The organism is Planomonospora sp. ID82291, assembly GCF_015711645.1.
GTDB lineage: Bacteria > Actinomycetota > Actinomycetes > Streptosporangiales > Streptosporangiaceae > Planomonospora.
Window position 1 is genome coordinate 1,252,079 of the sequence record NZ_JABTEX010000002.1, and the last position, 57,671, is coordinate 1,309,749.

Consider the following 57,671-nt stretch of genomic DNA (forward strand, 5'->3'; position numbering starts at 1 on the left):
CCGGCCACTGTCATACCGTTTTGTCCCCGTAGGCACTCCCTGCCCGGCTTTCACCTCCGGGAGAACCCCTGTCCGGCCGGCCCTGCGGATCGTTGCGGCTCAGAGCATCGAGATGTGCACGTGGTCGTAGTGGTTCGCGGTGTTGCCGCCGCGGTCGGACATGAAGCGCCAGCCGGAGCCGTGGTTGATGCGCTGGCGCCAGATCACGTACTTGACGCCGAGCTTGCCCCTGTTCTTCAGGATCCAGGCGGAGATCTCGTCGCCGAGCTTGAGATTGGCGGCCGAGGGCATCGCCCCGCCGGTGCTCATCATGAAGTCGCAGGCGCGGCCCAGGGGATGCTCGCCCCCGTCGTTCAGGCTCCGGTAGCAGCCGATCGTGTGGGTCAGCTCGAAGCGCCGCCTGACGACGTCGCGCATGTTCCGCGTGCGGTCGGTGATGTTGTCGGGGCCGTTGGGCAACTGGGGGACCCAACTGCCGTCGGCGCGGCGGCCGGAGCCGAGGGGGACCAGCTGGTCCAGCTTCCGCTTGATGTCGCGGATCACCTTCTCGGCCTCCTTCCGCCGGTCCTCGACCTCCTCGGCCTCCTGGCGGAGGTCCTCGGTGAGCCGGGCGGCCCGCTCCGCGGCCTGCTTCCTGCGCTCCCTGCTGGTGGCGAAGCCCTCCAGGTGGGCGGCCTGCTGGGCGATGAGCTGTTCCATCACGGCGGCGGCGCCCAGGTCGCCGCCGCCGGAGAACAGCAGGACGGGCAGGTCGCCGGAGTTGCTCTGGTAGTGGAGCTGGGCGATCGAGTCGACCTCCCGCCTGGCCTCCTGGTAGGTCTTCTCCGCCTTGCGGAGGTTCTCCTTGGCGACGCCCTCCGCCTTCTCCGCCTTGCGCACGGACTCCCGCTTGGCGGCGTAGGCCTCGATGAGCCCGTCGATCTTCTTGTTCAACCCCTTCAGCTCCTTGCGGAGCTCCGCCTCGGTGGGCTTGGGCTCGGCGAGGCCCGCGGCGGGGACGGCGAAGGCGAGGCCGAGCGCCGAGACCAGGCAGACGGCCGCGGCCACGCGGCGGCGGAACATCGGGGACACGGGGGGCACCGGGGGGACAGGGGGCAGGGGGGACACAGGTGGTGCGGGCGACGCAGGCGACGCGGGCGACGCAGTCGCCACGAACGCTCCTCTCCTTCAGCCGGCCGGGTTAGCTGACGGGTTCGGGCTGGAGGAAGCCCTTCCACGGACGTGGTTCACCCCAGGTGCACGGTGGTTCCCCGGCTCCCGGGCGGGGCGCCCGGGATTAGGCATATCTGCTGTTGAAGCCGACGATTGAAGGATAGTAGTGGTAATGGGATGGTCATGCGACTTCAAGCCGAGGCCAAGCGGTGATCAATCCGTGACCGCGTTCCGCAGGAGACGAGCCGCCTCCTCGGGCAGGACGTCGTTCACGAAGGCCCCCATCGCGGACTCCGATCCGGCGAGGTACTTCAGCTTGTCCGCGGCGCGCCGGATGCTGAACAGCTCCAGGTGCGCGTACGACAGATCCCGCCCGGTGGTGACCGGCGCCTGGTGCCAGGCCGCGACGTACGGCATGGGCACGCCGAACAGCCCGTCCAGCCGGCGCAGCACGTCGGTGTAGAGCGGTCCGAACGCCGCACGCTCGGCCTGCTCCAGCCCGCCCAGGTCGGGGACCTGCCGGTGGGGGTAGACGTGCACCTCGAAGGGCCAGCGGGCGGCGGCCGGGACGAACGCCGTCCAGTGCTCGTTGGCGGCGACCACCCGCACCCCGGCCTCCCGCTCGGCGGCCAGGATGTCGGCGAACAGGTTCCCGCCGGTCCGCTCCCGGTGGCGGTCGGCGGCCCGCAGGGTCAGCTTCGTGCGCGGGGTCACGTAGGGGTAGGCGTAGATCTGGCCGTGCGGGTGGGCCAGGGTGATGCCGATCTCCGCTCCCCGGTTCTCGAAGCAGAACACCTGCTCCACGCCGGGGATCGCCGCCAGCTCCGCCGTGCGGTCGATCCAGGCCTCCATGACCAGCTCCACCTGCTCCGGGGAGAGCGCGGAGAAGGACGAGTCGTGGTCGGAGGTGAAGCAGACCACCTCGCAGCGGCCCCGCCCCGGCCGGGTCGCGCCGATCGCGCCCTCCGCGGCGTGGCCGCCGGGGCCGCCGGGGCCGCCGAGGTCACCGGCGGGAGTGGAGAACGAGGGGAACCGGTTCTCGAAGACGACGACGTCGTAGGAGGAGGCGGGGATCTCGGAGAGACGCCCGGGAGCCGACGGGCAGAGCGGGCACTGGTCGGCGGGGGGCAGGAAGGTCCGGGTCTGCCGGTGCCCCGCGATCGCGATCCACTCCTCGGTCAGCGGGTCGTAGCGCAGTTCCGAGGGGGCCGGGCGGGGCGACAGCTCGCGCTCGTCGGCGGCGCCGCGGTCCGCGTCGTCGTGCCGGTCGAAGTAGAACAGCTCCCGGCCGTCGGCCAGATGCGTGAGGGTGCGCTTCATCGGTCCGCCACCTGCCTGTCCTGCTCCGGTTCGGCGATGATGAGCTCGCCCGCCTGGGTGGAGAGCTCCTCGCGGGCCTCCTCCGGCAGTCCGGGGTCGCTGATGACGACGTGCGCCTCGGACAGGCGGGCGATGGTGCTGATCCCGACCGTCTCCCACTTGGTGTGGTCGGCGGGCACGACCAGACGGTGTGCGGAGGCGACCAGCTCGCGGTCGGTCTCGGCCTCCAGGAGGTTGGGTGTGGTGAACCCTGCGCGGGCGCTCATCCCGTGCACCCCGAGGAAGAGGGTGTCCACGTGCAGTCTGCGGATGGCGGCCGCCGCGACCGGGCCGACCAGCGCGTCGGAGGGCGTGCGCACGCCGCCGGTCAGCACGACCGTGCGGTCGGCGCGGGGCGAGCGGTGGAAGACGTCGGCGATCCGGATCGAGTTGGTGATGACCGTCAGCTCGGGGACGTCGGTGACGAAGTGGGCCAGCGTCCAGGTCGTGGTGCCCGCCGAGAGCGCGATGGCCGTGCCGGGCCGGACGAACCGGGCCGCCTGCCGGGCGATCGCCTCCTTCTCCGCCTGCTGGCGCGCCGACTTGGCGGCGAACCCGGGCTCCTCGGTCGAGCCGGGGCCGGCGGCGGTGGCGCCGCCGTGGACCTTCTCCAGCAGGCCGCGTTCGGCGAGGACCTCCAGGTCCCGGCGGATCGTCATGTCGGACACGCCGAGCTCCCGGACGAGATCGGCGACGCGGACGCCGCCGTTGCCGCGGACCCGTTCCAGAATCGCCTGCTGCCGTTGTTGGGCGAGCATTGACCCACTCCTTAATCAAACAACTTCCATCAAATTACCACATCACGACGGGTGGAAGATGTTCGTTTGTGCTGATTAATCCCTCATAAATGGTCAAGTTCTCCCCGCATGTTCTCCCGGGCGGGCTCCTCCCACCCTGAGGCGCCGGCGCTGTGGAAGAGCACTGGAAGGTCCAGCAGCGAACGCAGCACGGCCGCCCGCCCGGTCCGGAACGCCTCGTCCGGGACGAAGGCGTACTCCTCGCGCACGGCCGCCGCGTAGGCGGCGTAGATCTCCGGGGGCGCCGCCAGAATCGCCAGGTCGGCGTCGCACAGCACGGCCCCGTCCGCGTCGCCGGTCTCGGGGGCGTGGGTGACGGTCAGCCTGACCAGGCGGGCCACCGCGGCCACCGCCGAGGACGGCAGGCCCAGTTCGGGCAGGGCGCGCTCGGCCATCCGGGCGCTGCGCTCCTCGTTGTCGCCGCGCCGCGGGTCGTAGACGGCGTCGTGGAACCAGGCCGCGAGCCGTACCAGGTCGGCATCGTCGGCGTACCCGGCCAGCGTGTCGACGTGGTCGAGCACCGCCTCCAGATGGGCGGCCGTGTGGTACCTGCGGTGCGGCTCGCCGTACCGGGCGATCAGGTCCGCGCCGAGACGGTCGGCTCCGGGGCCGGTCAGGACGCGCCAGCGGTCCATCAGTTGAGAGCTCATGCCCGGACTCTAGGGGCGCCCGCCGGGCGGTCCGCCGGCCGGGGCCGCGCCGGGTACGGTGCTCTCAGCCGGTGCGGCCCCAGGCGGCGAGCAGCCTGGCCTGCAGGCCGGTGCCCGCGGGCACCGGGTGCGGATCGCCCATGACGCCCGCCTGCCGGTAGTCGTCCCCGGCGTCGGCGAACCAGGCCGCGCAGGTCTCGACCAGTTCGGGGTCGAGCCGCTCGTCCGCGCCGATCGCCCGGGCCAGGTCCCAGGTGTGGATGAGAGCGTCGGCGAACAACTCGGTGATGTACTCCGCGCCGGGAACGTCGCCGAACGAGAGCCGGACCACGGCCGTCAGGGCGCCGTCGTCACCCGCCGCCTGGACGGCGTCGGCGGCCGAGGTGTCGAACGCCTTCAGCGGGTCGTCGCCGAGCACGTCACCGTCGAAGGCGCCGCCGATCTCCGCGGCGCTCCGCCCGGCGAACAGCGCGGGGACGCACAGGCTCTCACTCACCACATGGTTGACCAGAGTACGGACGTCCCAGCCCGCGCACGGGGTCGGGTCCTCCCACTGCCCGGGTGCGATCCGGTGGACGAGGGCGCCGAAGTCGTCCAGCGCCCGCCGGTAGGCCTCCCGGATGTCGATGGTCATGTTCTGCCCTCCCGAATCATCGGTTCGACCGTAACCCGTGGCGCGCCGGTAGTCAGCGCACCTGTCGGGCATGACCGGGCGGGACGCTCCCGCCTGGGGCAGAGGTTCGTACGGAGGCCGTCATGCGACCGGTGCCCGGCGACGGACGTCCCGGAGCGGTTCTACAGGAGCTTCTGCTCCACCCAGACGATCTTCCCTTGGGGCGTCGGGCGGGTGCCCCAGCGGTGGGCCACCCAGTTGATGAGCTGCAGACCCCGGCCGCTGTCGTCGGTGCCCGTCGCCTCCCGCATGACCGGCATCGCGAGTGAGCGGTCGGCCACCTCGCACACCAGGCTCGGGCCGCGCAGCAGACGGAGCCCGACGGGCCCCTCACCGTGCCGGACCGCGTTGGTGACCAGCTCGCTCACCATGAGCTCGGCGCCGTCGGCGACGGACTCCAGTCCCCACTCGGCGAGCGTGGCGCGGACGAAGGTCCGGGCCTTGGCGGCCGAACGGGTGTCCGGGGGGAGCGCGAGCACGGCGACCTCGTTCTCGGACAGCTCGTGCACCCGGGCCAGCAGGAGCGCGATGTCGTCGCGTTCGTGCCCCAGCCGCTGGGCGCCGACCGTGAGGTCGCAGACCTCCTCCAGGTCCTTGCCCAGTTCCTCGATCCGGTCGGAGAGCAGGTGCCGCAGCGCGCCGATGCCCTCGTCGATGTCGCGGTCGCGGCTCTCCACCAGGCCGTCGGTGTAGAGGGCGAGCACGGAACCGTGCGGCAGGGTGAGCGAGGCGGTCTCGACCGGATCGTTGCCGATGCCGAGCGGGAGGCCGGCGGGCACCTCGACGATCTCCGTCGCGCCGTCCGGGTGCACCAGGACCGGGGGCACGTGCCCGGCGCGGGCGATGGTGCAGAGCCGGGTGACCGGGTCGTAGGTGGCGTAGACGCACGTCGCGATCTGGCTGCCGTCCAGGTCCTGGCTCATCCGGTTGAGCCGGAACAGCACCTCGCCGGGGCTCAGGTCGAGGCTGGCCAGCGTGCGGGCCGCCACCCGGAGCTGGCCCATCGTGGCGGCGGCCCGGGTGCCGTGCCCCATCACGTCGCCGACCACCAGCGCGACCCGGCACCCCGGCAGCGGGATCACGTCGTACCAGTCGCCGCCGACGCTCGCCAGGTCGCTCGCCGGCAGGTACCGGGAGGCGATCGACAGGCCGAGGGGCTGGTAGAGGTCGGACGGGAGCAGGCTGCTCTGCAGGGTCAGCGCGGTCCGGCGCTCGTGGCCGTAGAGCCGGGCGTTGTCCAGGCAGATCGCGGTCCGGGCCGCGAGCTCCTCGCCGAGCGCCAGGTCCTGCTCGTCGAAGGGGGCGCTGTCCGGTCGGCGGGTGAAGACGACGAAGCCCAGCACCCGGCCGCGCGCCTTCAACGGCACCACCAGGAAGGAACTGTCCTCCAGCACCCGGGTCACCGCGTCGCGCTTCCACGCGCGGCCGATCTCGCGCGCGGTGCGGGCGCCCAGCCGGGGGTACAGGATCGGGTTCCCGGTGGCCATCACCTTGGCGTACGGCGTCCAGGCGTCGTAGACGACGACCTCGTCCACCGGGAAGGCCTGGGCGTACTCTCCGGGGGCGGCGGAGGCCACGCCGACCGCGATGCGCCGCACCGGTGCCGAGCCGTCGGTGCTGCGGTGCGGGAACTCGCCGTCGGTGACGAGCCGGTCCTGCACCAGGATGCCGGCCGCGTCGGCGAAGCGCGGCACGGCCACCTCCATCAGCTCCCGGCCCGTCTCGAACACGTCCAGGGTGGTGCCGATCCGCTTGCTGGCGGCGTTGAGCAGGGAGAAGCGCTCGTGCACGGAGGCCGGGCTGCCCATCCGCGCCTCGCCCGTCGCGGTGCTCTTGGTCACGAAGCGGTGGTCGGCGTGCTGCTCCGGGGCGTCGGTGCTCATCCGTCCCACCGCGGTTCGGGGACAGGGGTCCGCCGCGGGGCGCGGCGGCGCGGGCTCCGCGACCGGCGGGTCGCGTCTTGGCGGGCCGTTGCGCCCCGGCCCGGGACGCCCGCTCCCGCGGGCTCCGGAGCGGTGAGCCGAGGAAGCGTCCGCCGGTGGGTCCGCCCTCGCGCATCGGACGTGGCCGTCACTTCGCACCTCCATTCGCTGGTGACTGAGAGGCTGGTCGACCCGGGCGTGAGTCGGCCCTCAAGCCCGGCCTTCCCGCGGGATCCTCGACGTCTCCCTCCCGTGCGCTTGACTCCGGCTGGGATCAAGCGTAAAGAATGATCTACGATGGAGTCTCATGTCTACCGGAGAAACCGCTGGATGTCTCGTCCGGGCGCGGAGACGCGCCGGAACGCGCGCCCGGTCCCGGCTCTCAGGTGACGGGTAGCTCCTCCAGCGCGGTGTCGATGCGCTCCTGGGGCAGCGCGAAATCCTCCATCTCGCCCGACAGATGGCGGTCGTAGGCGGCCAGGTCGAAGTGGCCGTGCCCGCACAGCGCGGTGAGGATGACCTTCGGCTCGCCGGTCTCCCGGCAGCGCAGCGCCTCGGCGACGGTCTCGGCCAGCGCGTGCGTCGGCTCCGGCGCGGGGACGATCCCCTCGGTCCTGGCGAAGCGCAGCCCGGCCTCGAAGCACTCGGTCTGTCCCTTGGCGACCGCCTCGAACAGGCCCAGCTCGTGCAGGTGGGAGACGAGCGGGGACATGCCGTGGTAGCGCAGGCCGCCCGCGTGGATCGGGTCGGGAACGAAGCCGTGGCCGAGCGTGTGCATCTTCAGCAGCGGGGTGAGCCCCGCGGCGTCGCCGAAGTCGTAGGTGTAGACGCCCCGGGTCAGCGACGGGCAGGCTTCGGGCTCCACCGCCCGGATCACCGGGTCCATCCGCCCGGCCAGTTTCTCCCTCAGGAACGGGAAGGCGAGCCCGGCGAAGTTGGACCCGCCGCCCGTGCAGCCGACGATCAGGTCCGGCGCCTCGCCGAACGCCGCCAGCTGCTCGATCGCCTCCTCACCGATGACCGTCTGGTGCAGCAGCACGTGGTTGAGCACGCTGCCCAGCGCGTACCGGGTGTCGGGGGCGGCCGCGGCCACCTCCACGGCCTCGCTGATCGCGATGCCCAGGCTGCCGGGACAGTCCGGGTCCTCGGCCAGGATCTTGCTGCCCGAGACGGTCTCCGGAGACGGGCTCGGGTGCACGGTCGCGCCGTACACGCGCATGAGGGACCGGCGGTGCGGCTTCTGGTCGTAGGAGGCGCGGACCATCCAGACCTCGCAGTCGAGGCCGTACTGCGCGCAGGCGAACGCCAGGGACGAGCCCCACTGACCGGCGCCGGTCTCGGTGGTGAGCCGGCGGACCCCCTCGCGGGCGTTGTAGTACGCCTGGGGGACGGCGGTGTTGGGCTTGTGGGAGCCGGACGGGGAGCCGCCCTCGTACTTGTAGTAGATCCGGGCGGGGGTGCCGAGCGAGCGCTCGAGCCGCCGGGCGCGGATCAGCGGCGTCGGCCGCCAGAGCCGGTAGACGTCGCGGACGCCGTCCGGGATGGGGACGAAGCGGTCGGTGCAGACCTCCTGGCCGATCAGCTCCGCCGGGAAGAGCGGCGCCAGGTCGTCGGGGCCGACCGGCTGCAGCGTGCCGGGGTGCAGGGGCGGCGGGGGAGGAGCCGGGAGGTCGGCCAGGACGTTGTACCAGTGGCGCGGGATGCGGGACTCGTCGAGCAGCACTCGGGTGGCCTCGGACACGGTTCGCCTCCAGGGGTCGCTGCTCTCAGTGTCCTTCACCTCACCCCTCGTGGTCTACGCGTTTCCCCTTTGTCCCGTGCGGACACCCTCTCTTCCTCCGTCCCGTCCCGGTACGGCGCCCGCCTGCGGACGTACGCTGACCCCATGGAGAAGAAGGAGAGGGACTGGCGGCGGCTCCCGGAAAGGGTCCTGCCGGAGGAGACGACCGAGGGCCACCCGGCGGAGGAGGTCCCCGACACCGCGTTCGTGGAGGACCTCCGCTTCAAGCAGTGGCTGAGCGGCCCCGCGAGCGGCTGAGCGGGCGGATCCGGTGAAGAGGTCGGCGGATCCGCCGGAAAAGCCGGAGGGCCGGGCCCCGGATCTCCGGTGACCTGGCCCTCCTTCGACGGAGCGGACGACGGGAATCGAACCCGCGTAGCCAGTTTGGAAGACTGGGGCTCTACCATTGAGCTACGTCCGCGCGATCCGGTGTTGGTCTGGTCTAGACTTCATCCGGTCGTCAGGGCGTAATCGTACCGGAGATCCGGACCGTGCGCGTACCCGACGCCGGGGTGTGGCGCAGCTTGGTAGCGCACCTGCTTTGGGAGCAGGGGGCCGCAGGTTCAAATCCTGTCACCCCGACATCGACCGGGCACCGGGCTCCGTCCGGTGCCCGGTTCTTCGTTCTTCTCCGCCGGGCCGGTCCCGCGCGCCGGGCGCCGCGGAGCCCAGGCGGTGCGGCAGCTCAGGCGGTGCGGCTGAAGAGCGCCCAGACGGCCTTGCCGCCGCGGTCGAGGTGGTCCCAGCCCCAGTAGCGGCTGTAGGTCTCCACGATGTAGAGCCCCCGGCCGTTCTCGGAGACGAAGTCCGGCTCCTTCGGAGTGGGCGGGGTGTCGCTGGGATCGGCCACGGCGAGGAGCACGTGGGGAGAGAGCCGCAGCAGCATCAGGGTGATCGGCGCATCCGACCGACCGGACGGGCACAGAGCGTAGCGAACGGCGTTGGTGACGAGTTCCGAAACCACTAACGCCGCGTCGTCGCCGAGCTCGGACAACCCCCAGTCGTCCAGTGTGGAGCGCGTCACGTCCCGGGCGGTCTTCACCGAGTCGGCCCTGCGGGGGAGCGGGCAGGCGGCCGCGTCCGAGCGGTCGGCCGCGAGCAGCTCGTCGAAGCCGATCGCACGAGTCGCCTGCAGGTAGGCGGCGGCCGATCGCGGATCCCCCACCATCCCGCCGGTACCTCCCGCTGTCATTGTGAGCTCTCCGTGCCGGTTGAGAGTTTTCAAAGCTTGTGCACTATAAGCCCAATATGCACCAAGCCATCATGGGTCACGCGGACGGCTCCTGCAAGACCCAAATGCACGTGCAGTTGCAGCGTGCAGCAGCATGTGCGTTTAAGGTGCGAGGTCGGTCGATAAGGCGGGTGTGCAAGGCCTTGTCATAACGGCCGGAAGTGGTGACACTGTGTGCGCTGGCCTAAGTGAATAGGGAGGCGAAGTGACGCAGATCCAGCAGGGATCGGGTCCCACAGCTCTGCGCATCCTCCTGGGTTCCCAGCTGCGCCGTCTGCGCGAGGCCAGAGGTCTCACGCGGGAGGAGGCCGGCAGCCTGATCCGAGGCTCCGAATCCAAGATCAGCCGCATGGAGCTCGGGCGGGTCGGGCTGCGGGAGCGCGACGTCGCGGACCTGCTCACCTTCTACGGGGTGGAGGACGAAAAGGCGCGCTCGGCCGTGATGGACCTCCTGTCCAGGGCGAACGAGCCCGGGTGGTGGCACCGCTTCAACGACCTGCTGCCCAACTGGTTCCAGACGTACGTCGGCCTGGAGGAGGCGGCGGCCCGCATCCGCACCTACGAGGTGCAGTTCGTGCCCGGCCTGCTCCAGACCAAGGAGTACGCCAGAGCGGTCATCACCGCCGGAGGCGCCGGGATCGCGCCGGAGGAGATCGCACGCCGGGTGGATCTCCGCCTCGAGCGCCAGCGGGTGCTGGAGCGGTCCGACGGTCCCTTCTTCTGGGCGGTCATCGACGAGGCGGCGCTGCGGCGCCCCATCGGCGGCGCCGAGGTGATGCGGGCTCAACTGGAGCACCTGATGGACCTGATGCGCCAGCCGAACATCACGATTCAGGTGATGCCGTTCAGCTTCGGCGGGCACAGCGCGGAGGGCGGCGCCTTCAGTGTGCTGCGCTTCCACGACAGCGAGCTTCCCGACGTCGTCTACGTCGAGCAGCTCGCCAGCGCGCTCTACCTCGACAAACCCGAGGAGGTGGACCGCTACAGCGAGGTCATGGAGCGCCTGTGCGCGGTGAGCACCACCCCGGGTGAGACCGTCGAGCTCCTCCGGCGCATCATCAAGGAGATCTGACCCGCGCCGTTCGCTGCGGGGCACGGGTCTGCCCTAGACTGGCCTGTGGCGCTGGACACCCGCCGCAGTGGAGCATGCCCCGATCCGCATCTCTGGAGGCAGTGCCCTGCGCCGCTCATGTGGGCGCGGCGCGCGAGCTTGCCGCGATAGCCGTACGAATTGGCGCGCGCCCGCGATCACTCGAAGCTTGATCAAGGAGACCACCCCGTGAAGACCGCTGTCGAGGAGCTCAGCCCGACCCGGGTCAAGCTCACTGTCGAGGTGCCGTTCGAGGAGCTCGGCGAGAGCATGCAGGCGGCTTACAAGAAGGTCGCGCAGCAGGTGCGCGTTCCCGGCTTCCGCCCCGGCAAGGTTCCGGCCCGCATCATCGAGCAGCGCTTCGGCCGCGCGGTGGTGCTGGAGGAGACCCTCAACGACGCGGTGCCCAAGCTGTACGGCCAGGCCGTCGACGAGAGCGACATCTTCCCGGTCAGCCAGCCGGAGATCGAGGTCACCAAGATCGAGGACGGCGAGCAGGTCGAGTTCACCGCCGAGGTGGACATCCGCCCGAACTTCGAGGTGCCCGACTACCAGGGCATCGAGGTCACGGTCCCGGTCGCCGAGGTGTCCGACGAGGACGTCGACACCCAGCTGGACGGCCTGCGGCAGCGCTTCGCCACGCTGACCGGCGTCGAGCGCCCCGCCGCGAACGGCGACTTCGTCGTCATGGACCTCGCCGCCGCGATCGACGGGGTGAACATCGAGGAGCAGCAGGCCAACGACGTCTCCTACGAGGTCGGCGCCGGCTCGGTGCTGCAGGGCCTGGACGACGCCCTGGTCGGCATGTCCGCCGGTGACGTCAAGGAGTTCACCACGAACCTGGTCGGCGGCGAGAACGCCGGCGAGGAGGCCGTGGTGACCATCACCGTCAAGAGCGTCAAGGAGAAGGTCCTCCCCGAGCTCGACGACGAGTTCGCCCAGCTGGCGAGCGAGTTCGACACCCTCGACGAGCTCAAGGACAGCCTCCGCGAGCAGATCCGCCGCAACAAGCTCATCGACCAGGTCGTGCAGGCGCGGGAGAACGCCCTCGACGCCCTCCTCGACAAGGTCGACATCCCGCTTCCGGAGAGCGCGCTCAAGGCCGAGCTCGACAACCGCAAGCACAACCTCGAGCACCAGATCGCCGAGAGCGGCCTGAGCAAGGACGCCTACTTCCGCCTCTACCAGACCACCGAGGAGGAGCGCCACGCCGAGTTCGAGGCGAGCTCCGCCAAGGCGCTCAAGACCGGCTTCGTCCTGGACAAGATCGTAAAGGCCGAGGACCTCGGCGTCAGCGAGCAGGAGCTGACCAACTTCGTGGTGCGGCGCGCCATGCAGATGAACGTCGCCCCGAACGTGCTGGCCCAGCACCTGGCCGACAACGACCAGCTCACCCTGGCCATGGTCGAGATCGTCCGCGACAAGGCCAAGAGCGTCGTCGGCGACGCCGCCAAGGTCGTCGACGAGGCCGGCAACGAGGTGGACCTCAAGGCCATCTACACCGAGATCAACGGCGAGGAGCCCGTCGAGGAGCCCGCCGAGGAGAAGACCGAGGAGTGACTCCTCGCTCCGCCGGAACACCCGCGGCGCCCCCACCGTGTTCGCACGGTGGGGGCGCCGCGGGCGTTCTGCGGAGGCACCAGGTCCCCGGAAGCGCGGCAGGCGCCGCCCTGGGAGGCCTTCCGCCGCCGCCTGCGGCCTCCTCCGACGCGGCGGAGCCGCCGGGGAGGCACCGGGCGGGTCCGCCCTCATCATGCGCTGTCGGCGAACAGCACGTGGAGGGGGCATGTCCGGTAGGCGCCGCGCGTTAAGGTCACAAGCAAAGCCAATCGATTACGACGCATCGGAAGGTGACGCTGTGACCAGCCCGCCGACCTTCTACCAGCCGACCGGCTCCGGGCCCGAGTCGATGAGCCAGCCGACCGGCTCGTTCAGGCTCGAAGACCAGCTCTACCAGCGGCTGCTGCGTGAGCGCATCATCGTGCTGGGCACCCAGGTCAACGACGAGATCGCCAACCGAATCTGTGCCGAGCTGCTTCTCCTGGCAGCGGATGACTCCGAGCGGGACATCTGGCTCTACATCAACTCGCCTGGCGGGTCGGTGACGGCCGGTATGGCGATTTACGACATGATGGAATACGTGCCGAACGACGTGTGCACCGTCGCGATGGGTCTGGCCGCCTCCATGGGCCAGTTCCTCCTCTGCGCCGGCGCGCGGGGCAAGCGCTACGCCCTGCCGCACGCACGCATCATGATGCACCAGCCTTCGGGCGGCATCGGCGGCACCGCCGCCGACATCGCCATCCAGGCGGAGCAGATGCTCTACGTCAAGAAGACCCTCGCGGAGCGCATCGCGTTCCACACGGGCCAGGACCTGGCGCAGATCGAGGCCGACTCCGACCGCGACCGCTGGTTCACGGCCGAGGAGGCCAAGGACTACGGCTTCATCGACAACGTCGTTCGGAGCGCCCGCCAGGTGCCCTCCGAGGGCGCCGTCTCCTGAAGGGACACAACGTGAGTGAGTTGATCCGGCCGGGAGACATCAACGGCCGCTACGTTCTCCCCTCCTTCGTCGAGCGCACGTCGTACGGGGTGAAGGAGATGAACCCGTACAATAAGCTGTTCGAGGATCGCATCATCTTCCTCGGCGTGCAGATCGACGACGCGTCGGCCAACGACGTCATGGCGCAGTTGCTGACGCTGGAGTCGCTCGACCCCGACCGTGACATCAGCATCTACATCAATTCGCCGGGCGGGTCGTTCACCGCCATGACGGCGATCTACGACACGATGCAGTTCGTCCGGCCGGACATCCAGACGGTCTGTCTGGGCCAGGCGGCCTCGGCCGCCGCGGTCCTGCTGGCCGGCGGTACGGCGGGCAAGCGGTTCGCCCTGCCGAACGCCCGGATGCTCATCCACCAGCCCTCCACCGAGGGCGGCGGGCAGGGGAGCGACATCGAGATCCAGGCGCGCGAGATCCTGCGGATGCGGGCGCTCCTGGAGACCCTGGTGGCGCGCCACTCGGGCAAGGGCGCCGAGGAGATCCGCAAGGACATCGAGCGCGACAAGATCCTGAACGCGGAGGAGGCCAAGGCGTACGGGCTGATCGACGACATCATCCCGTCGCGCAAGAAGCTCGCCAAGGCTGTCGCCTCCTGAGGAGGTAGATTGCATCGGAACGGTGCCCAATTGGGCACCTTCCGGTGCGACTCGCCGTCAGAGGGCTCACCGAGGGCTCAGAAGGCGGTAACGTCGAAACCTGAGCGGGATGACTTTTCGTACCGGGTTCCGACCGGTCTCGAAAGAACCGGACCGCGGCAGCCAGGCGGTCCCACGCAAAGGAGTATCTGGGGTGGCACGCATCGGCGACGGGGGAGACCTGCTGAAGTGCTCTTTCTGCGGGAAGAGCCAGAAGCAAGTCAAGAAGCTCATCGCCGGGCCCGGCGTATACATCTGCGATGAGTGCATCGATCTCTGCAACGAGATCATCGAAGAGGAGCTCAGCGAGTCCTCCGAGCTCAAGTGGGACAGCCTGCCCAAGCCGAGAGAGATCTACGAGTTCCTCGACGCCTACGTCATCGGTCAGGACAAGGCGAAGAAGGCCCTCTCGGTGGCGGTCTACAACCACTACAAGCGGGTGCAGTCCGGCGAGCACGGTCGTGACGACGGTCTCGAGTTGGCCAAGTCGAACATCCTGCTCCTGGGCCCGACCGGTTCCGGCAAGACACTGCTCGCCCAGACGCTGGCGAAGATGCTGAACGTCCCGTTCGCCATCGCCGACGCCACCGCGCTGACCGAGGCGGGCTACGTGGGCGAGGACGTCGAGAACATCCTGCTCAAGCTCATCCAGGCCGCCGACTACGACGTCAAGAAGGCCGAGACCGGCATCATCTACATCGACGAGGTCGACAAGATCGCCCGAAAGAGCGAGAACCCGTCGATCACCCGCGACGTCTCCGGCGAGGGTGTGCAGCAGGCGCTGCTGAAGATCCTGGAGGGCACCACCGCGAGCGTGCCGCCGCAGGGCGGACGCAAGCACCCGCACCAGGAGTTCATCCAGATCGACACCACCAACGTGCTGTTCATCTGCGGCGGGGCCTTCGCCGGCCTGGAGCAGATCATCGAGTCCCGGGTCGGCAAGAAGGGCATCGGCTTCAACGCCGTCATCCGCTCGAAGGAGGACGTCGACTCCTCCGACATCTTCGGTGACGTGATGCCCGAGGACCTGCTGAAGTTCGGCATGATCCCCGAGTTCGTGGGCCGCCTCCCGGTCATCACCAGCGTGCACAACCTCGACCGCGCGGCGCTCATCCAGATCCTCACCGAGCCGCGCAACGCCCTCGTCAAGCAGTACCGCCGCCTCTTCGAGCTCGACAACGTCGAGCTCGAGTTCAGCCAGGACGCGCTGGAGGCCATCGCCGACCAGGCGATCCTGCGCGGGACCGGTGCGCGCGGCCTGCGGGCCATCCTGGAGGAGGTCCTGCTCTCGGTGATGTACGAGGTGCCGTCCCGCGAGGACGTGGCCCGTGTCGTCATCACCCGCGAGTCGGTGCTCGAGCACGTCAACCCGACGCTCGTCCCGCGCGACCAGCTCAGCAAGCAGCGGGCCCCGCGCGAGAAGTCGGCCTGAAACCGGCACCCGCCCGACCCGGTACGGCGGCGCCCCCCCCCCGGCGGCCCCGGGGGGCGCCCCGCGCGGGGGGGCGGGGGGCCGGGGGCCGGGGGCCGGGGGCCGGGCGACCATGGGCAGGGGCCCGGACGGACGGGCGAGAGCCGTCCGGAGGATCCGCGACTCACCGGGCGATGGGACGACGGCCGCTCGGACGTCCTTAGAATTGGGCACCGTGACGACTCCAGAGCTGCCCACCCAGTACACACCCGCCGATGTGGAGACCCGGAGCTACGAGCGCTGGGTAGCGGAGGGATACTTCACCGCGGATCCGAGCAGTGAGCGCGAGCCGTACACCATCGTCCTTCCGCCGCCGAACGTGACCGGCGTCCTGCACATGGGGCACGCGCTGGACCACTCGATCCAGGACGCGCTGACCCGCCGTGCCCGCATGGAGGGCAGGGAGACGCTCTGGATGCCGGGCATGGACCACGCCGGCATCGCGACCCAGAACGTCGTCGAGCGAGAGATCGCCAAGGACGGCCTGTCCCGGCACGACCTCGGCCGCGAGGCCTTCACCGAGCGGGTCTGGCAGTGGAAGGAGGAGTCCGGCGGCCGGATCCTCGGCCAGATGAAGAAGCTCGGGGACGGCGTCGACTGGTCCCGTGAGCGCTTCACCATGGACCCCGGACTCTCCCGCGCGGTCCAGACGATCTTCAAGAGGCTCTTCGACGACGGGCTCGTCTACCGCGCCGAGCGCATCATCAACTGGTGCCCGCGCTGCCTCACCGCCCTGTCGGACATCGAGGTCGAGCACAGCGAGGACGAGGGGGAGCTCGTCTCGATCCGGTACGGCGAGGGCGACGACTCCATCGTGGTCGCCACCACGCGGGCCGAGACGCTGCTCGGCGACACCGCCGTGGCCGTCCACCCGTCCGACGAGCGCTACGCCCACCTGATCGGCCGCGAGGTGGAACTCCCGCTGACCGGCCGCCGCATCCCGGTCGTGGCGGACGAGCACGTCGACCCCGCCTTCGGCACCGGCGCGGTCAAGGTCACCCCGGCCCACGACCCGAACGACTTCGAGATCGGCCGCCGACACGCGCTGCCGTCGATGACGATCATGGATGAGCGCGGAGTGATCACCGCGCACGGTCCGTTCGAGGGCCTCGACCGCTTCGAGGCGCGGCCGGCCGTGGTCGCCGCCCTGCGGGAGCAGGGCCGGATCGTCGCCGAGAAGCGGCCCTACCTGCACTCGGTCGGCCACTGCTCGCGCTGCAAGACGGTGGTCGAGCCCCGCCTCTCGCTGCAGTGGTTCGTCGACGTCTCGCCGCTGGCCAGGGCCGCCGGCGACGCGGTCCGGGACGGCCGGACGAAGATCCACCCGCCGGAGCTCGCCAAGCGCTACTTCGACTGGGTCGACGACATGCACGACTGGTGCATCTCGCGGCAGTTGTGGTGGGGCCACCGCATCCCGGTCTGGTACGGCCCGGCGGGGGAGGTCGTCTGCGTGGGCCCGGACGAGGAGGCGCCGGAGGGCTACGTCCAGGACCCCGACGTCCTGGACACCTGGTTCTCCTCGGGGCTCTGGCCGTTCTCGACCCTGGGCTGGCCCGACCGCACGCCTGAACTGGAGAAGTTCTACCCGACCTCGGTGCTGGTGACGGGCTACGACATCCTGTTCTTCTGGGTCGCCCGGATGATGATGTTCGGCCTGTACGCGATGGACGGCCGCCCGCCGTTCCGGACCGTCGCGCTGCACGGCATGGTCCGCGACCAGTTCGGCAAGAAGATGTCCAAGTCGTTCGGGAACGTCGTGGACCCGATGGACTGGGTGGAGCGCTTCGGCGCCGATGCGACCCGCTTCACGCTGCTGCGCGGCGCGAACCCGGGCTCCGATGTGGCGATCAGCGAGGAGTGGGCCGGTGGGTCCCGCAACTTCTGCAACAAGATCTGGAATGCCACCCGGTTCGCCCTGATGAACGGCGCCGCGGTCGGTGAGCTTCCCGTGGCGGAGCTCACCGCGGCCGACCGCTGGATCCTCTCCCGTCTCCAGGAGATCACGGCGTCCGTGGACGCCGCATTCAAGGAGTTCGAGTTCGCCAAGATCTCGGACCTGCTCTACCACTTCGCCTGGGACGAGGTCTGCGACTGGTACGTGGAGCTCGCCAAGATCCAGATCGCGGCGGGCCAGGAGCACACCCGGCTGGTCCTGGGGCACGTCTTCGACGCGTTGCTGCGGTTGCTCCATCCGCTCGTGCCGTTCGTCACCGAGGAGTTGTGGAGGGCGCTGACCGGAGGACCGTCCATCGTGGTGGCGCCCTGGCCCGCGGTTCAGGAGTCCCTGCGCGATCCGTCGGCGGAGGAGGAGATCCTCGCGGTCCAGAACCTGGTCACCGAGGTCCGCAGGTTCCGCTCGGACCAGGGGCTCAAGCCCGGTCAGCGGGTGGCGGCGCGGCTCTCCCTCGCGGGTACGGCGCTGGCCCCGCACGAGAGTGCGATCCGCTCGCTGCTCCGGCTGGACGAGCCGTCGGAGTCCTTCGCGGCGACCGCGCGTCTCGACGTGAGCGGTATCGCGGTGGAGATCGACACGGCGGGCACCATCGATGTGGCCGCGGAGCGCAAGCGCCTGGAGAAGGATCTCGCGGTGGCGCGCAAGGAGGCGGCGCAGGTGGCCGCCAAGCTGGGGAACGAGCAGTTCATGTCGAAGGCACCCGATGACGTGGTGAGCAAGGTCCGGGACCGTGCGGCTCAGGCCGACCAGGACATCGCTCGGCTGACGGCCCAGTTGGCGGCACTGCCCGCCGGCTGAGCCCGGGGCAGAGCTGTGAGCGGGGTGCTGAGCCCGGGGGCAGAGCTGAGCGGCTGTCGTGCCCGAGGCTGAACCGAGATGAGATGAGGACGCGGGGGGCTGTTGACCCCGCGTCCTTGTGTTTGGAGTCTTCTAGCTCCGGGAAGACCTACCTGTTACCGGGAAGTTGGTCATGGTGGCCGCAGAGGCTGCTAAGGTTTCTTCTTGCAGGGAGTCCCCTGCAGCCCCTCTTGTGCGAACTCGGCAAATCGGGCGTGACCACACGAGTGGACACGAACGGGATGTGGAGGTAAGTTAGAGGGGTTGCCCCGGAGACGGGGTGGTTCCGGTCGAACCGGGATCGGACGAATCGGGTCGGATTGACACGAAACGGACGATACGGTAAGATAGGAACGCAACGAAGTGGAACGCCCCGCGAGATGCGGCCTCCGGGCCCGTCGGACGGTGAACGCGTCCGTTTCTTGAGAACTCAACAGTGTGCTAAAAGCCAGTGCATGATGCACAACCCCGTCCCACCCGGACCTGTCATGGTCGGGGAGGACGGATTCCTTTGGTTGGATCATCCATCATGGATGCTTTCAGCCGGGATGCAACTGTTCAGACATTGTTTGGAGAGTTTGATCCTGGCTCAGGACGAACGCTGGCGGCGTGCTTAACACATGCAAGTCGAGCGGAAAGGCCCTTCGGGGTACTCGAGCGGCGAACGGGTGAGTAACACGTGAGTAACCTGCCCCTGACTCTGGGATAAGCCCGGGAAACTGGGTCTAATACCGGATACGACCCGCGGTCGCATGGCCTGCGGGTGGAAAGTTTTTTCGGTCGGGGATGGACTCGCGGCCTATCAGCTTGTTGGTGAGGTAGTGGCTCACCAAGGCGACGACGGGTAGCCGGCCTGAGAGGGCGACCGGCCACACTGGGACTGAGACACGGCCCAGACTCCTACGGGAGGCAGCAGTGGGGAATATTGCGCAATGGGCGGAAGCCTGACGCAGCGACGCCGCGTGGGGGATGACGGCCTTCGGGTTGTAAACCTCTTTCAGCAGGGACGAAGGTGACGTGTACCTGCAGAAGAAGCGCCGGCTAACTACGTGCCAGCAGCCGCGGTAATACGTAGGGCGCAAGCGTTGTCCGGAATTATTGGGCGTAAAGAGCTCGTAGGTGGCTTGTCGCGTCGGATGTGAAAGCTTGGGGCTTAACTCCAGGTCTGCATTCGATACGGGCTGGCTAGAGGTAGGTAGGGGCAAGCGGAATTCCTGGTGTAGCGGTGAAATGCGCAGATATCAGGAGGAACACCGGTGGCGAAGGCGGCTTGCTGGGCCTTACCTGACGCTGAGGAGCGAAAGCGTGGGGAGCGAACAGGATTAGATACCCTGGTAGTCCACGCTGTAAACGTTGGGCGCTAGGTGTGGGGGCCTTCCACGGTTTCCGCGCCGTAGCTAACGCATTAAGCGCCCCGCCTGGGGAGTACGGCCGCAAGGCTAAAACTCAAAGGAATTGACGGGGGCCCGCACAAGCGGCGGAGCATGTTGCTTAATTCGACGCAACGCCAAGAACCTTACCAAGGCTTGACATCGCCCGGAAACCCTCAGAGATGGGGGCCTCTTCGGACTGGGTGACAGGTGGTGCATGGCTGTCGTCAGCTCGTGTCGTGAGATGTTGGGTTAAGTCCCGCAACGAGCGCAACCCTTGTTCCATGTTGCCAGCGGCGTCCTTCGGGGCGGCCGGGGACTCATGGGAGACTGCCGGGGTCAACTCGGAGGAAGGTGGGGATGACGTCAAGTCATCATGCCCCTTATGTCTTGGGCTGCAAACATGCTACAATGGCCGGTACAGAGGGTTGCGATACCGTGAGGTGGAGCGAATCCCTAAAAGCCGGTCTCAGTTCGGATTGGGGTCTGCAACTCGACCCCATGAAGTCGGAGTCGCTAGTAATCGCAGATCAGCAACGCTGCGGTGAATACGTTCCCGGGCCTTGTACACACCGCCCGTCACGTCACGAAAGTCGGCAACACCCGAAGCCCGTGGCCCAACCCACTTGTGGGGGGGAGCGGTCGAAGGTGGGGCTGGCGATTGGGACGAAGTCGTAACAAGGTAGCCGTACCGGAAGGTGCGGCTGGATCACCTCCTTTCTAAGGAGCACCGGCCGGAAGTCCGGGTGGGGGTGACCTCGCCGGGTTCTGGTCCATGTCGCGGTCATCGGCGAGTGTCCGGTGCGCGGCGCGCTCATTAGTGGAGCACTGGTTATTCGGTTCGGCGTGGTCGCCGGCCGGCTAGTACCGCCCAGCCCTCTCGAGGGGTGGGAGTGGGAACGGCGGTCCGGGGGGCGTGCGGTTCCGGGCACACTGTTGGGTCCTGAGGGAACGGACCATGTGGGGCGCGGCTCCCGCCGATGGCGGGTAGGTCGCGTTCCGGCTCGCCTCGACGTGGTCGGGGTGGGAGGGTTCGTGGTGTTCCTCGGACGGGGCCGATCTTCTGTCATACCGGTTCGCCGGGTGGAGGCTTGTGAAGTCTTCGCCGGTGCGGGTGTCTGGTGGCGGGTGGGGTCGGTGGCTGTTTGTTGTTTGAGATTTGCATAGTGGACGCGAGCATCTTTGTGGCCAAGTTTTTTAGGGCACACGGTGGATGCCTTGGCATCAGGAGCCGATGAAGGACGTGGGAGGCTGCGTTAAGCCTCGGGGAGTCGCCAACCAGACGTTGATCCGGGGATGTCCGAATGGGGAAACCTAGCACCCGTCATGGGGTGTTGCCTCCGCCTGAATGTATAGGGCGGTTGGTGGTAACGCGGGGAAGTGAAACATCTCAGTACCCGTAGGAAGAGAAAACAACATGTGATTCCGTGAGTAGTGGTGAGCGAAAGCGGATGAGGCTAAACCGTATGCGTGTGATAGCCGGCAGGCGTTGCGTGTGCGGGGTCGTGGGACCTTCTGGCGGTTTCTGCCGAGACCGCGAGCAGTGAGAAATCCAGTGGGTAGTCGAAGTCTCTGGGAAGGGACGCCGTAGACCGTGAGAGCCGGGTAGGCGAAACCTGTTGGACTGCTGGAGGGGATCCCAAGTAGCACGGGGCCCGAGAAATCCTGTGTGAATCTGCCAGGACCACCTGGTAAGCCTAAATACTCCCTGATGACCGATAGTGCACTAGTACCGTGAGGGAAAGGTGAAAAGCACCCCGGTGAGGGGTCGTGAAATAGTACCTGAAACCGTGTGCCTACAAGCCGTAGGAGCGTGCACAGCTTGCTGTGCGTGATGTGACTGCGTGCCTTTTGAAGAATGAGCCTGCGAGTTATGGTGTGTGGCGAGGTTAACCCGTGTGGGGGAGCCGTAGGGAAACCGAGTCTGAAGAGGGCGTTTGAGTCGCATGCTGTAGACCCGAAGCGGAGTGATCTAGGCATGGGCAGGTTGAAGCGTGGGTAAGACTGCGTGGAGGACCGAACCCACCAGGGTTGAAAACCTGGGGGATGACCTGTGTTTAGGGGTGAAAGGCCAATCAAACTCCGTGATAGCTGGTTCTCCCCGAAATGCATTTAGGTGCAGCGTTGCGTGTTTCTTGCCGGAGGTAGAGCACTGGATGGCCGATGGGCCCGACAAGGTTACTGACGTCAGCCAAACTCCGAATGCCGGTAAGTGAGAGCGTGGCAGTGAGACTGCGGGGGATAAGCTCCGTAGTCGAGAGGGAAACAGCCCAGACCACCGACTAAGGCCCCTAAGCGTGTGCTAAGTGGGAAAGGATGTGGAGTCGCAGTGACAACCAGGAGGTTGGCTTAGAAGCAGCCATCCTTGAAAGAGTGCGTAATAGCTCACTGGTCAAGTGATTCCGCGCCGACAATGTAGCGGGGCTCAAGTGCACCGCCGAAGTCGTGGCATTCACACGTTGAGCCTGGCAGCGCGAGCTGTCTGGGTGTGTGGATGGGTAGGGGAGCGTCGTGCGGCCGGCGAAGCAGCCGAGTGATCGAGTTGTGGAGGCCGTGCGAGTGAGAATGCAGGCATGAGTAGCGAATCAGAAGTGAGAAACTTCTGCGCCGGATGACCAAGGGTTCCTGGGCCAGGCTAATCCGCCCAGGGTAAGTCGGGACCTAAGGCGAGGCCGACAGGCGTAGTCGATGGACAACGGGTTGATATTCCCGTACCCGTGGTGATGCGCCCATATCGAATCCAGTGATACTAAGGGTCCTTAAGCCCTTCTGCCCTTCGGGGTGGGGGTGAGGCTGAACGCCTGGCCTGATCTGGTAGTAGGTAAGCGATGGGGTGACGCAGGAAGGTAGCCCATCCCAGGCGATGGTAGTCCTGGGGTAAGCGTGTAGGGAGAGAGGTAGGCAAATCCGCCTCTCATGTATCTTGAGACGTGATGCCGAGCCGATTGTGGCGAAGTGGGTGATCCTATGCTGCCGAGAAAAGCCTCTAGCGAGCATCGTTGCGGCCCGTACCCGAAACCGACTCAGGTGGTCAGGTAGAGAATACCAAGGCGATCGGGTGAACTGTGGTTAAGGAACTCGGCAAATTGCCCCCGTAACTTCGGGAGAAGGGGGGCCTTCGCTGGTGACGAGTCTTGCGCTCTGAGCTGGTGGGGGCCGCAGTGGCCAGGGGGAAGCGACTGTTTACTAAAAACACAGGTCCGTGCGAAGTCGTAAGACGATGTATACGGACTGACGCCTGCCCGGTGCTGGAACGTTAAGGGGACCGGTTAGCGGGTGCAAGCCTGCGACGCTGAGAACTTAAGCGCCAGTAAACGGCGGTGGTAACTATAACCATCCTAAGGTAGCGAAATTCCTTGTCGGGTAAGTTCCGACCTGCACGAATGGCGTAACGACTTCCCCGCTGTCTCAACCGCAGACCCGGCGAAATTGCACTACGAGTAAAGATGCTCGTTACGCGCAGCAGGACGGAAAGACCCCGGGACCTTCACTACAGCTTGACATTGGCGTTTGGAGCGTCTTGTGTAGGATAGGTGGGAGACGGTGAAGCTCGGACGCTAGTTCGGGTGGAGTCATTGGTGAAATACCACTCTGGTCGTTTTGAACGTCTAACTTCGGTCCGTGATCCGGATCAGGGACAGTGTCTGGTGGGTAGTTTAACTGGGGCGGTTGCCTCCTAAAGGGTAACGGAGGCGCCCAAAGGTTCCCTCAGCCTGGTTGGCAATCAGGTGTCGAGTGTAAGTGCACAAGGGAGCTTGACTGTGAGACCGACGGGTCGAGCAGGAGCGAAAGCTGGGACTAGTGATCCGGCGGTGGCATGTGGAAGCGCCGTCGCTCAACGGCTAAAAGGTACCCCGGGGATAACAGGCTGATCTTCCCCAAGAGTCCATATCGACGGGATGGTTTGGCACCTCGATGTCGGCTCGTCGCATCCTGGGGCTGGAGTAGGTCCCAAGGGTTGGGCTGTTCGCCCATTAAAGCGGTACGCGAGCTGGGTTTAGAACGTCGCGAGACAGTTCGGTCCCTATCCGCTGCGCGCGCAGGAGACTTGAAAGGGGCTGTCCCTAGTACGAGAGGACCGGGACGGACGAACCTCTGGTGTGCCAGTTGTTCCGCCAGGAGCACGGCTGGTTGGCTACGTTCGGAAGGGATAACCGCTGAAAGCATCTAAGCGGGAAGCTCGCCTTGAGATGAGGTCTCCCACCCTGTGAGGGGGTAAGGCTCCCGGTAGACGACCGGGTTGATAGGCCGGAGGTGGAAGCGCAGTAATGTGTGGAGCTGACCGGTACTAATAGGCCGAGGACTTGACCTCAAAGTTCATGCTTGGTTTCTGCAGCGCTCTGTATCCTTCGCCGGGTCCGGAGCAGCGCGAAACCGAGGTTCTTGCTCGCGTCCACTAGGCAATTCTGAGACAACAGGCATCTGCTTGTGTGTTTCATGGGGTTACGGCGGTTATGGCGAAGGGGAAACACCCGGTTACATTCCGAACCCGGAAGTTAAGCTCTTCAGCGCCGATGGTACTGCACTCGGGAGGGTGTGGGAGAGTAGGTCGCCGCCGGACATTTTTTGTGGAGAGGGCCGTCCCTGTGGGGCGGCCCTTTCTGTGTTTTCGGGGGGGTTTCCCGGGGGTTCGGGGTGTCATCCGTTTTCCCGGGGTGTCGTGGGGTGTGCGGGGTCTGCTGGTCCGGGGTGCCGTGCCGGCCTCCGGACTGCTTCGGATCATCCATGCGGAAGGTCCGTCATCCAGGCTCTTCGAACTTAGCCGGGGTCTGAACACTCACCGGGCCGTTCGGGGCTGAGATCGCCTCTTGAGGGAGCCCGCGGCTCTCCTTGATCATTCCTGTTGTCTAGGCAAGAACGACAACAGAAGAGCCGCGAGCATGGTCAACGATACGACCCGGCTGCTGGGCCTGGAGGGCCTGGCCGTCGTCGACGTCATCACAGCAGGTCAGGACGGGAACGAGTGCGGACAGGGGCCGATCGTGCATCTGGTCACCGCCGACGAGACCGCCCGGGCCTGCCCCGAGTGCGGGACGCCGGCGGCCCGGGTCAAGGAGTGGGTGACCACCCGCCCACGTGATCTGCCGGTCGCGGGCCGCCGCTGTGACCTGCGCTGGCGTAAACGCCGCTGGTACTGCGACGAGTCGGCCTGCCCGCGAGGGACGTTCACCGAGCACGTCGCCCAGGTCCCGGCCCGGGCCCGGCTGACGGCGCGATTACGCCAGGCCACCGGGGCGGCGGTCGCCGACGGAGGGAGGACGATCGTGCAGTCGGCTCGCGACCATGGCGTGTCCTGGCCGGTGGCCTGGGCGGCGTTCACCGCGCACGCCGCCCGCGTCCTGCCCGATCAGCCTGCCCCCGTCACGGTGCTGGGGATCGACGAGATCCGCCGTGGCCGGCCCCGCTGGAGCTGGGAGGAGACCACCGGCACCTGGCAGACCGTCGTGGACCGCTGGCATGTCGGCTTCGTCGACATCTCCGGCGGGCAAGGGCTGCTGGGCCAGGTCGAAGGCCGTACCAGCGCCGCCGTCACCGGCTGGCTCGGCGAGCGTAGCCAGGCCTGGCGCGATGGCGTGGCCTTCGTCGCGATCGACATGTGCACCATCTTCAAGTCCGCGGTCCGGGCGGTGTTACCGCAGGCCAGGCTGGTGATCGATCACTTTCATATCGTGCAGCTGGCCAACGCCGCGGTCACCGAGGTCCGCCGCCGCGTCACCGTTCAGGTGCGGGGCCGGCGCGGGCGCAAGGGCAACCGGGAATGGGAGCTGCGCAACCGGCTGACCCGCTCGGCCGCCCGGATGCACGGCTCGCAGCTTGATCCGATGGTCGATGACCTGATGGCGCTGCCGAAGCGGATCGGTGTGCCGATCCTGGCCGCGTGGAACGCCAAGGAAGACCTGCTCGACCTGCTCGCGCTGGCCCGCACGCACCCCGATCGCGCGGTCATCGCCGAGCGGCTGTTTCGCTTCTACGACCGATGCGCGGCCTCCGGCCTGTCCGAGCTCCACCGCTTGGCGAGCACGGTCGAGACCTGGTGGCCCGAGATCCTCGCGTTCATCCAGACCGGCGTCACCAACGCCGGCTCCGAGGGCACCAACCGAGTGATCAAGACGGTCGCCCGAGACGCCTACGGTTTCCGCAATCCCGAAAACCAGCGTCTACGCACCCGCTGCGCCACTACCCGACGAGGTCGCGGATGCCTCAACCCCGCTTAACTTCGAAGAGCCGTCATCCATGCGGAAGGTCCGTCATCCACGCGGAAGGGTCCCGCCCCGGAGGGCGGGACCCGGGAACCGATCGGTCAGGGCGTGATGAACAGCGCGTCTCCGATGGTCCGTTCCCGGCCGTCGGAAGGCCGGTTGACGACCTTGTGGCCGACGACCATCGCCGTCGAACCGCCGCCGTCGAAGTTGATGGCCTGCTTGGCCCCGAGCCAGCGCATGATCTGTGCGGCCTCCACCATCGAGGCGCCGACGGAGACGCCCGGATTGCGGCCGTCGACCGTGACCAGGATCAGCCCGCCCGACTTGTTGACGCCGAGGATCGTGCGGGGATGGCGGCGGAGCATCATGTTGACCGAGGCGTGTCCATCGGCCGCCGCGCTGATCCGCACCCGGCCGTTCCTGAGCAGGCCGACGCCGCCGCCCATCACGTACGTCTGAGGGGTGAGCCGTACGGCCCTTCCCGTCCGCAGGTCGATGACCTTGGTGTCGAGCTTCATGGTCCAGGTCTCCGCGGCGTGCTCGTACAGCCAGTCGGCCATGACGCCGGTGCCGTGGAGGACGTAGTGCCCCCGGGGGACGACGCCGCCGGCGGCGCGAGCCGTCACGATCCTGCCCTGGGCGTCGACGACGACCTCGGAGCCGCCGTCCGCGGCGGTCTTGGCGCCGAACTCCTCGGTGTAGAGGACGAGCTCGTCCGTCCCGGCGGCCCTGTTGACCCCCTTGACCTCGACCTTCGTCCCGTCGGAGGAGATCGCGGTGACCACCGAGCGCAGCTCGGTGATCCAGGCCTTCCGGCCGGTGATGACGAGCCCGCTCCGGCCGGGCGTGCCCTCGCTGAGGAGCCTGCCGCCCACCACCGAGACGCCCACGGGGTCGCCCTGGAGCGCCTTGGCCGTGTGGATGTTGAAGAACCCGCCGTTGACGCCCGCGATGGCGTTGTTGAGCTTGGACATCGAGGAGGTGGTCTCCCGCTTGGCCACGCTGGTGCCGACGCTGGTCCGGTAGGAGCCCTTGAAGAGTTTCGGATCGACCATCACCACCCGCATGTCCCACGGGCCGGTGGTCTGGTCGCCGTCGTCGCCGAGGAAGTCGGTCTTGGCGCGGATCCCGGCCGCCTTGAGCTCCTTGACCGTCTTGTCGGCCTCGGCCCGCTGCTTGAACGTCCACAGTCCGATCCGGACCATGTACCGCTCGACGGGCGGAGCGTCCGCGGCGGCGGGCTGCACGATCCTCAGGACGCTCGGGGTGAACCCCGCAGCCTCGGCCTCGGCGGCCTTCGTCTGAGCGGTGGCCAGTGGGCCGTTGTCGTGCCCGTTGGGCATCAGCAGAGAGACGGTCCACCCCTGGGTGGGCGTGCCGTGCGTCACGCTGAAGAGGTCGACTCCCGGAGCCACCGCACGCTGGTTCTTGGCCGGCGCCCCGGGCTCGCCGAGCGGGAAGGCCGAGGAGGGGAAGGAGGCCCCCACCTGATCGGCCTCCGCCGGTATCGCCGTGGCCGTGATCGCCACGGCCGCGAGCCCGACGATGAGACGTCGTGACATGTGCATCTCTCCCCGTAGGTGACCTGACTTCGGTGCACCATGGTGCCGAGATCCACTTGTCACCGGCGGCGAAACGCGGGAAACAGACCGAGAAAGTGATGTTATCGGTATGAGATCGGCTGTATTCGTGCCATCAATGGTCGATGTGGGGCTAACGCGGGGATATCAGGGGCGCGGGACGTCCCTGCGGAAGGACTCCAGCGCCAACAGCGCGACGTGCAGGGAGAGGCAGGTCTCGACGTCGTCCAGATCGGCGTCGAGGATGCGCTCCAGGCGGCGCAGCCGGTCGTAGAAGGCGGGCCGCGACAGGTGGGCCTTCTGCGCGGCGACCGCCTTGTTGCGCCCGGAGTCCAGGTAGACGCGGAGGATCCGGGCCAGATCCCCGCCCCGCTGGGCGTCGTGGGCCAGCAGCGGGCCGAGCTCGCGCTCGGCGAAGGTCTGCAGCCGGGCGTCGTCGCGCAGCAGGTGGAGCAGGCCGCGCAGGTGCAGGTCGGGCAGGCGGTAGAAGGCCCGCCCGTCGGGCTGCCGGACGGCGACGTCGGCGACCTGCTCGGCCTCGAGGAAGCTGCGCCGTACGTCGCGGACGGTCTCGACGACCGAGCCGGCGGCGAGCACGAACGGCGTGGCGAAGGCGGCGCGCAGGCGCTCGGAGAGCACGGTCAGCGTGGGCTCGGGCAGGGCGCGCGGGGGCAGGGGCAGCAGGACGCCGACGCGGTTCTGGTCCAGGGCGCCGACCAGCGCGGGGAAGCGGGCGGTACGGCAGGCCGCCGCGGCGGCGTCGGCGAGTTCGGCGAGCCGGGCGAGCTGCTCCGGGCCGTCCGGGGAGCTCTCGGGCGACTCGGCGAGGCGGAGCACCACGCTGATCAGCTTGCGGCCGGTGAGCGGCACGCCGACCGCGCGGGCGCGGGCCGCGGCCTCGTCGGGATCGGCGTAGGCGTGGCTGAGGATGCCGGAGATGATCGTGCCGTGGGCCTGCCGCTCCAGGGACTCCTGGTGCCGCTCCAGCAGGCGGCCCAGGGCCAGCGTGGTCGCGGCGCGCTCGGCGAGCACGATGTCGCGGGGGCCCGGTTCGGCCTCGCAGAGCAGCATCAGCCGGCCCCAGTCCTGGCCGCGGGCGCCGACCATGGTGACCAGCCAGCCGGAGGCGGTGTCGTAGGAGGTGCGCCGGTCGGAGACGACGGCGCGGGAGCGGCTCTCCCAGCTGGACAGCAGCGTGCGGGTGTCCTGCCCGGCGGACTCGCAGGCGAGCACCTGGTGGGCGAGGTTCTCCAGCAGGACCGGGCGGCCGGAGAGCCGCGAGACCTGGGCGAGGATCTCCGTGGGGGAGGCGCCCTCGACGGAGAGGGCGGTGAAGACCTCGTGGAGTTGCTCCGAGGCGCGCAGCTCCTCCAGCTGCCGATCGATGATCCGGGCGTGCACGGACTCGGTGATCTGCACGAACGGGGTCTCACGGGCCAGTGTGACCAGGGGCAGGCCGTGCTCCTCGGCGGCGGCGACCACGGAGCCGGGGAGTTCCCCGATGAACTTGCGGCCCAGCTCCACGATCAGCCCGGCCGCGCCGACGGCCGCCAGGCCGGTGATGTAGCCGGTGAGCTTGTCGGGGTCGTCGGGCAGGGCGACGCCGGTGGTGAGCACCAGCTCGCCGCCGTGCAGCAGGTGGGCGATGTCGCTGACCTCGCCGACGTGCACCCAGCGCACCCGCGTGTCCAGCCGGTCGGCTCCTGCGACGACCCGGGGGATGCCCCGGCGGACGGTGTCCAGGGCGAGCACGTCGGCGATGGTGGGCAGCACGCACCGAGAATAACCGATCAATGTGTAAATATGGTCACTCGTCGTTTTACGTTGTGTTCACTGCTCTCTGTCGGCGTCGGTGAAAGGCGCGGCGTCGTGGGCCTCGGTGAAAGGCGCGGCGTCGCGCGCCAGCCGGGCCTTCATCCCGCCGATCAGGCAGGTGAGGCCGAAGTCGAAGCTGATCGCGCGGGTGACGTCCATGTCGAGGTCGCGGTACTGCTCGTGGCGGCTGACGAGGCCGGGGTGGTCGCGGGCCGCCCGGCGCACCGTCTCGTGCACCGCGGTCACCAGTTCCTCGCCGTCGAGCCCCGAGCGGTCGATCACGGCCTGCCAGGCGATCTCGGGCGCGGTCGCGCCGAGGACGTAGGAGAGCAGGGCGGCGCTCGCGTAGTCCAGTTCCAGGCCGGTGAAGCCGGCCTGTTCGAAGGCGGTCGTCATGCGGGCGAGCAGGCGCATCGCGTTGGGGCCGAGGGACGGCCGGGTGCTGAGGAGGGAGGCGGCCCAGGGGTGCTTGCGGAGGGCGTCGCGCAGGCCGTACGCGAAGACCGTGACGGCGTCCTGCCAGCCGACGACCGCGGGGTCGGGCAGCGTGATCTCGCCGTAGACCTCATCCATGACGAGTTCGAGCAGCTCGTCCTTGTGGGCCACGTGCCAGTAGATGCTGGTGGCCCCCGAGCCGAGCTTCGCGCCCAGGCGGCGCATGCTCAGCGCGTCCACGCCCTCGGCGTCGAGCAGTTCCACGGCGGTGCGGACGATCTGCTCGCGGCTGAGCGTCGAACTCCTGGAGGCCCGGGGTTCGCGGGTCCAGACCGAGTCGAAGGGCTGCTGCATCCCTCCAGCATAAACGGACTCGCACGCCGTACGAGTCTCGTCGTACAGTGTGCGAGTGAAATCGCACACTGTACGAGAAGAACGTGATCCGCGGCGCTGGTGGATCCTCGGGGTCCTGTGCCTGAGCCTGCTGGTCCTGGTCGTGGACAACACCGTCCTGAACCTGGCGATCCCGTCCCTGATGACCGACCTCGGCGCGGGACCGGCGGACGTCCAGTGGATCCTGGACGCCTACATCCTGGTCTTCGCCGGCCTGCTGCTCACCGCGGGCAGCCTGTCCGACCGGTACGGCCGCAAACGCTTCCTGATCATCGGCCTGATCCTGTTCGGCGGGGCCTCGCTGGCCGCCGTGGCGGTCACCGAGCCCTGGCAGCTCATCGCCGCCCGCGCGCTGATGGGCGTCGGCGGCTCCATCCTGATGCCGAGCACGCTGTCGATCCTGATCACCGTCTTCGACGAGGGAGAGCGCCGCACGGCCATCGCGGCGTGGAGCGCGGTGGCGATGGTCGGCGTGATCGCGGGTCCCACGCTGGGCGGCTTCCTGCTGGAGCACTACTGGTGGGGGTCGGTCTTCCTGCTCAACGTGCCCGTCGCGGTGGTGGCCGTCGCGGCGGCGGTCGTGCTGATGCCCGAGTCGCGCGGCCCGGCGCGGCGGCTCGACCCGGCCGGGGTGGTGCTGTCCACCGCGGGCATGAGCGCGCTGGTCTTCGTGGTCATCTCCCTGCCGTCCGAGGGGCCGACCGGCGGTCCGGTGCCGGCCGCCGCGGCGCTGGCCGTGCTGGCGCTCGGCGCCTTCGTGCTCTGGGAGCGCCGCTCCGACCACCCCATGCTGCCGCTGGAGCTCTTCCGCGACCGGAACTTCAGCGGGGCGTCGTTCTCGATCGTGCTGATGTCGTTCGGCACGGGCGCGCTGCTGCTGATGCTCACCCAGTACCTGCAGTTCGTGCTGGACTACGACCCGATGAAGGCGGGCCTGGCGCTGCTGCCGTACGCGGTGGCCGCGGCGCTGTTCAACGCGGTCGGCGCCGGGCTGGGGCAGAAGGTCGGCAACCGGACGCTCATCGCGGCGGGCCTGGGCGTCATGGGCCTCGGCTTCGGCGTGCTCGCCTTCCTGACCGCCGACGGCGGGTACGGCATGCTGATCACCGGCCTGATGGTCATGGGGATCGGCGGCGGCCTCGCGGGACCGGCGGCCTACGCGACGCTGATGGGCGCGGTGCCGCCCGCCCACGCGGGGGTCGGCTCGGCGCTGAACGACACCGTCCAGCAGGTCGGGATGGCGCTGAGCGTCGCCGTGCTCGGCAGCGTGCTCGCCGGGGTCTACACCTCGTCGATGCCCGCCGGGGCGCCGGCGGTCGCGCGCGAGTCCATCGCGGGCGCCGACCTGCTGGGAGACCCGGCGCTGATGGGGACCGCGCGGGAGGCGTTCGTCGCGGCCATGTCCTTCGGCTCCTGGGTGGGCGTCGGCTTCTGCGTCGCGGCGGCGGTCCTGGCCCTGGCGGTGATCCGTTCCGCGCCGCGGCCGACCGCCGGAGCGGAAGAGGCGGAGGAAGCGGATACGACGCAGAGGACGACAGAGAGCGCGGAGAACGCGGAGAACGCGGAGAACACGGCGGGAACCCGGTGAAGAGGAGCGGAGAGGGGTTTACATCCTGACGGGCCGGCGGTGATTTCCCCGACAGTCTGCCGGTAGGAGCGGCGGCCCGGGCCCGGGATACTCGATGCATGTCGGACCTTCTCGCGCGTCACCGGGCGGTCATGCCCAACTGGCTGGCCCTCTACTACAACGAGCCCATCGAGATCGTCGGCGGCAAGGGCAACCGGGTCGTCGACGCCTCGGGGAAGACCTACCTGGACTTCTTCGCGGGCATCCTGACCAACATGATCGGCTACGACGTGCCCGAGGTGCGCGAGGCCGTCGAGCGGCAGCTCGCCACCGGCGTGGTGCACACCTCCACCGTCTACCTGCTCCGCGGCCAGGTCGAGCTGGCCGAGAAGATCGCCCGGCTCTCCGGCATCGAGAACGCGAAGGTCTTCTTCACCAACTCCGGCACCGAGGCCAACGAGACGGCGCTGCTGCTGGCCACCTACGCGCGCCGGTCCGACCAGGTGCTCGCCATGCGCCAGAGCTACCACGGCCGCAGCTTCGGCACGATCGGCGTGACGGGCAACCGGGCGTGGAAGAACAACTCCCTCTCGCCGCTGAACGTGCACTTCCTGCACGGCACGGACCGGCACCTCGCCCGGTTCCGCGGCATGGCGGACGCCGACTACATCGCCGCCTGCGTCGAGGACCTGCGCCACGTGCTCGCCACCGCCGCCGCCGGCGACGTCGCGGCGCTGATCGCCGAGCCGATCCAGGGGGTGGGCGGGTTCACCATGGCGCCCGACGGGTTGTTCGCGGCCTACAAGGAGGTGCTGGACGCCGAGGGGATCCTGTTCATCTCCGACGAGGTGCAGACCGGCTGGGGCCGTACCGGCTCGGCGTTCTTCGGCATCCAGGACCACGGCGTCACGCCGGACATGATGACCTTCGCCAAGGGCCTCGGCAACGGCTTCGCGGTGGGCGGCGTCGTGGCCCGCGGCGAGCTGATGGACGCCCTGCACGCGACCGGCCTGGCCACCTTCGGCGGCAACCCGATCTCGATGGCCGCGGCCAACGCCACCCTCGACTACGTGCTCGACCACGACCTGCAGGCGAACGCGGCCCGGACCGGCACGCTGATCATCGACGGCCTGCGCGCGGCCGCGACCCGCCTGCCGATCGTCGGGGACGTGCGCGGCAAGGGCCTGATGTTCGCCGTCGAGCTGGTCGACCCGTCCACCGGCGCGCCTGCTCCGGAGCTCGCGGCCCGGTTCATGGAGGAGACCAGGAAGGCGGGCCTGCTCGCGGGCAAGGGCGGTCTGTACGGCAACGTGCTGCGCATGGCCCCGCCGCTCACCCTGACGGCGGAGGAGGCCGCCGAAGGGCTCGGGATCATCGTCGCCGCGCTCGAGACCGTCGGCGCGGAGGCCGCGGAGGCCGCGGAGCGCGCAGGAGGCACGGGATCGTGAAGAACGTCACCCACTGGATCAACGGAACCGCCGTCGAGGGCGCCGGCCGTACGGCGGAGATCTTCGACCCGGTCGGGGGCGGGGTGGCCGGGCGGGTACGGCTCGCCTCGGCCGCCGAGGTCGACGCGGCCGTGGCCGCCGCCGCGGCGGCCCACCCCGGCTGGCGGGACACCTCGCCGGTCAAGCGGGCGCAGGTGCTGTTCCGCTTCCGGGAACGGGTCAGCGCGCACGCGGACGAGCTCGCGGCGCTCATCAGCGCCGAGCACGGCAAGGTCCGCTCCGACGCGCTGGGCGAGGTCGCCCGGGGGCTGGAGGTCGTGGAGTTCGCCTGCGGCGTCCCGCACCTGCTCAAGGGCGGGTTCTCCGAGGGCGTCTCCACGCGGGTCGACTCCTACTCGATCCGCCAGCCGCTGGGCGTGGTCGCCGGGATCACCCCGTTCAACTTCCCGGCCATGGTCCCGATGTGGATGTTCCCCGTCGCGATCGCCTGCGGCAACACGTTCGTGCTCAAGCCTTCGGAGCGGGATCCGTCGGCCGCGCTGCTGCTGGCCCGGCTCTGGGCGGAGGCGGGGCTGCCGGACGGGGTCTTCAACGTGGTCCAGGGCGACAAGGAGGCGGTGGACCGGCTGCTGGAGCACCCGGACGTCAAGGCCGTCTCGTTCGTCGGCTCGACCCCGGTCGCCCGCCACGTCTACGCGACCGGGACCGCGGCCGGCAAGCGGGTCCAGGCGCTCGGCGGGGCCAAGAACCACATGCTGGTCCTGCCCGACGCCGACCTCGACCTCGTCGCGGACTCCGCGGTCTCGGCGGGCTTCGGCTCGGCGGGGGAGCGCTGCATGGCGATCTCCGTCGTGCTGGCGGTGGACCCGGTCGGCGACGAGCTCGTGGAGAAGATCGTCTCCCGGGTGGAGAAGCTGACCGTCGGCCCCGGCGACGACCCCCGCTCGGAGATGGGCCCCCTGATCACCGCCGCCCACCGCGACACGGTGGTCTCCTACCTGGAGACGGGGGTCGCCGAGGGGGCGGAACTGGTGGTGGACGGCAGGCTGACCCCGGTCCTCGGCGGCGGCGCAGCGGCCGAGACCCCCGGGTTCTGGCTCGGGCCCACCGTGTTCGACCGCGTCCCGCCGGGCTCCCGGGTGCACACCGAGGAGATCTTCGGCCCGGTCCTGGCGGTGGTGCGGGTCTCCTCCTACGAGGAGGGCCTGGCGCTGATCAACGGTGGCGAGTACGGCAACGGCACCGCGATCTTCACCAACGACGGCGGCGCCGCCCGGCGCTTCCAGAACGAGGTGGAGGTCGGGATGGTCGGCATCAACGTGCCGATCCCGGTGCCGATGGCGTTCTACAGCTTCGGCGGCTGGAAGGCATCGCTCTTCGGGGACACGCACGTCCACGGCACCGAGGGGGTGCACTTCTACACCCGGGGCAAGGTCGTCACCTCGCGCTGGCTCGACCCGAGCCACGGCGGGGTCGACCTCGGCTTCCCGACCTCCGCGTAGTCCCCGGAGCGCCGCTGTCACCGCCGCTGTCACGGCCGTGGCCGTGGTGGTGGCCGCGGTGGCGGCCGCCCCGCCGCCGGTCCCCGCCTCCGCGTCCGGCCGCGGGGCGGGCCGTACGGTCGCCGGGCCCCGCGGGGAGCGTCGCGGCCGGTAGGCTCCGAGCAGGTCGGCAGTGGTGCGTTCAAGGGGCGTTCAAGGGGGCAGCGTGGGTAGGGACCGGCTCCGCCGTACGAGGCTGGCGGGCGTGGCGGGCACGGGTGTCCTGGTGCTCGCGGCCTGCGCCGGCACGGGGTCGCCGGCCGTCCGGCTCGCGGCGGGACCGGCGCCGGCCACGGTGGACGTCCCAGCGGGCCTCCCCGTAGGCGCGGTGTCCACGGCGACGGCCACTGCGGCGTCCACGGCGACGGCCACCGGCTCACCGGCCACGCGTCCCTCCTCCTCTCCCTCCTCCTCTCCCTCGGCCTCGATCGGAGCGTCGGAGGGGACCCTGCGCGTGCTGGCGCTGCAGGGCCGCGTCGAGTACGGCGGGACGAGCACGAAGGTCGACTGGGTCACGCCGTACGAGGAGCGGACCGGATGCCGGGTCGTGGCGCTGGACCGGGTGCGGACGGGCGAGGAGATGGCCGCCCGGTTCGAGGGCGGCTCCTACGACGTCGTCTCGCCTCCGCCGGAGCTGGCCGGGACGCTGATGGCCGCGGGCGGCGTCGCGCCGGTGGACACCTCCCTGATCAAGGCGTACGACGACATCCCCGGGTGGCTGCGCGAGCTGCCCGCGTTGCGGTGGAAGGACGCGGTCTACGGCGTCCCCTACCTGTGGGGGGTCAACCGGGTCGTCCACGGCGGTTCCCGCGACGGCGCCCGGGACGGCGGCTACGGCGGCCCCGGCGACCTCTACACGGCCGGTCCCGTGGCGATCAGGAACGATCCGCTGAGCATCGCCGACGCCGCGCTGGCGCTCGCCGGGACCGGACGCGATCTGGGCGTGTCCGATCCGTTCCGGCTCACCCCGGCCCAGCTCGACGCGGCGGCCGGGCTGCTCGCCGAGCGGGACGGACCGGACCGGGTCTACTGGAACGACCCGGTCGAGGTGGTGCGGGCGATGGCGAGCGGATCGGTGCGCCTGGCCCAGGCGTGGCCGTACCACGCCGACCTCTTCGAGCGCGCGGGCAGACCGCTGGAGACCTTCGGCACGGCGCCGGCGACCGGCTGGGCCGACTCCTGGATGATCTCCGCCACCGCCGCGAGCCCGAACTGCGCCTACAGGTGGCTCGACTGGGTCGCCTCGGCCGAGGCGCAGCGGTGGGCCGCCGCCTGGACCGGGCTGGCCCCGGCCAACCCCGGAGCCTGCACGGGCCGCGCCCGCCGCGTCTGCGAGGTGTACGGGGCCCGGGACGGGAAGCGGCCGGAAGGGGTCTTCTTTGCCGTTCGCCCATCGCGGGATTGCGGTGGCGCGGGCGGGGAATGCACCGACTACGCCGATTGGGCGAGCCGGTGGAAGGCCCTGGTGAAGTAGGCGGAGGCCTCCCCACCGGCGGTCGACGAGCCGCGGGCGCCGTCCGGTCCCCCGTCGGGCGCGCCTGCTCCAGGGGCGCTCCGGTGCTTCCCCCGGCACCGGGGCGCCCCGTTCCCCGTTCCGGACCGCGACGGTTTTCGCGGTGATCACCGTTTTCGGCCGTGGATCCGGTGGGGAAACTCCGTCTCCGCTATCGACTGGTCGACCAGTCAGTGGATAGAGTCCCGCCATGAGGATCCTTCTTGTGGGGGCCGGCGGCGTCGGCTCCGCCGTCGTCCCGATCGCCGCGCGCCGAGATTTCTTCGAACACATCGTGGTGGCGGACTCTAAACAGAGCCGGGCCACCGAGGCCGTGGCCAAGATCGGAGACCCGCGTTTCAGCGCCATCGCGCTGGACGCCTCCGACCAGGGGGCGGTCGAGGCCGCCCTCACCGAGCACCGCTGCGACGTGCTCTTCAACGCGGTGGACCCGCGTTTCACCATGCCGCTGTTCCGGGCCGCGCTGAACACCGGCGCCCACTACCTGGACATGGCGATGTCGCTGTCGCGTCCCCATCCGCTCCGGCCGTACGAACTGCCGGGCGTGAAGCTGGGCGACGAGCAGTTCGCCCTCGACGGCGCGTGGCGGGCCAAGGGCTCCCTGGCGCTGGTGGGCATGGGGGTGGAGCCGGGCCTGGCCGACGTCTTCGCCCGCTACGCCGCTGACCACCTGTTCTCCGGCATCGACGAGATCGGCGTCCGCGACGGGTCGAACCTGGTGGTGGACGGCTACGACTTCGCGCCGACCTTCTCCATCTGGACGACCATCGAGGAGTGCCTCAACCCGCCGGTGGTCTGGGAGGACGGCGGCTGGCGCACCACCGAGCCGTTCAGCGAACCGGAGGTGTTCGACTTCCCGGAGGGCATCGGCCCCGTCGAGTGCGTGAACGTCGAGCACGAGGAGGTCCTGCTCGTGCCGCGCTGGATCGACGCCCGGCGGGTGACGTTCAAGTACGGCCTCGGCGAAGAGTTCATCGGCGTGCTGAAGACCCTGCGCAAGCTCGGCCTGGACAGCGCCGACAAGATCAAGGTCGGCGGGGTCGAGGCCTCGCCGCGCGACGTGGTCGCGGCCCGGCTGCCCGACCCGGCCACCCTCGGCGACCGGATGCGCGGCAAGACCTGCGCCGGCACCTGGGTGAAGGGCGTCGGCAAGGACGGCGAGCCGCGCGAGGTCTACCTGTACCACGTGGTCGACAACGCGTGGTCCATGAGCGAGTACGGCTGCCAGGCCGTGGTCTGGCAGACGGCCGTGCACCCCGTGGTCGCGCTGGAGCTGCTGGCCACCGGCGTGTGGTCGGGGGCCGGCGTGCTGGGACCGGAGGCGTTCGACGCGGTGCCGTTCCTGGAGCTGCTCAACGCCTACGGCTCGCCGTGGGGGATGCGCGACCAGACCGGGGTCGAGCGGCTCCGCGAGCCCGACGAGGACCGCGAGGTGCTGCTCTCCGCCTGACCGCGGCCCGCCCCGACCGACACCTGACCCCGTCCCGTCCGACTGGCGAGAGGGCGGCTCCCGGATTCCGGGAGCCGCCCTCTCGTCATGCCGGGGGAGGAGCGGCCGGGCCGCCGCCGACGGCGGCGCTCGCCGTTCGCGTCTCTCCCTTTGACAGCGCTTATGTCACAAAATCAAGACATATGTTACAAGAAGTGGACATACCTATTTCCTATCGTTATCCGGGTAGCTCAACCCGTTATCTATGTACCGGTATCGTTTCGCTTATCTCGGCCTAAATCTCTTAAACCGGGATTAAGTGTGCGTTAACGGGAATTTCGGCATGCCTGGACACGGCTCCGCCATGGCGCCCTTCGCACTCGCGCGACATCCGAGGGGAGGACGATGGGCGTCTACCTGTTCAGACGGCTGATCAGCAATGTCCTGCTGGTGGCGATCGCCGCGAGCATGGCGTACTTCCTGGCCGCGACGAGCCTGAACCCGAGATTCAAGTACGAGGGCCGCCAACCGCCGGTGGCGGAGGCCGTCGTCGACGCCACGCTGGAGCAGTACAACCTCAACGACAAGACGCCGGTCTTCCAGCGCTACGTCACCTGGGTCTCCGGAGTCGCCACCGGCGACCTGGGCAGGACCTGGGACGGCAAGCCCGTCAACGCGGAACTGGGCCGCCGGGTCGGAGTGAGCCTGCGGCTGCTGTTCATCGGCACGCTCGTCGGAGCGGCCGTCGGGGTGAGCGTCGGCGCCTACGCCGCGGTCAAGCAGTACAGGATCAGCGACCGGCTGATCGGGGTGGGCGCCTTCGTCATCATGGCGATCCCCGTCTTCGTGCTCGCCACCCTCCTCACCATCGCCGCCGCCGGGCTCAACGACGCGCTGGGCTTCAGCCTCCTGGAGTACACCGGCGAGTACAACCCGGCGCTGAGCGGCTGGGACCAGGTCACCAGCCGGCTCAACCACCTGATCCTGCCGACGATCTCGCTGAGCCTCGGACAGATCGCCTACTACAGCCGGATCCAGCGGAACATGATGCTCGACGTGCTGGGCCAGGACTTCATCCGCACCGCCCGCGCCAAGGGGCTCAGCCGCAGGGACGCGCTGTTCAAGCACGCGCTGCGGACCTCGCTGGTCCCGGTCGCGACCTACTTCGCCTTCTCGTTCGGCACGATGCTGACCGGCGCGGTCTTCACCGAGAAGATCTTCGGCTGGCACGGCATGGGCGCCTGGCTGGTCGAGTCGATCCAGAGCCACGACGTCAACTCGGTCGCCGCGGTGAGCCTGTTCGCCGCGGTCTGCGTCCTGTTCGCCGGCTTCCTGTCGGACCTGATCGTGTCGGCCATCGACCCCCGGGTGCGGGTGAGCTAGAGATGCGTTCCAAACTCGTACTCAAGCGCATGCTGCGCAACCCGCAGGCCCGCTACGGCCTGCTGGCGCTGGCCCTGCTCCTGCTGCTCGCCTACATCGGCCCGCTGTTCGGCCCGCACGACTGGACCGAGAAGGACTTCCTGGCCTTCATGGAGCCGCCCTCGGGCGACCACTGGTGGGGCACCACCCAGATCGGCCAGGACGTCTACGCGGTCACGCTGCGCGGCATGCAGAAGTCGATCATCATCGGCTTCCTCGTCGCCCTCGTCTCCACCGGCCTGGCCGCCCTGGTCGGCGCGACCGCCGGCTACCTCGGCGGCTGGGCGGACCGGGCCCTGATGTGGGTGACGGACCTGCTGCTCGTGCTGCCGAGCTTCCTGATCATCGCGATCATCTCGCCCCGGCTCAAGGGCGGCTCCTGGCTCTGGTTCGTGGTCCTGCTCGCGGTCTTCTCCTGGATGATCACCTCCCGGATGGTGCGGAGCATGACGCTCTCCCTGCGGGAGCGCGAGTTCGTGCTGGCCGCGCGGTACATGGGGATCCCGGCCTGGAAGATCATCCTTCGGCACGTCGTGCCGAACATCTCCTCACTTCTGATCATCGACGCCACGCTCAACGTCAGCGCGGCGATCATCGGCGAGGCGGCGCTGTCGTTCTTCGGCTTCGGCATCCAGCCGCCCGACGTCTCGCTCGGCACGCTCATCGCGGACGGCAGCGCCAAGGCCATCGGGTACCCGTGGCTCTTCGCCTTCCCCGCGGGCCTGCTCGTACTGCTCGTCCTCAGCGTCAACCTCGTCGGCGACGGCCTGCGCGACGCCCTCGACCCGGGGAGCAACCAGTGAACGAGCCGACCACCGGGCGCGGGGCGCCCGTCCTCGAGGTCAGCGACCTCAACGTCACCTTCCGCGGCGGCGTCAAGGCCGTGCGCGGCGTGAGCTACCGGCTCGACCGGGGCGAGATCCTCGGCATCGTCGGCGAGTCCGGCTCGGGCAAGTCGGTGACCTCGCTCGCGGTGATGGGCCTGCTCCCGGAGGGGGCCGAGATCAGCGGCTCGGTGAAGCTGCACGGCCGGGAGCTGATCGGCGCGCCGGAGGGGGAGCTGACCCGGCTCCGCGGCAAGAGCATCGGCATGATCTTCCAGGACCCGCTCTCGGCGTTCACCCCGGTCTACACGATCGGCGACCAGATCGCCGAGGCCGTGCGCGTGCACCAGAAGGTCGGCAGGGACGTCGCGGCCGAGCGGGCCGTGGAACTGCTCGACCTGGTCGGCATCCCGCACCCGGACGAGCGGGCCAAGGCGTTCCCGCACCAGTTCTCCGGGGGCATGCGCCAGCGCGCGATGATCGCGATGGCCATCGCCAACGACCCCGACGTGCTGATCTGCGACGAGCCGACCACCGCGCTGGACGTGACCATCCAGGCCCAGGTGCTGGAGGTGCTCAAGACCGCGCAGCGGGAGACCGGCGCGTCGATCATCATGATCACCCACGACCTGGGCGTGGTCGCCGGGCTGGCCGACCGGGTGCTGGTGATGTACGCCGGCAAGCCGGTCGAGCTGGGCACCGTGGACGAGATCTACTACCGGCCGCGGCAGCCGTACACGATGGGCCTGCTGGCCTCGATCCCGCGGATGGACCGCCCGACCGAGCGGCTGATCCCGATCGAGGGCAACCCGCCCTCGCCCGCGGCGCTCCCGCCGGGCTGCCCGTTTGCGCCGCGCTGCCCGCTCAAGGCCGACGCGTGCGACGACGCCGAGCCGGAGCTGGAGCGGATCGGCACGGGCGGCCGGATGGCGGCCTGCATCCGCGCCCACGAGATCGACCTCAAGGACCTGCGCGGCGCGGACGTCTACCCGGTGCCGGAGCCCCCGGCCGGGGCGGTCGAGCGCGGGCCCCGCGAGGAGCGGGAGACCGTGCTCGCACTGGACGGCCTCGTGCGGCACTACCCCCTGATGAAGGGGGCGGTCTTCAAGCGGCAGGTCGGAACCGTGCACGCGGTGGACGGGATCAGCTTCGACGTCCGCGAGGGCGAGACGCTGGCCCTGGTGGGGGAGTCGGGCTGCGGCAAGACCACCACGCTCCAGCAGATCATGCAGCTCCAGGCTCCGCAGGGCGGCACGGTCGTGGTGCTCGGCAAGGACAGCGCGAAACTCGCCAAGGCCGAGCGCAAGGCGCTCCGCCGGGACCTGCAGATCGTCTTCCAGGACCCGATGGCCGCGCTCGACTCCCGCATGCCGGTCGGCGACATCCTCGCCGAGCCGCTGCGCGCGCACGGCCACCGGGACGGCAAGGCCGTCAGGAGCAGGGTGGCCGAACTGCTCACCCTGGTGGGACTGGCGCCCGAGCACGCCGAACGCTACCCGCAGCACTTCTCCGGCGGTCAGCGCCAGCGCATCGGCATCGCCCGCGCGCTGGCGCTGGAGCCGAAGCTGATCGTGCTGGACGAGCCGGTCTCGGCGCTGGACGTCTCCATCCAGGCAGGTGTGATCAACCTGCTGGAGGACCTCAAGGACCGGCTCGGCCTGTCCTACCTGTTCGTCGCGCACGACCTGTCGGTGGTCCGGCACATCGCCGACCGGGTCGCGGTCATGTACCTGGGGAAGATCGCCGAGATCGGCGAGGTCGACGAGGTGTACGGCCGGCCGGCCCACCCCTACACGCGGGCGCTGCTCTCGGCGATCCCGCTGCCCGACCCCGAGCTGGAGCGCTCCCGCACCCGCATCCTGCTCGAAGGCGACCTGCCCAGCCCCGCCGACCCGCCCTCGGGCTGTCGCTTCCGCACCCGCTGCCCCAAGCGCGCCCGGCTGGGCGCGGAGGAGGCGCGCAGGTGCGCGGAGGAGGAGCCCGCCGTCATCCGGCTCGCGCCGGCCGCCGACCACGGCGCCGCCTGCCACTACCCCGAGGACCCCGAAGACCCCGAGGGCGCCGGAGGGCCTGAGGACCCCGAGGACACCGAGGCCGTCGCGGCCCCGCGTCCGTGACATCCCTGCGTTGGAGGAACACATGAAGGTTGGTCACAAGGCCGTCGCCGGAGCCGCGCTCCTGGCCATGGCCCTCACCGCCTGCGGCGGCGGCGCCGACAAGCCCAAGGCCGGCTCGACCGAGGCCGCCAAGGAGGCCCAGCAGGCCGCCGCGCAGCTTCCGGGCAGCACCATCAACCCGGTCGCCTACGAGCAGGTCGCCGACGGCGGCACCGTGACGCTGGCCAGCGACTCGTGGCAGGCCAACTGGAACTACAACCAGGTCAACGGCACCCACGACAACACCGACCAGGTGATGGAGGCGCTCATGCCGAGCGCCTTCCGCGCCGACGACAAGGCCGAGATCGTCAACCACCCGGACTACGTCACCGAGTGGAAGATGGAGCTGCAGGACGGGACCCAGGTCGTCACCTACAAGATCCACGAGAAGGCGACCTGGTCGGACGGGACGCCGATCACCTACAAGGACTTCCAGGCGCAGTGGAAGGCCCTGAACGGCAAGGAGAAGAAGTACCAGGTCTCCACGACCGACGGCTACGACCGGATGAAGTCGGTGGAGAAGGGCGCCACCGACAAGGACGTCGTGGTGACCTACGCCAAGCAGTACCCGGACTGGCAGAACATGTTCGCGCCGCTGTATCCGGCCTCCACCAACGACGACCCCGAGGTCTTCAACAAGGGCTGGGTCGGCAAGATCCCGGTCACCGCGGGCCCGTTCAAGGTCGAGTCCCTCAACGAGACCACCAAGACCGTCACCCTGGTCCGCGACGACAAGTGGTGGGGCCGCAAGGCCAAGCTCGACAAGGTGATCTTCCGCGCCATGGAGACCGGTGCGACGATCAACGCCTTCGTCAACGGCGAGCTCGACGCGGTCGAGATCGTCTCGGGCGACGCCGCCGGCCTCAAGCGGGTCAAGGAGGTGGCGAACACCGACGTGCGCAAGGCGGCGGCCCCGAACTGGCGCCACATCACCGTCAACGGCTCCAGCGAGCTGCTGAAGGACAAGTCGGTCCGCCAGGCCGTGGCGATGGGGATCAACCGCGAGACGATCGCCGCCTCCGACCTCAAGGACATGGACTGGCCGATCCAGACGCTCGGCAACCACCTGTACATGAACACCCACAAGGGATACGTGGACAACTCCGGCGAGGTCGGCAAGTACAACCCCGAGAAGGCCAAGCAGCTGCTGGAGGCCGCCGGCTGGAAGCAGGAGGGCGAGTACCGCAAGAAGGACGGCAAGGAGTTCGCGCTCCGCTTCACCGTCCCGGCCTCGCTGCCCGTGGCCAAGCAGGAGGGCGAGCTCACCCAGGCGATGCTGAAGGAGATCGGCGTCAAGGTCACCGTCGACCCGGTCCCGGACGACAAGTTCTTCGACGACTACATCATCCCCGGCAACTTCGACCTCGTGCCGTTCTCCTGGCTGGGCACGCCGTTCCCGAACAACTCCCTGCCGCAGGTCTACAAGACCCCGACGGGACCGGACAACTACGGCAGCAACTTCCCGCGCATCGGCACCCCCGAGCTCGACGCCCTGATCGAGCGGGCCAGCAGCGAGATGGACCCGCAGAAGGCGATCGAGCTGGGCAACCAGGCCGACAAGCTGATCTGGGACCTGGTCCACACCATCCCGCTCTACCAGCGACCGAGCATCTACGGGACGAAGAAGAACCTGGCCAACTACGGCGCCTTCGGCTTCGCCGACCCGAAGGACTGGACGGCCGTGGGCTTCACCAAGTAAGCCCGGCCCGGCGCCTCCCCGTGCCCTTCCCCGCTCCGGCGGGGGAGGGCGCCGCCCTTGTCCGGCCTTGTCCGGGGTCTCCGGCCGCCGCGGCGCTCCGGCGGCTCCCCCTCCGGAGCGGCGGCTTCGCGCGGCGGCTCTTCTCGGCAACGGCGGCTTCGGGCGGCGGCTCCCCCTCAGGAGAAGGCCACGCTGCGCGACAGCGGGTAGACGTTGCCCGCCCGCTGGGGGAGCAGCGCCTCCGCGCAGTCCGGGCAGGCGAACAGGATCGCGTCGTCGGGGAGGCGGCCGATCCGGACCCTGGGGCGGGGCCACCTCTTGTGGCAGGCCACGCAGGCGTCCCCCTCGCACTGAGCGGGGGTCAGGCCCTCGGGGTCGAACATAATGAGCCGTGCCGTCGCGGTCGGCCTCCAGTGCATCGCGCTTCCCGTCCTGATCACGCAGTCTCCCGTCGCAACCGTTATAGCCCCGCCACCCTCAGTGATCGCTTTGCTCAGTCCCAAGCCGCGGTTAAATCGCCGCCTCGGCGGGGGTGGCGCAACGACAAAAGGGGCACACGGCGTCAAGCCGGATGCCCCTTCTGGACCGTGGTAAACGGTCAGACCTCGCAGACCGCCTTCTCCAGGATCTCCAGCGCCTCCTGGAGCAGGTGCTCGGGCATGACCAGCGGCGGCAGGAAGCGCAGCACGTTGCCGTAGGTGCCCGCGGTCAGCACGAGCAGGCCCTCGGCGTGGCAGCGCCGGGCGATCTCGGCCGCGGCGGTGGGGTGCGGCTCCTTCGTGCCCGGGACGACCAGCTCGATGGCGGTCATGGCGCCCCGGCCGCGCACGTCGCCGACGATCGGGGCGCGCCCGGCGAGGGCCCGCAGACGGGGCAGCATGACCTCGCCGATCCGGCGGGCCTTCCCGACCAGGTCCTCGGCCTCGATGGTCTCCAGCACGCCGAGCGCCGCCTCGCAGGCCAGCGGGTTGCCGCCGTAGGTGCCGCCCAGGCCGCCGACGTGCACCCGGTCGAGGAGCTCGGCCCGCCCGGTGACGGCGGCCAGCGGCAGGCCGCCCGCGATGCCCTTGGCGGTGACGATGATGTCGGGCACGATGCCCTCGTCCTCGCAGGCGAACAGGTGGCCGGTGCGGGCGAAGCCGGTCTGCACCTCGTCGGCGATGAGGACGATGCCTTCTGACCGGCAGTACTCGGCGATCCGCGGCAGGAAGCCCTTGGCCGGCTCGATGAAGCCGCCCTCGCCGGCGATCGGCTCGATCAGCACGGCCGCCACGTTCTCCGCGCCGATCTGCGTGCCGATCTGGTCGATCACCTGGGCCGCGGCCTCCTCGGCGCAGTGCTCCGGACCCGTGGGCCAGCGGAACGGGTAGGCCAGCGGCACCCGGTACACCTCGGGGGCGAACGGGCCGAAGCGGTGCTTGTACGGCATGTTCTTGGCCGTCAGGGACATCGTCAGCAGGGTCCGGCCGTGGTAGCCGTGGTCGAACACGACGACCGCCGGGCGGCCGGTGGCGTGCCGGGCGACCTTGACCGCGTTCTCCACGGCCTCGGCGCCGCTGTTGAGCAGGAAGGTGCGCTTGGCGTGGTCGCCGGGGGTGATCGCGTTGAGCCTCTCGGCCACCTGCACGTACGACTCGTACGGCGTGACCATGAAGCAGGTGTGCGTGAAGTCCGCGGCCTGCCGCCGCACCCGCTCCACCACGCGCGGCGCGGCGTTGCCGACGCTCGTCACCGCGATGCCCGAGCCGAAGTCGATCAGGGAGTTGCCGTCGGCGTCGACGACGACGCCGCCGCCCGCGCGGGTCACGAAGACCGGCAGCGTCGTGCCGATGCCCGGCGGGACGGCCGACTGCTTGCGCGCGAACAGCTCGCGGGACCTCGGGCCGGGGATCTCGGTGACGACGCGGCGCTCCTGGGGGAGGGACGGGCCGCCCTGGGTGACGGTGCTCATGCTGCGACGGTATGCGGGCCGGGCCGGTGTGCCGATGATGCACTATGGCAAAATCACCGGGATCCGTATGGCCGTGACGTACAAAACCAGGAGGCGGCCGTGGCCCCGACGCTCCGCACCGTCGTGCAGCGGCCGTCGCTCGGCCTGTCCGTGCGCACCGGCGGCGACGCGCTCGACCGGCCGGTGCGCTGGGTGGCGGTCAGCGAGCTGGAGGACCCCACCCCGTTCCTGGAGGGCGGGGAGCTCGTCCTGACCACGGGCATGCCGCTGGACGCCGCGGGCGCCGGGCCGTACGTCGGCCGGCTGGTCGCCCGCGGGGTCAGCGGGCTGGGGTTCGGCGTCGGCCTGGGGCACGGGACGGTCCCCGCCGGGCTGCTGGCCGCCGCCGACCGGGCGGGGCTGCCGCTGCTGGAGGTGCCGCGCGAGACCCCGTTCGTCGCCGTCGGCAAGGCGGTCAGCGACCTGCTCGCCGCCGAGCAGTACGAGGAGATCACCCGGGCCTTCGCCGCGCAGGGCCGGCTGACCCGCGCGGCGCTGCGGCCCGAGGGGGCGCGGGCCGTGGTCGACCGGCTCGCCCGGGAGCTGGGCGGCTGGGCGGTCCTGCTCGACGAGGCGGGAGCCGTACGGCACGCGGCGGGGCGGGGGGCGGCCGCCGTCGGCGCGGTCCTGCCCGAGCTCGGCCGCCTGCGGGGACGTGCGCGGGAGGGCGGGAGGGCGGCCAGCCTCGCCTTGTCCACCCCGGGTGAGCACGTCGTCGTCCAACCGGTCGGCGCGCGCCGGGCCGGGGGGTTCTTCGCCGTCGGCCTCGGCAGGCCGTTCACGCCGGTCGAGCACACCGTGGTCAACGCGGCGGGCTCCCTGCTCACCCTCGCGCTGGAGCACGGCCGCGAGCACCTGGCCGCCGAACGCCGGGTGCGCGCCGCGGCGCTCCGGTTGCTGCTGGCCGGCCAGACGGCGGCCGGCCGGGAGACGCTGGAGCGGCTGGGCGACCGGTTCCCCGACGGGCCGCTGGTGGTGCTGGCCGCCGGGGGCGACCGCGAGGCGGTGCTGGAGGCGGTGCTGGAGACGGTGCCGGAGCTGGTGGGGGAGACGGCGGGGCAGGGGTTCGCGGTCGCCGAGGGCGACCGGGTGCTCGTCCTGGTCCCCGCGGCCGGGGCGGACGAGGCGGTCGCCGCCCTCGCCGGCCGGGCCGGGGCCTGCCCGCTCGGGGTCGGTGCGCCGGTGGGCCCGGAGGACCTGCGGACCGGGATCGAGCAGGCCGACCGGGCGCTCGCCTCCGCCCGGGGCCCCGCCGGCCCGGTCGTGCGCTTCGCCGACCTGGCGGGCCGGGGGCTGCTGGCGCTGCTGGACGCCGGCGCGGCCGCGGCGTTCTCCGCGGCGCTGCTCGCCCCGCTGCGGGAGTACGGCTCCCGCGCCGACCTGGTGGAGTCGCTCCGCGCCTACCTGGCGTGCAACGGGCACTGGGACGCGGCGGCCCAGCGGCTGGGGGTGCACCGGCACACCCTGCGCTACCGCATGCGGCGGGTCGCCGAACTGCTCGGCCGCGACCTGGACGACCCGGCGGTCCGCGCCGAGCTGTGGGTGGCGCTGAGCGTCTAGCGGGCCGGGTGACGCGGGCGTTCCGGCGGCTGACCGGCGTGCGGCGGGTCCGGCCGTCCGGCGCCGGTCACCAGGTAGCGGTGGATGACGGCCCGGGTGGCGGTGTCGAAGGCGGAGCCGTCGCGCAGGTGCCCGGCACGTTCCAGGCTGATCGCCCCCTGGGCCGCGGACCAGAGCACGTCGGCGATCCTGCGGGGCTGGGTGGGGACGAGCCGGCCCTCCGCGATGCAGTCGGCGATCACCCGGTCGAAGATGTTGAGCGCCGCCCGGGCCAGGGTCCTGGCCCGTTCACTGGGGATGAAGCCGGGGATGGCCCGCTCGAACATCAGGCTGTAGTACCCCGGCTCGGCCAGCGCGGCCTCCCGGTAGACGGTGCCGAGCGCGGTGAGGCGCTCCAGGGAGTCGAGGTGCGCGGGCACGGCCTCCAGGCGGCGCCGGAAGCGCTCGAAGCCCTCCAGGTAGAGCGCCTCGGCCAGGCCCTCCTTGCTGCCGAACATGGTGTAGATGACGGTCGTGGAGCATCCGGCCTCGGCGGCGATGCGCCGCATCGACAGGCTCTCCGGGCCGACGGTGAGCAGGAGGTGGTTGGCCACGTCGAGGAGCTTGGCGCGCAGTCCGTCCTGCGCGGCGCGGTCGCCGGAGAGGTAGGCGCCCTGGAGTCCGAGCGGGGCCGAGGAGGTCAATGGGGCCACGCCTTTCCGCTCGGGGGACTCGCATCGGATGACTTAGCCACAGTGGAGGTCATCCAAACCGCCAGTCAGGCAGAAATATCGTCAATAAACCTGTTTTAAGGCTAGAATCCGGACGAGTTATTTTATCCGGATCGGCGCGCCCGCGGAGGGGCGTTGTGCGGAGTGGAGCGACGCCGGACCCGGCCGGGTGGCATAGCGTCGGGGGCATGGACGTGCGCCCCTTCTGGCTCGCCGGCCGCCCCGCGACCGGGGACGGCGAGCTCACCGTGACCAACTCGCATGACGGCCGCGTCGTCGGCGTCTGCTCCGTGCCGACCCCGGAGCAGGTCGAGGAGGCCGTCGCCGCGGCGGAGGCCGTGCGCAGGCAGGCCGCGGCCCTACCCGTGCACGTGCGGGCCGAGGCCCTGGCCCATGTCTCGCGCCGCCTGGCCGAGCGCGCCGACGAGATCGCCCGCCTGATCACCGAGGAGAACGGCAAGCCGGTCTTCTGGGCCCGGGGCGAGGTCGGCCGCGCGGTCTCGACCTTCCGCTTCGCCGCGGAGGAGACCCGCCGCTCCGGCGGCGAGGCGATGCGCCTGGACACCGAGCCCGCCGCGGCCGGCCGCCTCGCCTACGTCTCCCGCGTCCCGCGCGGGCCGATCCTGGCGATCACGCCGTTCAACTTCCCGCTCAACCTGGTCGCCCACAAGGTCGCCCCGGCCATCGCCGTCGGCGCCCCGGTCGTCGTCAAGCCCGCTCCCGCGACGCCGCTCTCGGCGCTGCTGCTCGGGGAGATCCTCGCCGAGACGGACCTGCCCGCGGGCATGTTCTCCGTGCTCCCGGTGCCCAACGAGCGCGCCGCCGCGCTGGTCGAGGACCCGCGCCTGCCGGTGGTCTCCTTCACCGGCTCCGGCCCGGTCGGCTACGCGATCATGGACAGGGTGCCGCGCAAGCACGTCACGCTGGAGCTCGGCGGGAACGCCGCCGCGGTCGTCCTGGCCGACGCCGACCTCGACTGGGCCGCCTCCCGGGTGGCGCTGTTCTCCAACTACCAGGCCGGGCAGAGCTGCATCGCGGTCCAGCGGGTGATCGTCGAGGAGTCCGTGCGGGACGACTTCCTGGCCCGGCTGGTCCCGGCCGTCGAGGCCCTGGTGACGGGGGACCCGGCCGACGAGAAGACCCAGGTCGGGCCGCTGGTCTCCGTCGAGGCCGCCGAGCGGGTCGAGCGGTGGGTCGCCGAGGCCGTCGCCGGCGGGGCCCGCGTGCTCACCGGGGGCACCCGTGACGGCGCCACCGTCGCCCCCACCGTCCTGGTCGACGCGCCCGCCGACGCCGCGGTCTCCTGCGAGGAGGTCTTCGGCCCGGTGATGGTCGTGCGGAGCGTCTCCGGCGCCGACGAGGCCTTCGCCGCGGTCAACGACTCGACGTACGGCCTGCAGGCCGGCGTGTTCACCCGGAGCCTCGACCTCGCCTTCCGGGCCAACCGGGAGCTGGAGGTCGGCGGCGTGGTCGTCGGGGACGTGCCGTCCTACCGCGCCGACCAGATGCCCTACGGCGGCGTCAAGGACTCCGGGGTCGGCCGCGAGGGCGTCCGCTCCGCGATGACCGACTACACCTACGAGAAGGTCATGGTCCTGACCGGGCTGAGCCTGTAGCCCGCGGGACGCGCGGTACGACCCCGCGCTCCGGAGCGCGGGGCCGTGCGGTGCGGGGCCGTGCCGTGCGGCCGGAGCGCGGGGACGGCGGAGGGACGGCGGTGTCAGGACCGCTGGGCGGTGAGGTAGAGCTCCTTGGCGGTGTCGCCGAAGTAGGGGCCGTACATCGTGCCGTGGTCGTCGCTGTACTTGAAGCTGCTCACCGAGGTGATGGTGCCGCGGCCGGTGGCGGGGTCGAAGGAGCTGAACCAGGGGCCGCCGCTGGACCCGGCCGTCATGTTGCAGCGCAGACCCTGGTCGCGGGTCTGGCCGTACGGGTCCTCGCGGACCGGGCCGGCGCAGTAGATCATGTGCTCGCCGTCGTAGGGCGGGTCGACGGGGAAGCCGAAGCCGTAGGCGTGGCGGCCGCGGGCCGCGCCGAAGGCGATCTCCTGGGCGCCCACCACGTCGGCGAGGTGCCGGCCGTTCCTGGTGTTGAGCGCGACCATGGCGAGGTCGTGGCTGTCGTCCGCGCTGCGCGACCACGGCCCCGCGACGAACATGCGGCGGGCGGTGAAGCGCCCGTACGGCTGGCTGCCCTGATCGTAGCCGGGGACGAAGGTCCAGTTCTCCGCCCACGCGCCGGCGCCGTCCTTGACGCAGTGCCCGGCCGTGACGACGAGGTCGCGGTTCCCGCTCCGCACCGAGCTCGCCGAGCAGACGAAGTCGACCCCGCCGAGGGTGAGGAACACGCGTCCGGTGGTGCTGCGCACCGCGCCGCCCGCGGTCCAGCGGGCTCCGCTGGTCACGGCGGTGGCGGGGGCGGAGGCCCGGCGGCGGGCGGGGGAGGTCAGGCCCGGCGCGCCCGGTCTTCCGGTGAGCGCGGTGACCGGGCCCAGGGCCGGGGTGCCCGGTCTTCCGGTGAGCGCGGTGACCGGGCCCAGGGCGCCGGCGAGCGTGTCGAGCAGGCCGAGCGGGACGGCCCTCGCCATCCGGCGGGGGGTCCAGTAGCCGAGCACGCGGCGCTGCTCCGCCGCGCTGCGGGCGGCCGCGTGCTCGACGATGTCGGGGCCGCCCGCGCCCCCGCTGCCCCGGAAGGCCTTCCCGGCGGTGTGCACCGTGCTCCGGGGGGTCGTCCCCGCGGGGCGCGCGGGGGTCCGGGGCAGGGCCGCGGCCACCACGCCGGCGCCGACGAGGCCCCGTCCGTGCTCGGGGGCGGTCGTCGCGGAGGTGAGGGGGGCGCCCGTCAGCCCGATGGCGAGGGGGACGGCCGCAAGCAGGGCGAGGCTCGGGGTCATGAGCCCGAGTGTGCACTACCCCGGGTTTCCTTGTGGCTACTTTGCGTGAAGCTACGGGGCCTCGGCGCCCTGGGCGGCCTGGTAGACGGCCTGGGCCTCCACCCCGAAGTAGGGGCCGAGCATCCAGCCGCTCGCGAAGCCGTACTTGAAGCTGTTCACCGAGTTCAGCGTGCCCAGCCCGGTGGCCTCGTCGAAGTCGAGGAACCACGGCCCGCCGCTCGACCCGCCCGTCATGTCGCAGTTCAGCCCGAGGTCGCGGGACATCAGGAAGTCGTCGAAGGCCCGGCCGCTGCAGTAGACCAGCGTCGAGCCGTCGTAGGGGGCGGCGGCCGGGTAGCCGAAGGCGTGCATCTGCCGCCTGCGCGCCTGGTTGAAGGCGACCCCCTGGCCGCCGACCACGTCGGTCAGGTGCCGCCCGTCCAGCGGGGCCACCACGGCGGCGGCCACGTCGTGGTCGATGTCCTCGGCGTTGTTCCACTGCGGGGTGGTGTAGAGCGCGGTGGCGACCCAGGTGCCGTGCGGCCGCTCGCCGCGGTCGTACCCCGGCACGAACACCCAGTTGGTGTGGAAGGCGCCGCCCATCTTCACGCAGTGCCCGGCGGTGATCACCGTGCTCCTGTTCTCGCTGGTCACCGCGTTGCCGGAGCAGGAGGCGTTCCGTCCCCGGTAGGTGAAGAAGACCCGTCCGGCGGTCCCGGTGACGGCTCCGCCGCGGGTCCAGGGGGAGCCGTCGACGGCGCGGGCGGTCCGGGCGGGGGCGGACGGCGCGCCCGTGCGGCCGGCCGCGGCGCTTCCGCCGCCCCCGCCGTCCGCGCCGTCCGGGGCGGTCGCGGGGACGGAGGACGGGGCGGCCGCGGCCTGCGCGGCGGACGCGGAGCCGGTGAGCCGGACGCCGTCCTTGCGGGGGGCCAGGGCGTCGAGCGGCCGGGCCGCCTCCATCCGCGCCTCGGTCCAGTAGCGGCGCACGACGCGCTGCTCGGTCCCGGTGCCGGCGGCCTCCCGCTCCACGGGGGCGGGGGTCGCGGGTGCGGCGGGGCCCCCGGCGGCCCCGGCCGCGGCCGGGGAGAGCAGCGTCCCCCCCGCGGCGAGGGCGAGAAGGGGGACAAGGGGGACAAGGCGTGCCGTGCGGTGCATGTGGACCTCCCGAGACCTGGATGCTGACTCGGGAAGCTAGTGCGCCGGATATCCGCATTTCTCAAGATTTACGACTATTGATATGACGGGATTCGGGCGTAAATCGCGATTTTCATCGGGTGTTTCTCGGGTCACGGATTCCGGCGGTCCACCGCACGCCGGACGCCCGCGAGAATGGGACGATGCAGCCAGACACCACCCGCTCCGTCGCCCTGCTCGGCTCGACCGGCTCCATCGGGACCCAGTCCCTCGACGTCATCGCCCGCAACCCCGGCAGGTTCCGGGTGGCGGCGCTCGCCGCCGGAGGCGGCCGGATCGACCTGCTGGCCCGCCAGGCGGCCGAGTTCCGGCCCGAGGCGGTGGCGGTGGCCGACCCGGCGGCCGTGCCCGCGCTGAAGGAGGCGCTGGCCGCCCGCGGCGTGACCGCGACGGTCCTGGCCGGACCCGAGGGGGTCGCCGAGGCGGCGGCCTGGCCGTGCGACACCGTGCTCAACGGCATCACCGGCGCGCTCGGGCTGACCTCGACGCTGGCCGCGCTGGAGGCCGGCCGGACGCTCGCGCTGGCCAACAAGGAGTCGCTGATCGTCGGCGGGCCGCTGGTCAAGCGCCTGGCCAAGCCCGGGCAGCTGATCCCGGTCGACTCCGAGCACGCCGCGCTCGCCCAGTGTCTGTGGGCGGCCGGGCCCACCGGCCCCGACGCCTCCGCGGTGCGCAGGCTGGTCGTCACCGCCAGCGGCGGGCCGTTCCGCGGCCGGTCCCGCGCGGAGCTCGTCGGGGTGACGCCGGAGCAGGCCCTGGCCCACCCGACCTGGTCGATGGGGCCGGTCATCACGGTGAATTCGGCCACACTCGTGAACAAGGGCCTGGAGGTCATCGAGGCCCACCTGCTCTTCGACGTCGGGTTCGACCGGATCGACGTCGTGGTGCACCCGCAGTCGGTCGTGCACTCCATGGTGGAGTTCACCGACGGCTCGGTCATCGCCCAGGCCAGCCCGCCGGACATGCGGCTGCCCATCGCGCTCGCCCTCGGCTGGCCCGAGCGGGTCACCGGCGCCGCCCTCCCCGTCGACTGGACCCGGGCCCACACCTGGACCTTCGAGCCGCTCGACGACGAGGCGTTCCCCGCGGTCGCGCTCGCCCGCCACGTCGGTTCCGCGGGCGGCACGGCCCCGGCCGTCTACAACGCGGCCAACGAGGTCTGCGTGGAGGCGTTCCTGGGCGGGCGGCTGCCGTTCCCCGGCATCCTGGACACCGTGGCCGCGGTCGTCGCCGAGCACACCCCCGGCGAGGCCGGTTCGGCGGAGGAGGTGCTCGCCGCCGACGGGTGGGCGCGGATCCGGGCCCGGGAGCTCACCGCCACCTCGTAGCACTGCCTAGACTGGAGCGGTCGCCGACATTCGTAAGGTTGAAAATGACTTCTGTTGCTCTCGGTATCCCCTCGGTGAGGACCAAGCCGATCGCCGAGCGACGCCGTTCCCGTCAGATCATGGTCGGTTCCGTGCCGGTGGGCGGTGACGCGCCGGTCTCGGTGCAGTCGATGACCACCACGGTCACCGCCGACGTCAACGCCACCCTCCAGCAGATCGCCGCGCTGACCGCCGCGGGCTGCCAGATCGTCCGGGTCGCCGTGCCGTCCCAGGACGACGCCGAGGCGCTGCCGATCATCGCGAGGAAGTCGCAGATCCCGGTGATCGCCGACATCCACTTCCAGCCGAAGTACGTCTTCGCCGCGATCGAGGCGGGCTGCGCGGCGGTCCGGGTCAACCCGGGCAACATCAAGAAGTTCGACGACAAGGTCGGCGAGATCGCGCGCGCCGCCGCCGACCACGGGGTGCCGATCCGGATCGGCGTCAACGCCGGCTCGCTCGACCCGCGCCTGCTGCAGAAGTACGGCAAGGCCACCCCCGAGGCGCTGGTGGAGTCGGCGCTGTGGGAGTGCTCGCTCTTCGAGGAGCACGGCTTCCGGGACATCAAGATCTCGGTCAAGCACAACGACCCGGTCGTGATGATCCAGGCCTACCGGCTGCTCGCGGCCCGGTGCGACTACCCGCTCCACCTGGGCGTCACCGAGGCGGGCCCGGCGTTCCAGGGCACGATCAAGTCGGCCGTGGCGTTCGGCGCCCTGCTGGCGGAGGGCATCGGCGACACCATCCGGGTCTCGCTGTCGGCCCCTCCGGTGGAGGAGATCAAGGTCGGCATCGGGATCCTGGAGTCGCTGAACCTGCGCGAGCGCGGCCTGGAGATCGTCTCCTGTCCGTCCTGCGGCCGGGCCCAGGTCGACGTCTACACCCTGGCCGAGCAGGTCCAGGCCGGGCTGGAGGGGCTGAAGGTCCCGCTGCGCGTGGCGGTCATGGGCTGCGTCGTCAACGGCCCCGGCGAGGCCCGCGAGGCCGACCTGGGCGTGGCCTCCGGCAACGGCAAGGGCCAGATCTTCGTCAAGGGCGAGGTCATCAAGACCGTCCCCGAGTCGCAGATCGTGGAGACCCTGATCGAGGAGGCCCTGCGCCTGGCCGAGGAGATGGGCGTCGAGGTCGACCTCGACGACGACGCCCCCGGCCCCGAGGTCGTCGTGCGCTGACCCTTCCGGAGACGCGGCGGGCCGGGCGGGCGGCTGCGGGCCGCAATCACTCGATCACGCAATGGTAAGCATCCGGCCTGGTGGCCGGTGGTCCGGCGCCTCTCCGAGGGACGATCTCCCTGCCGACCGAGGAGGGGAGTCCCAGTGAAGAGGGTCGTCGGGGTTGTCGCGGGCATCGGGATGCTCGTCGTCGCCGTCGGGGCACCGCCTCGGGCGATGGCGCAGATCAGGCAGGACCTCGTGTGGGGGGCCTGCGACCGGACGGGCGAGGGACGCACGAGCGCCCCGGCCGCCCCGGGGGTGGAGTGCGCCACGCTCAGGGTGCCGCTCGACTACCGCCGGCCGTACCGGACGATCGGCATCGCGCTGAACCGGATCAAGGGCAGGACCCCGCGGGCCGGGAACCACCTGGGCGTCCTGCTGGTCAACCCCGGGGGGCCGGGCGCCTCCGGCCGCGACCTGGCCAGGTACGTCGCGGCGGCGCTCCCCGGCGGGCTGGCGGACCGCTTCGACGTGATCGGCTTCGACCCGCGCGGGGTGGGGCGGAGCACGCCCGCGCTGCAGTGCGTGGACCCGGGCGACTACTACGCGCCGCCGCGTCCGGACCACGTCCCGAAGACCGCGCAGGAGGAGTCCGCGCTGGTCGGCCGGGCCCGCGAGTACGCCGAGGCGTGCCAGGCGCGGTGGAGCTGGTTCCTGCCCCACCTGACCACGGAGAACTCCGCCCGGGACATGGACATGATCAGGGCGGCGCTGGGCGAGTCCCGGATCAGCTACCTGGGCTACTCCTACGGCACCTACCTCGGCGCGGTCTACGCGACGCTCTTCCCCCGGCGGGTCAAGCGGCTGGTCCTGGACAGCGTGGTCGACCCCCGCGGGATCTGGTACGCCTCCAACCTCAAGCAGAACGCCTACTTCGACCGGCGGCACCGCGACTTCCTGGCCTGGACGGCCCGCAACAACCGCGTCTACCGGCTCGGCGCGACGGTCGCGTCCGTCTCCTTCGCCTGGTACGCCACCCGGGAGCGGCTGCGCACCCGCCCGGCGGGCGGCGTGGTCGGCCCGAGCGAGTTCGACGACGTCTACACCGCCGGCGGCTACTCCGACGCGCTCTGGCCGGAGCTCGCCCGCGCCTTCTCCGCCTACGTCAGGCGCGGCGACACCGAGCCCCTGCTGGCCGCCTACCGCAGGCACGCCGAGAACGACGCCGCGACCGAGAACGGCTACGCGGTCTACCTCGCCACGGAGTGCGCGGACGCGCCCTGGCCCCGCGACTGGAACAGGTGGCGGGCCGACACGGCCGCGGTCCACGCCAGGGCGCCCTTCATGGCCTGGCAGAACGCCTGGTACAACGCGCCGTGCGCGTTCTGGCCCGGGCGGGGCGGCGTCCCGGTGCGGATCCGGCAGGACCGCGCCCTGCCGGGCGCGCTGCTGATCCAGTCGCGGCGCGACGCCGCCACGCCGTACCCGGGCGCGCTGGAGATGCGCCGGATCCTCACCCGCTCCCGGCTGGTGGTCGAGGGCGGCGGCGACCACGGCGTCGCCCTCTTCGAGGGCAACCGCTGCGTGGACGGGCACCTGGCCGCCTACCTGCGGGACGGGACGCTGCCCGGACGCACCGGGCGGGCGGGGGCGGGGGTCGACGCGCGCTGCGCGGCCGGTCCCGGGCCGAAACCCGCGGCCCGGGCCGCGCGGGTACCGCTGACGGCGGATCCGGGCAGGTAGATACCGATCTGCGAGCCAATCCTGTCAAACCCGGCGGTCTCGCGTAGGCTGGGCCCGTGATGCTGCGCACAACGGCGTCGCGCGTGCTCGACGACAACGATCGCGACGAGGTCCTGGCGCTGCTCGACGCCGACCCCGTCGCCAATGTCTTCGTCGCCTCCCGGGTCCGGTCCGTCGGGCTCAATCCGGCCCGGCTGGGCGGCCAGATGTGGGGGTTCGGGCCGCGCGGCGGCCTGACCTCGCTCTGCTACGCCGGAGCCAACCTCGTCCCGGTGAACGCCGGCGCCGAGGCCGTGCACGCCTTCGCCGACCGGGCCAGGAGGCAGGGCCGCCGCTGTTCCTCCATCGTCGGCCCGGCCGACGCGGTCGAGCCGCTCTGGGAACGGCTGGAGCCCCACTGGGGTCCCGCCCGCGCGGTCCGCTGGGCCCAGCCGCTGATGGCCACCGCCAGGCCCTCCCCGGTCCCGCCCGACCCGCTGGTGCGACGCGTGCGGCCGGAGGAGTTCGAGACCGTGCTCCCCGCCTGCGTGGCGATGTTCACCGAGGAGGTGGGCATCTCGCCCGAGGCGGGCGACGGCGGCGCGCTCTACCGGTCGCGGGTGGCGGAGCTGATCCGGATCGGCCGGTCCTACGCCAGGATCGAGGACGGCACGGTCGTCTTCAAGGCCGAGATCGGCGCGGTCACCCCGCAGGCCTGCCAGATCCAGGGGGTCTGGGTCGACCCCGCCTGGCGCGGCCGGGGCCACGCGGTGACCGGGATGGCCGCGGTGGTCGAGCAGGCCCTCGCCTGCTTCGCCCCGGTGGTCTCGCTGTACGTCAACGACTACAACGCCCCCGCCCGGGCCGCCTACCGCAAGGCGGGCTTCCGGGAGGTCGGCACCTTCATGTCGGTGCTGTTCTAGCCGTCCCGCGCCGTCGCGCCGGTGTCTCAGGCCGTGCGGACCAGGCGGGACATCAGGTGCTCCAGCTCGGCCTCGGGGTCGGCGGTGAGGCCCGCGTGGACCGGGCCGGTCTGCACGACGGTGCTGCGCGGCGCGGTCAGCCAGCGGAACCGGCTGCCGGGCGACTCGGCGGCCAGCGGACCCGCGTCCTCGGTGCAGGAGAGCCGGTAGGCGTCGAGCGCGTGCCGTACCGCCGCGACGTCGGTGCGGGCGTCCAGGGCGCGCAGCCGCGGCTCGTCCAGCTCCACGCGGGCGCACAGGTAGCCGCGCGGCTGGCAGTACAGCAGCACGCCCGCGTTGATCAGCTCGCCGCGCTCGACGCGCGGGACGACCCGGATGACGGCGTACTCGTAGACGTCTCTCACCGGGCGCCCTTCCAGAACGTGCCGATCGAGCCGGTCTTCCGCTCCCGCCGGTCCGGCGGCGGCCCGGCGGCGGGCTCGGGCAGCCAGGCCCTCGGGCCGTGCGCGCGGGCCAGCAGGTGCTCGGCGTAGGCCCGCCGTACGGCCTGCGCGTCGCCGGTGCCCGGCTCGTCCTCCACCAGCCACTCGGCGGGCACCTCGCCCGTCACGGCGTCGAGCAGGTCCGGCGTGATCCGGGCGCTCAGCTCGGCGTCGGCGGCGGCCATCTC

Annotated in this window: 41 protein-coding genes, 2 tRNA genes, 3 rRNA genes and 1 riboswitch (1 of these 47 cut by a window edge); of the genes, 27 read left to right on the forward strand and 19 right to left on the reverse strand. The window is 70.5% G+C overall.

Annotated features, from left to right (window positions below; genetic code table 11):
* Window positions 1-99: 99 nt before the first annotated feature.
* The 7 genes from HS045_RS16570 to HS045_RS16600 all read right to left on the reverse strand — a co-directional run bounded on the left by HS045_RS16570 (window position 100) and on the right by HS045_RS16600 (window position 8,294).
* Complete coding sequence (locus HS045_RS16570; RefSeq protein ID WP_230884359.1) at window positions 100-1,062, reverse strand: hypothetical protein; 963 nt, start codon at window positions 1,060-1,062, stop codon at window positions 100-102.
* 93 nt (window positions 1,063-1,155) lie between these two features.
* Window positions 1,156-1,293: riboswitch (cyclic di-AMP (ydaO/yuaA leader) on the reverse strand.
* 72 nt (window positions 1,294-1,365) lie between these two features.
* Window positions 1,366-2,472 (reverse strand): galactose-1-phosphate uridylyltransferase, encoded by a 1,107-nt coding sequence (galT, locus tag HS045_RS16575; RefSeq protein ID WP_196452238.1) that lies wholly within the window; start codon window positions 2,470-2,472, stop codon window positions 1,366-1,368.
* Window positions 2,469-3,269 (reverse strand): DeoR/GlpR family DNA-binding transcription regulator, encoded by an 801-nt coding sequence (locus tag HS045_RS16580; RefSeq protein ID WP_196452239.1) that lies wholly within the window; start codon window positions 3,267-3,269, stop codon window positions 2,469-2,471. The genes galT and HS045_RS16580 overlap by 4 nt, the downstream gene beginning before the upstream one ends.
* Window positions 3,270-3,352: 83 nt before the next feature.
* Window positions 3,353-3,958, reverse strand: coding sequence for a metal-dependent phosphohydrolase (locus tag HS045_RS16585; RefSeq protein ID WP_196452240.1), 606 nt, complete (start codon window positions 3,956-3,958; stop codon window positions 3,353-3,355).
* A gap of 64 nt (window positions 3,959-4,022) precedes the next feature.
* Complete coding sequence (locus tag HS045_RS16590) at window positions 4,023-4,592, reverse strand: TIGR03086 family metal-binding protein (RefSeq protein WP_196452241.1); 570 nt, start codon at window positions 4,590-4,592, stop codon at window positions 4,023-4,025.
* Between the two features lie 161 nt (window positions 4,593-4,753).
* Window positions 4,754-6,514, reverse strand: a complete 1,761-nt coding sequence (locus HS045_RS16595) for a SpoIIE family protein phosphatase (RefSeq protein WP_196452242.1) — start codon at window positions 6,512-6,514, stop codon at window positions 4,754-4,756.
* 421 nt (window positions 6,515-6,935) lie between these two features.
* On the reverse strand, window positions 6,936-8,294 hold the full coding sequence (locus HS045_RS16600; RefSeq protein WP_196452243.1) for a TrpB-like pyridoxal phosphate-dependent enzyme: 1,359 nt from the start codon (window positions 8,292-8,294) through the stop codon (window positions 6,936-6,938).
* A gap of 144 nt (window positions 8,295-8,438) precedes the next feature.
* Here HS045_RS16600 and HS045_RS16605 point away from each other — a divergent pair, with 144 nt between their 5' ends.
* A complete protein-coding gene (locus HS045_RS16605; RefSeq protein WP_196452244.1) occupies window positions 8,439-8,591 on the forward strand; it encodes a hypothetical protein in 153 nt (50 codons plus the stop codon).
* 92 nt (window positions 8,592-8,683) lie between these two features.
* Here HS045_RS16605 and HS045_RS16610 read toward each other — a convergent pair.
* A tRNA-Gly gene (locus HS045_RS16610) sits at window positions 8,684-8,754 on the reverse strand.
* Between the two features lie 87 nt (window positions 8,755-8,841).
* Here HS045_RS16610 and HS045_RS16615 point away from each other — a divergent pair.
* Window positions 8,842-8,915, forward strand: a tRNA-Pro gene (locus HS045_RS16615).
* Between the two features lie 103 nt (window positions 8,916-9,018).
* Here HS045_RS16615 and HS045_RS16620 read toward each other — a convergent pair.
* A complete protein-coding gene (locus HS045_RS16620; protein WP_230884066.1) occupies window positions 9,019-9,525 on the reverse strand; it encodes an ATP-binding protein in 507 nt (168 codons plus the stop codon).
* 244 nt (window positions 9,526-9,769) lie between these two features.
* On the opposite strand from HS045_RS16620, the gene HS045_RS16625 reads away from it, so the two are divergent.
* The 10 genes from HS045_RS16625 to HS045_RS16670 all read left to right on the forward strand — a co-directional run bounded on the left by HS045_RS16625 (window position 9,770) and on the right by HS045_RS16670 (window position 25,699).
* Window positions 9,770-10,636, forward strand: coding sequence for a helix-turn-helix transcriptional regulator (locus HS045_RS16625; protein ID WP_196452245.1), 867 nt, complete (start codon window positions 9,770-9,772; stop codon window positions 10,634-10,636).
* 207 nt (window positions 10,637-10,843) lie between these two features.
* Window positions 10,844-12,214: a trigger factor gene (tig, locus tag HS045_RS16630; protein WP_196452246.1), complete on the forward strand. Its 1,371-nt coding sequence runs from the start codon at window positions 10,844-10,846 to the stop codon at window positions 12,212-12,214.
* A 298-nt stretch (window positions 12,215-12,512) separates the two neighbouring features.
* Complete coding sequence (locus tag HS045_RS16635) at window positions 12,513-13,157, forward strand: ClpP family protease (RefSeq protein WP_374191382.1); 645 nt, start codon at window positions 12,513-12,515, stop codon at window positions 13,155-13,157.
* A gap of 11 nt (window positions 13,158-13,168) precedes the next feature.
* Window positions 13,169-13,813 (forward strand): ATP-dependent Clp protease proteolytic subunit, encoded by a 645-nt coding sequence (locus HS045_RS16640; protein WP_068903692.1) that lies wholly within the window; start codon window positions 13,169-13,171, stop codon window positions 13,811-13,813.
* Window positions 13,814-14,006: 193 nt separating this feature from the next.
* The gene (clpX, locus tag HS045_RS16645) at window positions 14,007-15,284 is read left to right on the forward strand and encodes an ATP-dependent Clp protease ATP-binding subunit ClpX (RefSeq protein ID WP_196452247.1); all 1,278 of its coding nucleotides are present in this window, start codon (window positions 14,007-14,009) and stop codon (window positions 15,282-15,284) included.
* A gap of 205 nt (window positions 15,285-15,489) precedes the next feature.
* Complete coding sequence (locus HS045_RS16650) at window positions 15,490-18,075, forward strand: valine--tRNA ligase (RefSeq protein ID WP_196452248.1); 2,586 nt, start codon at window positions 15,490-15,492, stop codon at window positions 18,073-18,075.
* A gap of 605 nt (window positions 18,076-18,680) precedes the next feature.
* Window positions 18,681-20,204: ribosomal RNA gene (locus HS045_RS16655) — 16S ribosomal RNA — on the forward strand.
* Window positions 20,205-20,670: 466 nt separating this feature from the next.
* Window positions 20,671-23,796: ribosomal RNA gene (locus tag HS045_RS16660) — 23S ribosomal RNA — on the forward strand.
* A 132-nt stretch (window positions 23,797-23,928) separates the two neighbouring features.
* Window positions 23,929-24,045, forward strand: a 5S ribosomal RNA gene (rrf, locus tag HS045_RS16665).
* Together the 16S, 23S and 5S rRNA genes form the textbook arrangement of a ribosomal RNA operon.
* Before the next feature lie 319 nt (window positions 24,046-24,364).
* Complete coding sequence (locus tag HS045_RS16670; RefSeq protein WP_196450612.1) at window positions 24,365-25,699, forward strand: ISL3 family transposase; 1,335 nt, start codon at window positions 24,365-24,367, stop codon at window positions 25,697-25,699.
* A gap of 86 nt (window positions 25,700-25,785) precedes the next feature.
* Here the strand turns inward: HS045_RS16670 and HS045_RS16675 are convergent, their stop codons facing one another.
* The 3 genes from HS045_RS16675 to HS045_RS16685 form a co-directional block, all read right to left on the reverse strand.
* Window positions 25,786-27,249, reverse strand: coding sequence for a phosphodiester glycosidase family protein (locus HS045_RS16675; protein WP_196452249.1), 1,464 nt, complete (start codon window positions 27,247-27,249; stop codon window positions 25,786-25,788).
* A 165-nt stretch (window positions 27,250-27,414) separates the two neighbouring features.
* Entirely contained in the window at window positions 27,415-29,040 is a 1,626-nt protein-coding gene (locus HS045_RS16680) for a PucR family transcriptional regulator (RefSeq protein WP_196452250.1), read from the reverse strand.
* Window positions 29,041-29,097: 57 nt separating this feature from the next.
* Window positions 29,098-29,871: a TetR/AcrR family transcriptional regulator C-terminal domain-containing protein gene (locus HS045_RS16685; protein WP_196452251.1), complete on the reverse strand. Its 774-nt coding sequence runs from the start codon at window positions 29,869-29,871 to the stop codon at window positions 29,098-29,100.
* A 55-nt stretch (window positions 29,872-29,926) separates the two neighbouring features.
* Between HS045_RS16685 and HS045_RS16690 the strand changes: the two genes are divergently transcribed.
* From HS045_RS16690 to HS045_RS16730, 9 genes are all read left to right on the forward strand, one after another.
* Complete coding sequence (locus tag HS045_RS16690; protein ID WP_196452252.1) at window positions 29,927-31,498, forward strand: MFS transporter; 1,572 nt, start codon at window positions 29,927-29,929, stop codon at window positions 31,496-31,498.
* A gap of 98 nt (window positions 31,499-31,596) precedes the next feature.
* Complete coding sequence (locus HS045_RS16695) at window positions 31,597-32,925, forward strand: aspartate aminotransferase family protein (protein WP_196452253.1); 1,329 nt, start codon at window positions 31,597-31,599, stop codon at window positions 32,923-32,925.
* Window positions 32,919-34,427, forward strand: a complete 1,509-nt coding sequence (locus HS045_RS16700) for a CoA-acylating methylmalonate-semialdehyde dehydrogenase (RefSeq protein WP_307827603.1) — start codon at window positions 32,919-32,921, stop codon at window positions 34,425-34,427. The genes HS045_RS16695 and HS045_RS16700 overlap by 7 nt, the downstream gene beginning before the upstream one ends.
* 205 nt (window positions 34,428-34,632) lie before the next feature.
* The gene (locus HS045_RS36175) at window positions 34,633-35,940 is read left to right on the forward strand and encodes an extracellular solute-binding protein (protein WP_196452255.1); all 1,308 of its coding nucleotides are present in this window, start codon (window positions 34,633-34,635) and stop codon (window positions 35,938-35,940) included.
* 229 nt (window positions 35,941-36,169) lie between these two features.
* Window positions 36,170-37,429 carry a saccharopine dehydrogenase family protein gene (locus HS045_RS16710; protein ID WP_196452256.1) on the forward strand — a complete coding sequence of 420 codons (1,260 nt, stop codon included), beginning with the start codon at window positions 36,170-36,172 and terminating at the stop codon, window positions 37,427-37,429.
* Between the two features lie 384 nt (window positions 37,430-37,813).
* Window positions 37,814-38,791, forward strand: a complete 978-nt coding sequence (locus HS045_RS16715; RefSeq protein ID WP_196452257.1) for an ABC transporter permease — start codon at window positions 37,814-37,816, stop codon at window positions 38,789-38,791.
* A gap of 2 nt (window positions 38,792-38,793) precedes the next feature.
* The gene (locus HS045_RS16720) at window positions 38,794-39,633 is read left to right on the forward strand and encodes an ABC transporter permease (protein ID WP_196452258.1); all 840 of its coding nucleotides are present in this window, start codon (window positions 38,794-38,796) and stop codon (window positions 39,631-39,633) included.
* Complete coding sequence (locus HS045_RS16725; RefSeq protein ID WP_196452259.1) at window positions 39,630-41,771, forward strand: ABC transporter ATP-binding protein; 2,142 nt, start codon at window positions 39,630-39,632, stop codon at window positions 41,769-41,771. Before HS045_RS16720 ends, HS045_RS16725 begins: the two co-directional genes overlap by 4 nt.
* Before the next feature lie 22 nt (window positions 41,772-41,793).
* Window positions 41,794-43,509 (forward strand): ABC transporter family substrate-binding protein, encoded by a 1,716-nt coding sequence (locus HS045_RS16730; protein ID WP_196452260.1) that lies wholly within the window; start codon window positions 41,794-41,796, stop codon window positions 43,507-43,509.
* Window positions 43,510-43,685: 176 nt separating this feature from the next.
* Here HS045_RS16730 and HS045_RS16735 read toward each other — a convergent pair whose 3' ends face one another.
* Together HS045_RS16735 and gabT are read right to left on the reverse strand one after the other, a co-directional pair.
* Window positions 43,686-43,892: a hypothetical protein gene (locus HS045_RS16735; RefSeq protein ID WP_230884068.1), complete on the reverse strand. Its 207-nt coding sequence runs from the start codon at window positions 43,890-43,892 to the stop codon at window positions 43,686-43,688.
* Window positions 43,893-44,107: 215 nt separating this feature from the next.
* On the reverse strand, window positions 44,108-45,460 hold the full coding sequence (gabT, locus tag HS045_RS16740; RefSeq protein ID WP_196452261.1) for a 4-aminobutyrate--2-oxoglutarate transaminase: 1,353 nt from the start codon (window positions 45,458-45,460) through the stop codon (window positions 44,108-44,110).
* Between the two features lie 99 nt (window positions 45,461-45,559).
* Between gabT and HS045_RS16745 the strand changes: the two genes are divergently transcribed.
* Entirely contained in the window at window positions 45,560-47,059 is a 1,500-nt protein-coding gene (locus HS045_RS16745) for a PucR family transcriptional regulator (protein WP_196452262.1), read from the forward strand.
* On the opposite strand, the gene HS045_RS16750 is transcribed toward HS045_RS16745, so the two are convergent.
* Window positions 47,056-47,751 (reverse strand): TetR/AcrR family transcriptional regulator, encoded by a 696-nt coding sequence (locus HS045_RS16750; RefSeq protein ID WP_307827557.1) that lies wholly within the window; start codon window positions 47,749-47,751, stop codon window positions 47,056-47,058. The genes HS045_RS16745 and HS045_RS16750 overlap by 4 nt on opposite strands.
* A gap of 206 nt (window positions 47,752-47,957) precedes the next feature.
* Here HS045_RS16750 and HS045_RS16755 point away from each other — a divergent pair, with 206 nt between their 5' ends.
* Complete coding sequence (locus HS045_RS16755) at window positions 47,958-49,385, forward strand: aldehyde dehydrogenase family protein (protein WP_196452263.1); 1,428 nt, start codon at window positions 47,958-47,960, stop codon at window positions 49,383-49,385.
* Window positions 49,386-49,489: 104 nt separating this feature from the next.
* Here the strand turns inward: HS045_RS16755 and HS045_RS16760 are convergent, their stop codons facing one another.
* Together HS045_RS16760 and HS045_RS16765 are read right to left on the reverse strand one after the other, a co-directional pair.
* A complete protein-coding gene (locus tag HS045_RS16760) occupies window positions 49,490-50,662 on the reverse strand; it encodes a serine protease (RefSeq protein WP_196452264.1) in 1,173 nt (390 codons plus the stop codon).
* A 51-nt stretch (window positions 50,663-50,713) separates the two neighbouring features.
* On the reverse strand, window positions 50,714-51,796 hold the full coding sequence (locus HS045_RS16765) for a serine protease (RefSeq protein ID WP_196452265.1): 1,083 nt from the start codon (window positions 51,794-51,796) through the stop codon (window positions 50,714-50,716).
* A gap of 182 nt (window positions 51,797-51,978) precedes the next feature.
* Between HS045_RS16765 and dxr the strand changes: the two genes are divergently transcribed.
* From dxr to HS045_RS16785, 4 genes are all read left to right on the forward strand, one after another.
* Window positions 51,979-53,163 (forward strand): 1-deoxy-D-xylulose-5-phosphate reductoisomerase, encoded by a 1,185-nt coding sequence (gene dxr / locus HS045_RS16770; protein ID WP_196452266.1) that lies wholly within the window; start codon window positions 51,979-51,981, stop codon window positions 53,161-53,163.
* Window positions 53,164-53,207: 44 nt separating this feature from the next.
* Window positions 53,208-54,374 (forward strand): flavodoxin-dependent (E)-4-hydroxy-3-methylbut-2-enyl-diphosphate synthase, encoded by a 1,167-nt coding sequence (gene ispG / locus HS045_RS16775; protein WP_196452267.1) that lies wholly within the window; start codon window positions 53,208-53,210, stop codon window positions 54,372-54,374.
* Between the two features lie 144 nt (window positions 54,375-54,518).
* Entirely contained in the window at window positions 54,519-56,099 is a 1,581-nt protein-coding gene (locus HS045_RS16780) for an alpha/beta hydrolase (RefSeq protein ID WP_196452268.1), read from the forward strand.
* Between the two features lie 59 nt (window positions 56,100-56,158).
* Entirely contained in the window at window positions 56,159-57,001 is an 843-nt protein-coding gene (locus HS045_RS16785; protein ID WP_196452825.1) for a GNAT family N-acetyltransferase, read from the forward strand.
* Window positions 57,002-57,027: 26 nt separating this feature from the next.
* On the opposite strand, the gene HS045_RS16790 is transcribed toward HS045_RS16785, so the two are convergent.
* Window positions 57,028-57,405 carry a DUF3037 domain-containing protein gene (locus HS045_RS16790; RefSeq protein ID WP_196452269.1) on the reverse strand — a complete coding sequence of 126 codons (378 nt, stop codon included), beginning with the start codon at window positions 57,403-57,405 and terminating at the stop codon, window positions 57,028-57,030.
* A protein-coding gene (locus HS045_RS16795) for a HipA family kinase (protein WP_196452270.1) crosses the window boundary here: on the reverse strand, window positions 57,402-57,671 show its end. It continues 552 nt past the right edge of the window; the window shows 270 of its 822 coding nt (coding positions 553-822); the start codon falls outside the window, past its right edge — the gene reads right to left on this strand; it ends in the stop codon at window positions 57,402-57,404. The genes HS045_RS16790 and HS045_RS16795 overlap by 4 nt, the downstream gene beginning before the upstream one ends.

Excerpts from the sequence above, each read along its gene's own strand:
- HS045_RS16570 (WP_230884359.1), bottom strand. The coding sequence starts at position 1,062 with ATGTTCCGCCGCCGCGTGGCCGCGGCCGTCTGCCTGGTCTCGGCGCTC.
- galT (WP_196452238.1), bottom strand. The coding sequence starts at position 2,472 with ATGAAGCGCACCCTCACGCATCTGGCCGACGGCCGGGAGCTGTTCTAC.
- HS045_RS16580 (WP_196452239.1), bottom strand. The coding sequence starts at position 3,269 with ATGCTCGCCCAACAACGGCAGCAGGCGATTCTGGAACGGGTCCGCGGC.
- HS045_RS16585 (WP_196452240.1), bottom strand. The coding sequence starts at position 3,958 with ATGAGCTCTCAACTGATGGACCGCTGGCGCGTCCTGACCGGCCCCGGA.
- HS045_RS16590 (WP_196452241.1), bottom strand. The coding sequence starts at position 4,592 with ATGACCATCGACATCCGGGAGGCCTACCGGCGGGCGCTGGACGACTTC.
- HS045_RS16595 (WP_196452242.1), bottom strand. The coding sequence starts at position 6,514 with ATGAGCACCGACGCCCCGGAGCAGCACGCCGACCACCGCTTCGTGACC.
- HS045_RS16605 (WP_196452244.1), top strand. The coding sequence starts at position 8,439 with ATGGAGAAGAAGGAGAGGGACTGGCGGCGGCTCCCGGAAAGGGTCCTG.
- HS045_RS16620 (WP_230884066.1), bottom strand. The coding sequence starts at position 9,525 with ATGACAGCGGGAGGTACCGGCGGGATGGTGGGGGATCCGCGATCGGCC.
- HS045_RS16670 (WP_196450612.1), top strand. The coding sequence starts at position 24,365 with ATGGTCAACGATACGACCCGGCTGCTGGGCCTGGAGGGCCTGGCCGTC.
- HS045_RS16675 (WP_196452249.1), bottom strand. The coding sequence starts at position 27,249 with ATGTCACGACGTCTCATCGTCGGGCTCGCGGCCGTGGCGATCACGGCC.
- HS045_RS16685 (WP_196452251.1), bottom strand. The coding sequence starts at position 29,871 with ATGCAGCAGCCCTTCGACTCGGTCTGGACCCGCGAACCCCGGGCCTCC.
- HS045_RS16695 (WP_196452253.1), top strand. The coding sequence starts at position 31,597 with ATGTCGGACCTTCTCGCGCGTCACCGGGCGGTCATGCCCAACTGGCTG.
- HS045_RS16710 (WP_196452256.1), top strand. The coding sequence starts at position 36,170 with ATGAGGATCCTTCTTGTGGGGGCCGGCGGCGTCGGCTCCGCCGTCGTC.
- HS045_RS16715 (WP_196452257.1), top strand. The coding sequence starts at position 37,814 with ATGGGCGTCTACCTGTTCAGACGGCTGATCAGCAATGTCCTGCTGGTG.
- HS045_RS16720 (WP_196452258.1), top strand. The coding sequence starts at position 38,794 with ATGCGTTCCAAACTCGTACTCAAGCGCATGCTGCGCAACCCGCAGGCC.
- HS045_RS16730 (WP_196452260.1), top strand. The coding sequence starts at position 41,794 with ATGAAGGTTGGTCACAAGGCCGTCGCCGGAGCCGCGCTCCTGGCCATG.
- HS045_RS16735 (WP_230884068.1), bottom strand. The coding sequence starts at position 43,892 with ATGTTCGACCCCGAGGGCCTGACCCCCGCTCAGTGCGAGGGGGACGCC.
- gabT (WP_196452261.1), bottom strand. The coding sequence starts at position 45,460 with ATGAGCACCGTCACCCAGGGCGGCCCGTCCCTCCCCCAGGAGCGCCGC.
- HS045_RS16755 (WP_196452263.1), top strand. The coding sequence starts at position 47,958 with ATGGACGTGCGCCCCTTCTGGCTCGCCGGCCGCCCCGCGACCGGGGAC.
- HS045_RS16760 (WP_196452264.1), bottom strand. The coding sequence starts at position 50,662 with ATGACCCCGAGCCTCGCCCTGCTTGCGGCCGTCCCCCTCGCCATCGGG.
- HS045_RS16765 (WP_196452265.1), bottom strand. The coding sequence starts at position 51,796 with ATGCACCGCACGGCACGCCTTGTCCCCCTTGTCCCCCTTCTCGCCCTC.
- dxr (WP_196452266.1), top strand. The coding sequence starts at position 51,979 with ATGCAGCCAGACACCACCCGCTCCGTCGCCCTGCTCGGCTCGACCGGC.
- ispG (WP_196452267.1), top strand. The coding sequence starts at position 53,208 with ATGACTTCTGTTGCTCTCGGTATCCCCTCGGTGAGGACCAAGCCGATC.
- HS045_RS16785 (WP_196452825.1), top strand. The coding sequence starts at position 56,159 with ATGCTGCGCACAACGGCGTCGCGCGTGCTCGACGACAACGATCGCGAC.